This window comes from Nonomuraea sp. NPDC005501 (assembly GCF_040605905.1).
Lineage (GTDB): Bacteria > Actinomycetota > Actinomycetes > Streptosporangiales > Streptosporangiaceae > Nonomuraea.
The window spans coordinates 1-53,857 of record NZ_JBEXDT010000014.1; the positions used below are offsets into that span (position 1 = coordinate 1).

The 53,857-nt window shown below is 71.5% G+C and carries 58 protein-coding genes and 1 pseudogene (1 of these 59 cut by a window edge); 31 read left to right on the top strand and 28 right to left on the bottom strand.

Annotation, left to right across the window (positions count from 1 at the left end; all coding sequences use genetic code 11):
* From ABZS51_RS10380 to ABZS51_RS10395, 4 genes are all read left to right on the top strand, one after another.
* A partial coding sequence (locus ABZS51_RS10380; protein WP_355438411.1) for a cytochrome P450 occupies window positions 1-528 on the top strand: 528 nt, incomplete at its 5' end.
* A gap of 154 nt (window positions 529-682) precedes the next feature.
* Window positions 683-1,009: a PadR family transcriptional regulator gene (locus ABZS51_RS10385; RefSeq protein ID WP_355438413.1), complete on the top strand. Its 327-nt coding sequence runs from the start codon at window positions 683-685 to the stop codon at window positions 1,007-1,009.
* Window positions 1,006-1,362 carry a DUF1048 domain-containing protein gene (locus ABZS51_RS10390; protein WP_355438415.1) on the top strand — a complete coding sequence of 119 codons (357 nt, stop codon included), beginning with the start codon at window positions 1,006-1,008 and terminating at the stop codon, window positions 1,360-1,362. Before ABZS51_RS10385 ends, ABZS51_RS10390 begins: the two co-directional genes overlap by 4 nt.
* A gap of 1 nt (window position 1,363) precedes the next feature.
* The gene (locus ABZS51_RS10395; protein ID WP_310707958.1) at window positions 1,364-1,690 is read left to right on the top strand and encodes a DUF1048 domain-containing protein; all 327 of its coding nucleotides are present in this window, start codon (window positions 1,364-1,366) and stop codon (window positions 1,688-1,690) included.
* 44 nt (window positions 1,691-1,734) lie between these two features.
* Here the strand turns inward: ABZS51_RS10395 and ABZS51_RS10400 are convergent, their stop codons facing one another.
* Complete coding sequence (locus tag ABZS51_RS10400) at window positions 1,735-2,169, bottom strand: TetR/AcrR family transcriptional regulator (RefSeq protein ID WP_355438417.1); 435 nt, start codon at window positions 2,167-2,169, stop codon at window positions 1,735-1,737.
* Here ABZS51_RS10400 and ABZS51_RS10405 point away from each other — a divergent pair.
* A complete protein-coding gene (locus tag ABZS51_RS10405) occupies window positions 2,156-2,353 on the top strand; it encodes a hypothetical protein (protein WP_355438419.1) in 198 nt (65 codons plus the stop codon). The two genes, ABZS51_RS10400 and ABZS51_RS10405, sit on opposite strands and share 14 nt — an antisense overlap.
* 76 nt (window positions 2,354-2,429) lie before the next feature.
* Here the strand turns inward: ABZS51_RS10405 and ABZS51_RS10410 are convergent, their stop codons facing one another.
* Window positions 2,430-2,873: a VOC family protein gene (locus tag ABZS51_RS10410; RefSeq protein ID WP_310707955.1), complete on the bottom strand. Its 444-nt coding sequence runs from the start codon at window positions 2,871-2,873 to the stop codon at window positions 2,430-2,432.
* Between the two features lie 136 nt (window positions 2,874-3,009).
* Complete coding sequence (locus ABZS51_RS10415) at window positions 3,010-4,563, bottom strand: FAD-dependent monooxygenase (protein ID WP_355438421.1); 1,554 nt, start codon at window positions 4,561-4,563, stop codon at window positions 3,010-3,012.
* Window positions 4,564-4,628: 65 nt separating this feature from the next.
* On the opposite strand from ABZS51_RS10415, the gene ABZS51_RS10420 reads away from it, so the two are divergent.
* Window positions 4,629-5,225 carry a PadR family transcriptional regulator gene (locus tag ABZS51_RS10420; protein ID WP_355438423.1) on the top strand — a complete coding sequence of 199 codons (597 nt, stop codon included), beginning with the start codon at window positions 4,629-4,631 and terminating at the stop codon, window positions 5,223-5,225.
* Between the two features lie 179 nt (window positions 5,226-5,404).
* Complete coding sequence (locus ABZS51_RS10425) at window positions 5,405-6,394, top strand: BtrH N-terminal domain-containing protein (protein WP_355438425.1); 990 nt, start codon at window positions 5,405-5,407, stop codon at window positions 6,392-6,394.
* A 40-nt stretch (window positions 6,395-6,434) separates the two neighbouring features.
* Here ABZS51_RS10425 and ABZS51_RS10430 read toward each other — a convergent pair whose 3' ends face one another.
* A complete protein-coding gene (locus tag ABZS51_RS10430) occupies window positions 6,435-7,199 on the bottom strand; it encodes an SDR family oxidoreductase (RefSeq protein WP_355438427.1) in 765 nt (254 codons plus the stop codon).
* A gap of 118 nt (window positions 7,200-7,317) precedes the next feature.
* Window positions 7,318-8,220: an AraC family transcriptional regulator gene (locus ABZS51_RS10435; RefSeq protein WP_355438429.1), complete on the bottom strand. Its 903-nt coding sequence runs from the start codon at window positions 8,218-8,220 to the stop codon at window positions 7,318-7,320.
* 96 nt (window positions 8,221-8,316) lie between these two features.
* Here ABZS51_RS10435 and ABZS51_RS10440 point away from each other — a divergent pair, with 96 nt between their 5' ends.
* A complete protein-coding gene (locus ABZS51_RS10440) occupies window positions 8,317-9,111 on the top strand; it encodes a phytanoyl-CoA dioxygenase family protein (protein ID WP_355438431.1) in 795 nt (264 codons plus the stop codon).
* A 63-nt stretch (window positions 9,112-9,174) separates the two neighbouring features.
* Here ABZS51_RS10440 and ABZS51_RS10445 read toward each other — a convergent pair whose 3' ends face one another.
* Window positions 9,175-11,949 (bottom strand): BTAD domain-containing putative transcriptional regulator, encoded by a 2,775-nt coding sequence (locus ABZS51_RS10445; protein ID WP_355438433.1) that lies wholly within the window; start codon window positions 11,947-11,949, stop codon window positions 9,175-9,177.
* Window positions 11,950-12,084: 135 nt separating this feature from the next.
* Between ABZS51_RS10445 and ABZS51_RS10450 the strand changes: the two genes are divergently transcribed.
* Together ABZS51_RS10450 and ABZS51_RS10455 are read left to right on the top strand one after the other, a co-directional pair.
* Entirely contained in the window at window positions 12,085-12,537 is a 453-nt protein-coding gene (locus ABZS51_RS10450) for a carboxymuconolactone decarboxylase family protein (protein ID WP_355438435.1), read from the top strand.
* Between the two features lie 36 nt (window positions 12,538-12,573).
* Entirely contained in the window at window positions 12,574-12,864 is a 291-nt protein-coding gene (locus ABZS51_RS10455; RefSeq protein WP_355438437.1) for a hypothetical protein, read from the top strand.
* 94 nt (window positions 12,865-12,958) lie between these two features.
* On the opposite strand, the gene ABZS51_RS10460 is transcribed toward ABZS51_RS10455, so the two are convergent.
* A complete protein-coding gene (locus ABZS51_RS10460) occupies window positions 12,959-13,531 on the bottom strand; it encodes a TetR family transcriptional regulator (RefSeq protein ID WP_355438439.1) in 573 nt (190 codons plus the stop codon).
* Window positions 13,532-13,629: 98 nt separating this feature from the next.
* On the opposite strand from ABZS51_RS10460, the gene ABZS51_RS10465 reads away from it, so the two are divergent.
* Together ABZS51_RS10465 and ABZS51_RS10470 are read left to right on the top strand one after the other, a co-directional pair.
* Window positions 13,630-13,881: a hypothetical protein gene (locus tag ABZS51_RS10465; RefSeq protein WP_355438441.1), complete on the top strand. Its 252-nt coding sequence runs from the start codon at window positions 13,630-13,632 to the stop codon at window positions 13,879-13,881.
* 100 nt (window positions 13,882-13,981) lie between these two features.
* On the top strand, window positions 13,982-14,455 hold the full coding sequence (locus tag ABZS51_RS10470) for a DUF2871 domain-containing protein (RefSeq protein ID WP_355438443.1): 474 nt from the start codon (window positions 13,982-13,984) through the stop codon (window positions 14,453-14,455).
* A gap of 21 nt (window positions 14,456-14,476) precedes the next feature.
* Here the strand turns inward: ABZS51_RS10470 and ABZS51_RS10475 are convergent, their stop codons facing one another.
* Window positions 14,477-15,076: a dihydrofolate reductase family protein gene (locus ABZS51_RS10475; RefSeq protein WP_355438445.1), complete on the bottom strand. Its 600-nt coding sequence runs from the start codon at window positions 15,074-15,076 to the stop codon at window positions 14,477-14,479.
* A 214-nt stretch (window positions 15,077-15,290) separates the two neighbouring features.
* Between ABZS51_RS10475 and ABZS51_RS10480 the strand changes: the two genes are divergently transcribed.
* On the top strand, window positions 15,291-16,310 hold the full coding sequence (locus ABZS51_RS10480) for a LacI family DNA-binding transcriptional regulator (RefSeq protein WP_355438447.1): 1,020 nt from the start codon (window positions 15,291-15,293) through the stop codon (window positions 16,308-16,310).
* Window positions 16,311-16,332: 22 nt separating this feature from the next.
* Here the strand turns inward: ABZS51_RS10480 and ABZS51_RS10485 are convergent, their stop codons facing one another.
* The gene (locus ABZS51_RS10485) at window positions 16,333-17,913 is read right to left on the bottom strand and encodes a glycoside hydrolase family 43 protein (protein WP_355438449.1); all 1,581 of its coding nucleotides are present in this window, start codon (window positions 17,911-17,913) and stop codon (window positions 16,333-16,335) included.
* A gap of 136 nt (window positions 17,914-18,049) precedes the next feature.
* Here ABZS51_RS10485 and ABZS51_RS10490 point away from each other — a divergent pair, with 136 nt between their 5' ends.
* From ABZS51_RS10490 to ABZS51_RS10500, 3 genes are all read left to right on the top strand, one after another.
* Window positions 18,050-19,414, top strand: coding sequence for an extracellular solute-binding protein (locus tag ABZS51_RS10490; RefSeq protein WP_310707939.1), 1,365 nt, complete (start codon window positions 18,050-18,052; stop codon window positions 19,412-19,414).
* Between the two features lie 66 nt (window positions 19,415-19,480).
* A complete protein-coding gene (locus ABZS51_RS10495; RefSeq protein ID WP_355438451.1) occupies window positions 19,481-20,452 on the top strand; it encodes a sugar ABC transporter permease in 972 nt (323 codons plus the stop codon).
* Complete coding sequence (locus ABZS51_RS10500; protein WP_310707937.1) at window positions 20,449-21,348, top strand: carbohydrate ABC transporter permease; 900 nt, start codon at window positions 20,449-20,451, stop codon at window positions 21,346-21,348. Before ABZS51_RS10495 ends, ABZS51_RS10500 begins: the two co-directional genes overlap by 4 nt.
* A 22-nt stretch (window positions 21,349-21,370) precedes the next feature.
* Here the strand turns inward: ABZS51_RS10500 and ABZS51_RS10505 are convergent, their stop codons facing one another.
* On the bottom strand, window positions 21,371-22,297 hold the full coding sequence (locus ABZS51_RS10505; protein WP_355438453.1) for a hypothetical protein: 927 nt from the start codon (window positions 22,295-22,297) through the stop codon (window positions 21,371-21,373).
* 128 nt (window positions 22,298-22,425) lie between these two features.
* Between ABZS51_RS10505 and ABZS51_RS10510 the strand changes: the two genes are divergently transcribed.
* Window positions 22,426-22,938 (top strand): SigE family RNA polymerase sigma factor, encoded by a 513-nt coding sequence (locus tag ABZS51_RS10510; RefSeq protein WP_355438455.1) that lies wholly within the window; start codon window positions 22,426-22,428, stop codon window positions 22,936-22,938.
* Window positions 22,925-23,665 (top strand): hypothetical protein, encoded by a 741-nt coding sequence (locus tag ABZS51_RS10515; RefSeq protein WP_355438457.1) that lies wholly within the window; start codon window positions 22,925-22,927, stop codon window positions 23,663-23,665. Before ABZS51_RS10510 ends, ABZS51_RS10515 begins: the two co-directional genes overlap by 14 nt.
* A gap of 82 nt (window positions 23,666-23,747) precedes the next feature.
* On the opposite strand, the gene ABZS51_RS10520 is transcribed toward ABZS51_RS10515, so the two are convergent.
* Complete coding sequence (locus ABZS51_RS10520) at window positions 23,748-24,527, bottom strand: IclR family transcriptional regulator (protein WP_355438459.1); 780 nt, start codon at window positions 24,525-24,527, stop codon at window positions 23,748-23,750.
* Between the two features lie 103 nt (window positions 24,528-24,630).
* On the opposite strand from ABZS51_RS10520, the gene ABZS51_RS10525 reads away from it, so the two are divergent.
* Genes ABZS51_RS10525 through ABZS51_RS10550 form a run of 6 tightly spaced genes read left to right on the top strand, consistent with a single transcriptional unit; the run spans window position 24,631 to window position 31,141 of the window.
* Entirely contained in the window at window positions 24,631-25,563 is a 933-nt protein-coding gene (locus ABZS51_RS10525; protein WP_355438461.1) for a 5-dehydro-4-deoxyglucarate dehydratase, read from the top strand.
* A 45-nt stretch (window positions 25,564-25,608) separates the two neighbouring features.
* Complete coding sequence (locus tag ABZS51_RS10530; protein ID WP_310707931.1) at window positions 25,609-27,183, top strand: ABC transporter substrate-binding protein; 1,575 nt, start codon at window positions 25,609-25,611, stop codon at window positions 27,181-27,183.
* A gap of 11 nt (window positions 27,184-27,194) precedes the next feature.
* Window positions 27,195-28,121 carry an ABC transporter permease gene (locus tag ABZS51_RS10535; RefSeq protein WP_355438463.1) on the top strand — a complete coding sequence of 309 codons (927 nt, stop codon included), beginning with the start codon at window positions 27,195-27,197 and terminating at the stop codon, window positions 28,119-28,121.
* Between the two features lie 14 nt (window positions 28,122-28,135).
* Window positions 28,136-29,098, top strand: a complete 963-nt coding sequence (locus ABZS51_RS10540; protein ID WP_355438465.1) for an ABC transporter permease — start codon at window positions 28,136-28,138, stop codon at window positions 29,096-29,098.
* Window positions 29,095-30,114 (top strand): ABC transporter ATP-binding protein, encoded by a 1,020-nt coding sequence (locus tag ABZS51_RS10545; RefSeq protein WP_355438467.1) that lies wholly within the window; start codon window positions 29,095-29,097, stop codon window positions 30,112-30,114. Before ABZS51_RS10540 ends, ABZS51_RS10545 begins: the two co-directional genes overlap by 4 nt.
* Window positions 30,107-31,141 carry an oligopeptide/dipeptide ABC transporter ATP-binding protein gene (locus tag ABZS51_RS10550; RefSeq protein WP_310707927.1) on the top strand — a complete coding sequence of 345 codons (1,035 nt, stop codon included), beginning with the start codon at window positions 30,107-30,109 and terminating at the stop codon, window positions 31,139-31,141. The genes ABZS51_RS10545 and ABZS51_RS10550 overlap by 8 nt, the downstream gene beginning before the upstream one ends.
* Before the next feature lie 33 nt (window positions 31,142-31,174).
* On the opposite strand, the gene glpK (ABZS51_RS10555) is transcribed toward ABZS51_RS10550, so the two are convergent.
* Window positions 31,175-32,683, bottom strand: a complete 1,509-nt coding sequence (gene glpK / locus ABZS51_RS10555; RefSeq protein ID WP_355438470.1) for a glycerol kinase GlpK — start codon at window positions 32,681-32,683, stop codon at window positions 31,175-31,177.
* 31 nt (window positions 32,684-32,714) lie between these two features.
* On the bottom strand, window positions 32,715-33,482 hold the full coding sequence (locus ABZS51_RS10560) for an IclR family transcriptional regulator (protein ID WP_310707925.1): 768 nt from the start codon (window positions 33,480-33,482) through the stop codon (window positions 32,715-32,717).
* A 305-nt stretch (window positions 33,483-33,787) separates the two neighbouring features.
* On the opposite strand from ABZS51_RS10560, the gene ABZS51_RS10565 reads away from it, so the two are divergent.
* From ABZS51_RS10565 to ABZS51_RS10575, 3 genes are all read left to right on the top strand, one after another.
* Window positions 33,788-34,615, top strand: a complete 828-nt coding sequence (locus ABZS51_RS10565) for an MIP/aquaporin family protein (RefSeq protein ID WP_355438472.1) — start codon at window positions 33,788-33,790, stop codon at window positions 34,613-34,615.
* Between the two features lie 34 nt (window positions 34,616-34,649).
* A complete protein-coding gene (glpK, locus tag ABZS51_RS10570) occupies window positions 34,650-36,167 on the top strand; it encodes a glycerol kinase GlpK (RefSeq protein WP_355438474.1) in 1,518 nt (505 codons plus the stop codon).
* Window positions 36,168-36,308: 141 nt separating this feature from the next.
* On the top strand, window positions 36,309-37,976 hold the full coding sequence (locus tag ABZS51_RS10575) for a glycerol-3-phosphate dehydrogenase/oxidase (RefSeq protein ID WP_355438599.1): 1,668 nt from the start codon (window positions 36,309-36,311) through the stop codon (window positions 37,974-37,976).
* Here the strand turns inward: ABZS51_RS10575 and ABZS51_RS10580 are convergent.
* Complete coding sequence (locus ABZS51_RS10580; RefSeq protein ID WP_355438476.1) at window positions 37,959-39,155, bottom strand: acyltransferase; 1,197 nt, start codon at window positions 39,153-39,155, stop codon at window positions 37,959-37,961. The genes ABZS51_RS10575 and ABZS51_RS10580 overlap by 18 nt on opposite strands.
* 161 nt (window positions 39,156-39,316) lie before the next feature.
* On the opposite strand from ABZS51_RS10580, the gene ABZS51_RS10585 reads away from it, so the two are divergent.
* Together ABZS51_RS10585 and ABZS51_RS10590 are read left to right on the top strand one after the other, a co-directional pair.
* Window positions 39,317-39,667 (top strand): STAS domain-containing protein, encoded by a 351-nt coding sequence (locus ABZS51_RS10585; protein WP_310707921.1) that lies wholly within the window; start codon window positions 39,317-39,319, stop codon window positions 39,665-39,667.
* 41 nt (window positions 39,668-39,708) lie between these two features.
* A complete protein-coding gene (locus ABZS51_RS10590; RefSeq protein WP_355438479.1) occupies window positions 39,709-40,494 on the top strand; it encodes a PIG-L family deacetylase in 786 nt (261 codons plus the stop codon).
* A gap of 34 nt (window positions 40,495-40,528) precedes the next feature.
* Here the strand turns inward: ABZS51_RS10590 and ABZS51_RS10595 are convergent, their stop codons facing one another.
* On the bottom strand, window positions 40,529-41,962 hold the full coding sequence (locus ABZS51_RS10595) for a cellulase family glycosylhydrolase (protein ID WP_355438481.1): 1,434 nt from the start codon (window positions 41,960-41,962) through the stop codon (window positions 40,529-40,531).
* A gap of 300 nt (window positions 41,963-42,262) precedes the next feature.
* Between ABZS51_RS10595 and ABZS51_RS10600 the strand changes: the two genes are divergently transcribed.
* The gene (locus tag ABZS51_RS10600) at window positions 42,263-42,991 is read left to right on the top strand and encodes a sulfotransferase family protein (protein ID WP_355438483.1); all 729 of its coding nucleotides are present in this window, start codon (window positions 42,263-42,265) and stop codon (window positions 42,989-42,991) included.
* On the opposite strand, the gene ABZS51_RS10605 is transcribed toward ABZS51_RS10600, so the two are convergent.
* The 7 genes from ABZS51_RS10605 to ABZS51_RS10635 form a co-directional block, all read right to left on the bottom strand.
* Window positions 42,969-43,931: a TerC family protein gene (locus ABZS51_RS10605; protein WP_355438485.1), complete on the bottom strand. Its 963-nt coding sequence runs from the start codon at window positions 43,929-43,931 to the stop codon at window positions 42,969-42,971. The genes ABZS51_RS10600 and ABZS51_RS10605 overlap by 23 nt on opposite strands.
* 312 nt (window positions 43,932-44,243) lie before the next feature.
* Window positions 44,244-44,645, bottom strand: coding sequence for a response regulator transcription factor (locus tag ABZS51_RS10610; protein WP_355438487.1), 402 nt, complete (start codon window positions 44,643-44,645; stop codon window positions 44,244-44,246).
* Window positions 44,642-46,099 (bottom strand): PAS domain S-box protein, encoded by a 1,458-nt coding sequence (locus ABZS51_RS10615; protein WP_355438489.1) that lies wholly within the window; start codon window positions 46,097-46,099, stop codon window positions 44,642-44,644. Before ABZS51_RS10615 ends, ABZS51_RS10610 begins: the two co-directional genes overlap by 4 nt.
* 24 nt (window positions 46,100-46,123) lie before the next feature.
* Window positions 46,124-46,510 (bottom strand): ATP-binding protein, encoded by a 387-nt coding sequence (locus tag ABZS51_RS10620; protein WP_355438491.1) that lies wholly within the window; start codon window positions 46,508-46,510, stop codon window positions 46,124-46,126.
* A gap of 111 nt (window positions 46,511-46,621) precedes the next feature.
* On the bottom strand, window positions 46,622-47,284 hold the full coding sequence (locus ABZS51_RS10625; RefSeq protein WP_355438493.1) for a response regulator transcription factor: 663 nt from the start codon (window positions 47,282-47,284) through the stop codon (window positions 46,622-46,624).
* 374 nt (window positions 47,285-47,658) lie between these two features.
* Window positions 47,659-48,072, bottom strand: a complete 414-nt coding sequence (locus ABZS51_RS10630) for a VOC family protein (RefSeq protein WP_355438495.1) — start codon at window positions 48,070-48,072, stop codon at window positions 47,659-47,661.
* Between the two features lie 150 nt (window positions 48,073-48,222).
* Window positions 48,223-48,747, bottom strand: coding sequence for an OsmC family protein (locus tag ABZS51_RS10635; protein ID WP_355438497.1), 525 nt, complete (start codon window positions 48,745-48,747; stop codon window positions 48,223-48,225).
* Between ABZS51_RS10635 and ABZS51_RS10640 the strand changes: the two are divergent.
* A pseudogene (locus tag ABZS51_RS10640) lies at window positions 48,718-48,897 on the top strand (hypothetical protein); the annotation flags it as partial. The gene ABZS51_RS10635 and the pseudogene ABZS51_RS10640 overlap by 30 nt on opposite strands.
* A 21-nt stretch (window positions 48,898-48,918) precedes the next feature.
* On the opposite strand, the gene ABZS51_RS10645 reads toward ABZS51_RS10640, so the two are convergent.
* The 6 genes in view from ABZS51_RS10645 to ABZS51_RS10670 are tightly spaced (at most 7 nt apart) and all read right to left on the bottom strand, a layout consistent with a single transcriptional unit that may run on beyond the window.
* Window positions 48,919-49,545: a VOC family protein gene (locus ABZS51_RS10645; protein ID WP_355438499.1), complete on the bottom strand. Its 627-nt coding sequence runs from the start codon at window positions 49,543-49,545 to the stop codon at window positions 48,919-48,921.
* A gap of 3 nt (window positions 49,546-49,548) precedes the next feature.
* The gene (locus ABZS51_RS10650; RefSeq protein WP_355438501.1) at window positions 49,549-50,211 is read right to left on the bottom strand and encodes an alkylhydroperoxidase domain protein; all 663 of its coding nucleotides are present in this window, start codon (window positions 50,209-50,211) and stop codon (window positions 49,549-49,551) included.
* Window positions 50,208-50,885: a CMD domain protein gene (locus tag ABZS51_RS10655; protein ID WP_355438503.1), complete on the bottom strand. Its 678-nt coding sequence runs from the start codon at window positions 50,883-50,885 to the stop codon at window positions 50,208-50,210. The genes ABZS51_RS10650 and ABZS51_RS10655 overlap by 4 nt, the downstream gene beginning before the upstream one ends.
* 7 nt (window positions 50,886-50,892) lie before the next feature.
* On the bottom strand, window positions 50,893-51,969 hold the full coding sequence (locus ABZS51_RS10660; protein WP_355438505.1) for a putative FMN-dependent luciferase-like monooxygenase: 1,077 nt from the start codon (window positions 51,967-51,969) through the stop codon (window positions 50,893-50,895).
* Complete coding sequence (locus ABZS51_RS10665; protein WP_355438507.1) at window positions 51,966-53,579, bottom strand: ABC transporter ATP-binding protein; 1,614 nt, start codon at window positions 53,577-53,579, stop codon at window positions 51,966-51,968. Before ABZS51_RS10665 ends, ABZS51_RS10660 begins: the two co-directional genes overlap by 4 nt.
* Window positions 53,576-53,857, bottom strand: partial view of an ABC transporter permease gene (locus tag ABZS51_RS10670; protein ID WP_355438509.1) — the 3' portion only. It continues 507 nt past the right edge of the window; only the last 282 of its 789 coding nucleotides appear in the window; its start codon lies off the right edge, out of view; the stop codon is at window positions 53,576-53,578. The genes ABZS51_RS10665 and ABZS51_RS10670 overlap by 4 nt, the downstream gene beginning before the upstream one ends.

A 53,857-nucleotide genomic window follows, 5' to 3' on the forward strand; every position in this document is an offset into this window, starting at 1 on the left:
CTGCAGGGGATGGCCCTGATCCTGCTGTCGGCCGGGTTCGACACCACCGCGAACATGCTGGCGCTGGGCACCTTCGCCCTGCTGCAGAACCCGGAGCAGCTGGCCGCCCTGCGCGCCGACCCGGCGCTCACCGACATGGCCGTGGAAGAGCTGCTGCGGTACCTGACCGTCGCCAAGCAGTTCCACCGGGTCGCGCTGGAGGACGTCGAGCTGGGCGGCCACACCATCACGGCCGGCACCACGGTCATCCTGTCCCTCCACACCGCCAACCGCGACCCTGAACGCTTCGCCAACCCCCACGTCCTCGACCTCCGGCGGCAGGACGGCGGCCACCTGGCCTTCAGCCACGGCATCCACCAGTGCCTGGGCCAGCAACTGGCCCGCGTCGAGATGCGCGTCGCGTTCCCCGCACTGCTCAACCGCTTCCCCACGCTGCGGCTGGCCGTACCGGCCGAAGAGGTCGCCCTGCGCCCGGAGACCGCGGACATCTACGGCGTCAAGAGCCTCCCGGTCACCTGGGACGCCTGACCACGAATCGACGTCGCCGGGTCAGGTGGTGATGTCGGGCATCCAGTCGCGGACCATGATGGGAATCGCTGCCGTGATCTACGCCTGGCCCTCCCCGCGCCCACTACAGTGGTACTCGGTAGTACGAAGTACCAGGAACCGAAGAGGACCTACGATGCACGACCTGACGGAGATGCTGAAGGGCACGCTTGAGGGCTGCGTGCTCGAAATCATCGGCAGCGAGGAGACCTACGGGTACGCCATCACGCGCCGGCTGAACGAACTCGGCTTCGCCGACGTCGTCGAAGGGACGGTTTACACCATCCTGCTGCGGCTGGAGAAGAACGGGCTCGTCCAGGTGACGAAACGACCGTCCGGGCTGGGTCCGCCGCGCAAGTTCTATGCGCTCAACGACGCCGGGCGCAAAGAACTCGCGACGTTCTGGGCGAAATGGGAGTACATCACATCACGGATCGACAACCTCAAGGAGGGCGGCAGATGAACTTCTGGGAGACCATAACCGGCAGCGATCTCACCAGGGAATGGAAGGCGTTCGAAGCCCGGGCCCAGGTATTGCCGGCCGACTACCGGGCGGCGTGGGAAGAGATCAAGGGTCATCTTTCTCTCTACTCGGACTTCACCGGCCGCAACCTGATGCCGATTCTCGACGGCGCCCTGGGGCTGCTCGAAGAGACAGCGTCCGAGGGGCAGAGCATTCACGAGGTGCTGGGTGACGACATCCAGGGTTTCTGCGCGGCGCTGGCCGGCGGAGAAGGGGCTCGGAGCTATCGCGACCGGTGGCGCGAGCAGCTGAACAGGAACGTCGCGAGGAAATTGGGCCGGCTAGGAGGCTGACGTGGGCATCCAGGACATCATCGAGGGCAAGAAGCAGTGGCGGGCGCACATGGCGCGGGTCAAGGCGCTCCCGCCCGACTACCAGATCGTCTACAAGGAGATCCAGAGGTACTTCTTCAAGGTCGGACCGATCGACTTGCATGACGGGACCCTGCTCTCCGGGATCGTCGACTTCTTCGAGGAGGGCGTCGCGGCCGGCAAGGGGGTCCTGGAGCTCATCGGCACCGACGTCGCCGCCTTCTGCGACGACCTGGTGAAGGACTCGCCCACCTACGCGGACATCTATCAGGAGTCCGTCAAGGGGCAACCCGGCACGGCCGAGAAGTAATACCGGGAACATCGGACCCCTGACCGTCGGCAGCCTTTCCGGCATCACCGCGGCGAGCCGTGCGGTGCTGTGGATGCCAGTCGTGCCGCCGGTGGTAGTGGCGCGTGCTGAGGGCAGGCTTCGAACGCCTGGATCACCAACCCGGCGAAGCGTCGGGAGGCCGCGGTCTGGGTGGCGGCCGACGTGGCGTGGATCCCCTTGTTGGCCATGAGTATGAGAATCAGGTCGTCCAGGACGAAGTCGGACCGCAGGCGTCCTGCTTTCTTGGCTCGCCGGGCCAGCTCGGCGACTGCTCGCACCGTGTACTCACGGCCCGCGGCGACGTCCGTCACCCCTGGGAAGGTCGACAGGAAGGCCTCGGTGAAGCCCCGATCGCGGGCGTGCAGCTCACAGATCTTCTCGATCACCAGGCACAGGCCGCGCCACGGATCAGGGTCCGCGATCATGGCGGCGTTCCAGAAGTCGATGTCCTTCGCCACGTTCAGCGCGGCCACCGTCAGCCCGGCCGATCGGGGCGCCGTGCGCGGCGAGCAGTTCGCCGCAGCCGGTCGCGGCGAGATCGAGACGGTGGTGCACGAGTGGCTGCCCCTGGACGGAGCCGTGCTGGCGCACCAGAAGATGGACGCGGGTGAGGTCTTCGGCAGGATCGTGCTGGCACCGTAGCCCCCGCGGCCCGGAACCGGGGCGACCCGAGCAGATCGCGCTGACGCCACGCGCGATCAGAGGTCGTCAGCGATCCTCAAGGGTGCCCGCGCCTGGAAACGAAGATGCAGAAGGGGTGTCCAGCCAGGTCGGCGTACACACGCAGGGGTTCCTCGGCGTCGTCGATACGGTCCAGCAGGAGCCGGCCGCCGAGGCGCAGGACGCGTTCATGTTGTGCCCGCAGCTCCTCGACCGATGTCACGGTCAGGTCCAGGTGCGACTGCTGCGGCACCCGGCCCTGTGGCCATGTCGCTTCCGGCAGCTCGTCGACCTGCTGGAAGGCCAGCTGGGGAGCGCCGTCCGGGGTCCTCAGCACCAGCCAGTCGCGGCCCCGCTCGTCATCGCCCGTCGGTTCCGGCGGCTCATCGCCGGGCCGGTAGACCAGGCCGAGCAGGGACCGGTAGAACTCCGCCAAGGCCCTCGCATCGGTGCAGTCGAGCACCACCTGACACAGCCTGAGCCCGCTGTCCTGATCGGCCACTCGAACCCCGCTCCCTGTGGTCATTCCGGCCTCCGCCGTCATGCCCTCTGCACGCGGCGCCAGGGGTTAAACGTGCGGAGCGGGTTCGCGGTGGTCGTCGATCCGTTCGCTTTCCGGTCCGTCCGCCGGCCCACCTCTAGGCGGTGATCTGGACACGCCGTAGTGCGTCGGCCAGCCGCTCCGCATCCGGTTCGCCGTCGGCGAGCCAGGCGACGTAGCCGTCGGGGCGGACCAGGACGGCGGCCCTGCCGTAGCGCTCCGCCCAGCGGTTCTCGACGTCCGTCAGCTCGGCATCGGTCGCCCGGGGGCCGACCTGGTGGGCACGTACGCCGTCCACCTTCTGCGCGGCGCGCGCCCATGCCTCGTCGCCGGGCCCGCACAGCAACGTGAAGGCGTCATGGAACAGGTCGTGGACGCCGATGCGCAGCCCGTCACGGTCGAGCCAGAGGTGCGGGGCGCGGACACCGGGCCGGGCCTTCGGCTCGACCTCGTCGCCGAACACCGGGCCGGGTCCGGGGCCGATCATGGCGGCGGAGGTGTAGCGCTGGCCGAGGATGCAGATCACCGGGTCGACCGGGTCCTCCTCGGGGGTGGGGCCGAAGCGGGCGGCCTGGCTGCGCACGGTCAGGTCGGCGAGCTCCAGGGCGACGGGGCGGCGCTCGGCCTCGTAGGTGTCGAGCAGCGCGTCGGAGGCCCGCCCTTCGAGCACGGCGGCCAGCTTCCAGGCCAGGTTGTGCGCGTCCTGGACCGCCGAGTTCGCGCCCATCGCCTGGGCGGGCGGCCACACGTGGGCTGCGTCGCCGACCAGGAAGACGCGGCCGGAGCGGAAGCGGTCGGCGACGCCGACGGCCTCCGTCCATGACGCCTTGCTCACCACCTCCACGGGCACGTCGCGGCCGATGAGCCGCTTCGCGGCGGCGAGGCAGCGCTCGTCGGTGAAGTCGGCGGGTGATTCGGTGCGCGGGTCGTACGCGAGGGACAGGCCCCAGTGATCGCGGAGAGCGTGCGTGGTGAAGGCTCCCATGGCGCCGGTGCCGGGGTCGCCGATGATCCAGAACAGGGCGCGCCTGGTGAGGATGCCCGACAGGTCGGCGCGGATGACGAACGTGACATAGTGCCGCAGCTCGCGCAGGCCGGGGCGGGCGATGCCGAGCTGCTCCCTGATGCCGCTGTGGTAGCCGTCGGCGGCTATGACGTACTGCGCCCGGACCGTGTGCGGCTCGCCGGTGGCCAGGTCGCGCAGTTCGGCGGTGACGCCGCCGGCGTCGGCCGTGATCGACTCGCACCGGGTTCCGAACCGCAGCTCGGCGCCCTTGCCCCGGGCGGCCTCGATCAGGATCGGCTCGACCGTGCTCTGGTCGGCCAGGCAGAACTCGCCTGCGGTCAGCTCGGGCAGCGCGCGGGGGGATTCCTCGTCGAAGATCCACTGCCAGTCGTCCACCAGGCTCGCGCACCTGGCGACGCCGGCGTCGTCGTCGAAGGGGCGGCCCGCGTCCTTGATGAGCTGGTCCAGGCCCAGCGGGCGGTAGATCTCCAGCGTGCGGGTGTTGATGCCTCTGGCGCGGCCGAAGAGCGAGACACCGCTGTGGCGGTCGGCGAGCAGGCAGGGAACGCCCTGGTGGGCGAGGAAGAGCGCGGAGGCGAGGCCGGCGTACCCGCCGCCGACGATCAGTACGGGGGTTTCTCTCATGATGGTTATAGTTACAGCGACACTAGTTACGCGTCAACTAGTAACGCTGGGGATAACATCGGGCCATGGCTCTTGACCGCGGTTCTCCGCTCGCCCTCACAGTGCTCGCCCTGCTGCGCCAACAGCCGCTGCACCCGTACGGCATCCAGCGCCTGCTCAAGCAGTGGGGCAAGGACGTGGTGGTGAACGTGGGCCAGCGGGCGAGCCTCTACCGCACGATCGACCGGCTGCAGGAGGGCGGCCTGATCCAGGTCCGCGAGACCGGCCGCGACCAGCAGTACCCGGAGCGCACGGTCTATGAGATCACCGACGAGGGCGGCCGGACGCTGTACCGCTGGCTCGACGAGATGCTGAGCGCCCCAAGGCAGGAGTTCCCGCAGTTCCCGGCGGCATTGGCCAGCGCGCTCCTGCTCGCGCCCGACGAGCTGGCCGAGGCGCTGGAGCGGCGCGAGCGGGCGGTCGCGAAGACGCTGGCCGGGCTGGAGGAGATGCTGACGGCCGAGGACGACCTGCCGCGGATCGCGGTGCTGGAGATCGAGTACCTGCGCGAGGTGACGGCGGCCGAGGCCCGGTGGCTGCGCGGAGTCGTCGAGGACCTGCGTGCCGGGCGGATCACCTGGTCACGGGAGTCTCTGGAGAAGGCGGCGGCGCGACGGGAGTGACCTTCCCGGCGGCGACACCCGCTTCGTCGCCGGCGGCCGCGGCCCGGCCCTTCGGTACAGCGGTGGACTCTCCCACCGCGGGAGGGTCCACCATGTTGGCGTGCGCCCGAACAGGCACGCGATGCCCGGACCATCACCGTGACGACCCGGCTGATCATCCCCGTTGAGGAGAGCATGGCATGACGAAGGTGAGAGATGTCGATGCCCGCGGTACGCAGCACTGCGAGACGACGACTCTGGGGGTGCTGCTGCGGCACCAAGGAGTTGATCTGTCCGAGCCCATGCTCTTCGGCCTGGGCTCCGGTCTGTCCTTCGTCTACTGGGACAGCAAGGGCATGGACTTCCCCTTCCTCGGCGGACGGGTCAAGCCTTTCGACCTCACCAGAAACCTGGCCACCAGGCTCGGGCTGGAGCTCGTGGTCCGGGAGACCGCCTCCCCCCGCAGGGCATGGGAGAACGTGGCGGCCCCCATCGACGCCGGCCACCCCGTCGGGCTGCAGCTCGACAGCTACCACCTGGACTACTTCGGGTCGAAGGTGCACTTCGGCGGTCATGTCGTCGCCATGTACGGCTACGACGACCACGACGCCTACCTGGTGGACACCGACCAGCAAGGCGGAGCGGTGTCCACCAGCCTGACCAGCCTCGCCCAGGCCCGAGCCGCGCGCGGCCCGATGACGGCCAAGCACCGGTCCTTCACCCTCACCGCTCCGACGAGCCTGCCTTCCCCGCGGGACCAGGTCATTCCTGCCATCACCGCCTGCGCCGACGCCTTCCTCGACCCGCCCATCGCCAACCTGGGTCACCGTGGGATCGACAAGGCCGGCAAGCTCGTACGCACATGGCTCCAGCGGGCCGACGACCCGCAGCGGGACCTGCCGCAGGCCGCCCTCCTGATGGAGAAGGCCGGCACCGGCGGCGCCCTGTTCCGTAACCTCTACCGAGACTTCCTCGGCGAGTGCGTCCAACTCCTCGACAGCAGCCACCTGCGCACCGGCCACGGGCTGTACACCGAGGCGGCGACCCTGTGGACGGAAGCCGCGGCACTGATCGCGAAAGCCGGTGAAGCGGGCGATGCGCAGTACCTCGTACAGGCGGGCGACGTCCTGGGCGATATCGCACGCACAGAGCGCGCGGCGATGCAGGCGCTGAGCTGCCTGGGGGGATGAACTGACAGCCTTCTTCCGCAGCGCGCCCGCTCGGGAAGGGTCAGGCGATGGGGCCGAGATAGGTTCCGCCGGAGACGTCGATGGTCTGGCCGGTCACCCAGCGGCCCTGCGGCCCGGCCAGGAAGGCGACGACGTCGGCGACGTCCTCCGGCTCGCCGAGCCGTCCGAGTGCGGTGATCGCCTCCAGCCCGGCGACGACCTCGGGGATGGAGGTGTAACCCGCGGTCATGTCGGTGCGCACCGCGCCGGGCGCGACCGTGTTCACGGTGATGCCGCGCCGGCCCAGCTCGTTGGCCAGCGAGGGGGCCATCGACTCCAGCGCGGCCTTGGTGATGGTGTAGCCGATCTGCGTGGAGACCGCGAAGCGGCTGGCGGTCGAGCCCATGTTGACGATGCGGCCGCCGTCGTTCAGCAGCGGCAGGGCCCGCTGGATCACGAAGAACGGCGTGGTGACGTTGATCGCCAGCAGCATGTCCAGCTCTTCCGGCGTGACCTGCGCGATCGGGTTGCCGGAGCCGATGCCCGCGTTGTTGACCACGATGTCCAGGCCGCGCCCCGCCAGCCCCGCGGTCAGGCCCTCGAAGAGCCGGTCCACCTCGCCGTCCTCGCCGAAGCGGGCCCGGACGGCGAACGCGCGGCCTCCTGCCTCCTCGATACGGGCCACGGTCTGCTCGGCCGCCTCCACGTTGCCGCCGTAGTGGACGGCGACCTCGGCGCCCTCGGCGGCCAGCCGCAGCGCCACCGCCCGGCCGATGCCCCGCGAACCACCCGTGACCAGCGCCGTCTTGCCTGCCAGGAAACCCATGTCCGCTCCTCAGTTGCGGGGCCGGTCCTCGGTGCGGACCCGGCCATGGGTCAACCGTGGCGTGGGCGGCTCACCGCACGCTCACCAGCCGCTCACCGGCCACGCTGACCGGCCACGCTCACCAGCCGCTCACCGGCCACACCTCCGGGGCCGCCTGTGCGGCGGCTGCCCGGCTGTGGCGCCGGTACTCGGAGGGTGTCAGTCCGACCAGCGTCCGGAAGCGGCGGGCGAAGTACGTCGGGTCGTCCCAGCCGACGGCGGCGCCGACCCGGGCGGCCGGCAGGGTCGAGTGCGTCAGTAACGTGGCGGCGCGCTCGGCCCGCAGCCGAGCCAGGAAGCCCAGCGGCGTCAACCCGACGTACCGTCCGAACAGCCGGCCCAGATAGGCGGGGTCCAGGTTGACCGCCCGGGCGAGATCGTCCAGCCGCCACGGCCGGGCCGGATCGGCCTCCAGGCGGGCGACGGTGGCGGCGACGGCGGGGTGGACGACAGGTTCGGACGCCTTCCGTCCGGGGTCCCGGCCGTCGGCCAGGATGCCCAGCACGGTGACCAGCCGGCCCAGCACGCGGCCCGGCCGGCTCTCAGCGCCGGCGAGGTCCCGTTCGAGCAGGCTGATCTCCGTGATGGTCTCCTCGGCGGCGGCCGGATCGACGGTCGTGACCGCGACGCCGTGCGTGCCGGATGCCACCGGATCGGTCCACAGCATCCGGCGCAGCATCGGGATGTCGTACAGGGCCGCCAGCTCGGCTCGTAGCGCCTGCGCGGACAGGCAGCAGTTGGCGACGGTCAGGTCGCTGCAGTCCCGGAAGCCGTGCCAGGCGCCGGGGCGGAGCACGATGACCTGCCCGCGCCGCAGCGGGTGCTCGCCCTGGCTGGTCACGTGCCGGCCGTGACCGCTGCCGATCACCGCGATCTCGAGGAAGTCGTGCGCGTGCGACTCGATGTCGAGATCCACCTGGTGAACGCCTCCCAGGACCGGGCTCCCGGCGAACAGCGCGTGCTCGTGCAGCGTGGCAGGCATGTCGGGATCGTACGACTGCTCGTCGGGATCGGCCTAGCCCATGGCGGCACCCAACGGCGACGCTTGCGGTAGCCCAACGGCAGGACCATGGAGGTCATGATGGACACGACCACGATCGAGCAGTCCGGCAGCGACGTCGGCGCCGACGGCCGGGTGTCGGACGAGCTTGTGACGGCATACCGCGAATCCGGTTTCGTACGAGTACGAGGCGTCCTCGATCCGGGCGAGGTGGAGCGCTTCCGGGCGAGCGCCGAGGCGTTCCTGGAGGCGCATCGCGCGGAGAGTCTGGAGAAGCAGGGCGTCTTCAGCCAACTGGTCAACGTCTGGCAACGCGACCGCACGCTGCGGGAGCTCACGTTCCACCCGCGGCTCGGCCGGATCGCCGAGCAGCTCGCCGGGTTCTCGCTGCGGCTCTGGCACGACCAGATGCTGGTCAAGGAGCCGCACAACAACGCCGCGACCGAGTTCCACCAGGATCGGCCGTACTGGCCTCATGCGGGTGACCGGCTCCCGCTGTCGGCATGGATCGCGCTGGTCGACGTTCCGCCGGAGCGGGGCTGCATGACCTTCCTGCCGGGCACCCAGGATCGCACCGGCCTGCGCCCGCAGGACCTCCACCACGAGGAGGACCTGTTCACGATGGACCCGTCGCTGCGCTGGATCCCCCGCGTCACCGTGCCGCTCCGCGCCGGCGACTGCACCTTCCACAGCGGCTACACCGGCCACATGGCGCTGCCCAACCGCACCGACCAGGCCCGGCTCGCGCACGTCACCATCTACATGGACGAGGCGACCCGCTACAGCGGGGGCGAGCACATCGTGACCGACCCTCTCGGGCTCGCCGCGGGCGACCGGTTGGACGGCGGCACCTTCCCCCGCCCCTGGGCCTGATCCGGCCCGGAGGTGACCGCGCGCGCCGGCCGCGCAGGGTCGCCGCCGGCGCCGACGGCTCGATCACGCGGTGCGGACGGCCTCCTCCAGGAAGGCGCGGACCTCCTCGGCCTCCGGAACGCCGAGCTTCCCGTAAAGGCCGAGAGCCAGCCGGCCGTGCTCGCGAGACTGCTCCGCGTGCCCGAGCGCGAGATGGGCGCGCGCCAGCCCGTCGTGAGCACGCGCCTGCTCCGGCCGGTTGCGGGTCCGGTCGGCGAGCGCGAGCGCGGCCGTGTGCTCCTCGACCGCCCGGGCCGGGTCGCCCGCCGCCTCGGCCAGCCCGTTGAGCGCGGCCGCCTCGTCGGCGGTGTTGCCGAGCCTGCGGTACAGGGCCGCGGCCTGCTCGTGGCGGGTGCGTGCCTGGGCGAGCTCGCCCTGATGCCGGAGGACGACGCCGAGGTGGTTGAGGGTCACCGCCGCCCCGGCCGGGTTGGCGACCTTGCGGTGGAGCGCCAGCGCGAGGTCGAGATGGCGCCGGGCCTCCTCCGGACGGCCGGCGCGGTCCAGGACGAGGGCGAGGATGCCGAGCACGTGGGCCTCGCCCCAGGTGTCGGCGCCGATCCGAGTGAGGTCGAGCGCCTGCTTGAGGTACTGCTGCGCCTGCGCGTCCTGCCGCCGGCGCAGGGCCACGTTGCCCAGCGTGAGCAGGGCCCTGGCCCGTTCGTACGTGTCCTCGCAGGCGTCGAGCGCCTGGCGGGCGTGCTCCTCCGCGCGCTCGTACTCGCCGAGCCGCCAGTACGTCCACGCCAGGTCGGTGAGCGCTCGCGCCTCGAACTCGCGGCGGCCCAGCTTGCGGCTGCGCTGGAGCGACAGGGTGTGGAGGGTGATCGCGTCGTCGTGGTGCGCCTGCCGGTCGAGGTAGGGGCGCATCGCCAGGGCGAGCATGCCCAGGCAGATCTCGGGTCCGTGGACGGCCGTCGCGATGATGTTGGAGCGCTCGGCGTCGAGCCAGGCGATCGCCTCCGCGGCGTCGCGGACGGGGGCGATCGGGGAGTCCGGCTGGGGGATGCCCTCCCGCTGGCTGAGGCTGTCCGGGAACAGCCGGTCCACCGCCGCGCGGGAGCGGTGCAGGTAGTAGGTGAGCAGCCGCAGGACGGCGCCGTCGTCCTCGGCGATCGAGCGGGCGTGCTCGCGGAGCAGGTCGTGGAAGGTGTATCGGCCCGGTTCGAGCTGCAGGAGCATGTGGGCGTCGAGGAGGGCTTCGAGCAGCTCCTCCGCCTCCTCCTCCGAGATCCCGGCCAGCGCGGCCGCGCCGTACGGGTCGATGTCGCGCCCCGGCACCAGCCCGAGCAGGCGGAACATGCGCTGCTCGGCCTCGTGGAGCTGCTCGTAGGAGAGGATGAAGGCCGCCGACACGCCGTCCAGGAGCCGGCGATGGTCCCGCAGCCGGCCCGCCAGGTAGGACACGGTCCAGCGCGGGCGGTGCTGGAGGCGGGCGGCCGAGATGCGGATGGCAAGCGGCAGGTGCCCGCACAGCCGCAGCACCTCGCGTACGGCGTCCGGCTCGTGGTGAGCGCGTTCGCCCACGATGCGCTCGAACAGCTCGACGGCGTCCTCCTCGCCCAGCACGTCGACCGACAGGGCGTGGGCGCCGTCCAGGTCGACGAGCCGCCGCCTGCTGGTGACCAGGACGAGGGTGTCGGAGTGTCCCGGCAGCAGGGGACGTACGTGCTCGGCGTCGAAGGCGTTGTCCAGGACGGCCAGCACGCGGCGATCGGCCAGCTCGGCGCGCCAGAGGGCGCTCCGCTCGACCAGCGTGACCGGGATGCGGTCGGCGGGCACCCCGAGCTGGCGGAGGAGGGCCTCCAGGGCGGCGGCGGCGTCGACCGGCTCCCGGCCCGCGGTGTGGGCCTGGAGGTCGATGAACAGCCGGCCGTCCGGATAGCGGGCGGCCAGCCGGTGGGCCACGTGGACGGCGAGCGTGGTCTTGCCGATCCCGGCCATGCCGTCGATCGTGACGACCGCCGGCCCGCGGTAGTCGTCCACGAGCCGCTCCAGCTCGGCGGACCTTCCGGAGAAATCGGGAATGTCGTAGGGCAGGAAGGTGGAGCGACGCGGCGGCCCGGAGCCGGCCGGCGGCGCGCCGGCCGGCCGCAGGGCCGGATCGTCCGCCAGGACCGCCCGCTCCAGCTCGGTGAAGGCGCGTCCGGGGTCCAGCCCCTGCTCGTCCGCGAGAGCCGTCCGGTAGGCACGCGCCGCGGCCAGGGCGTCGGCCTGCCGTCCCGCCCGGTGCAGGGCCATGACGAGGTGGCCGTTGAGCTTCTCGCGGAGCGGCTCGGCGGTCACCTGGGCGGCGAGCTCGTCGAGCAGGTCGCCGTGCCGCCCGGCGGCCAGCTCGTCCTCCACCAGGCGCTCGTACGCCGACAGCCGCCGGTCGTTCCAGAGCTCGCGGACGCCGGTGACGTAATGCGCGTGCACGTCCTCCAGCGCCTCGCCGCTCCACAGGTCCAGGGCCGCGCGCAGCTCGCCGGCGGCCACCAGGTCGGTGAACTCCTGCGCGTCCACCTGCCCGGGCTCCGGTCGCGCGACGTAGCCGCCGGCACGCGTCTCCAGGAGCTGTACGGCTCCCGCGGCACGCAGCACCTTGCGGATCGCGGTGATCGAGGCGTGGATCTGCGACCGGGCGGTGTCGGGCCGGTCGTAGCCCCACATCGCGTCGATCAGCCGCTCGATGCTGATCACCCGGCCGGCGTTGAGCAGGAGGTAGGCCAGCACAGCCCGGTGACGTGGGGCGATGCCCGTCAGCGGCGCGCCGTCCACGATCATCTGGACGGGCCCGAGAAGAGTGAAGCGCAGCATCGTTCCCCCATCACTTCGCATCGTGCGCGCATAGCGAATGTATCAATCCGGGCAGCCACTCTGGTCTCACACGAACCGAGCACGAACCCGAACGAACCCGCACGAACCGAGCACGAACCGATACGGAGGAACACGATGGAAGCCCGGATGAAGAACCCCGCCACGGTCATCCCCGCCGCGATGAAGCCGATCATGGAGTTGATGAAGGCCGCCCAGTCGCAGGGTCTGCCCCAGGAGCTCATGGAGATGATCCACCTGCGGGTCAGCCAGATCAACGGCTGCAGCTTCTGCGTGGACGCCGGCCTGAAGAACCTGCGCAAGCTCGGCGCGAGCGACGATCGCATCGGGCTGGTCGCCGCCTGGCGCGAGGCTCCCTACTACACCGACGCCGAGCGGGCCGCGCTGGCGCTGGCCGAGGCCTCGACCCGGCTGGCGGACCACACCGACGCCGTCTCCGACGAGGTCTGGAACAACGCCGCCGACCACTTCGACGAGCAGCAGCTCGCCTCGATCCTGCTGATGACCGCCGTCACCAACCTCTTCAACCGCCTGAACGCCCCGATCCGGCAGGTCGCCGGCAGCTGGTAACCCCCAACCCCCCACCATGCAGAAGGAGGCACCGACATGTCCGTCGTCCGCTCGCACCGCTACTCCGTCGCCGAGGCCGACCTGGAGGAGTTCCTGGCCCGCCGCAGCTCGCTGATCGCGACCGTCCGGGAGGGCCACCCCGGGCTCACCCACGCCGTGCTGATCCGCCTTGAGGACGGCAGCTACACCGACACCTGGCACTGGGAGACCGGCCGGCAGATGGGCGCCGCGCTCGCCGCCATCCCCACCTTCCCGGAGGCGCCGCTGACCATGGCGCTCACCAAGGACGGCACCGCCCTGAACGGCCAGGTCGTCGACGAGCGCTGAGCCCCGATGCGACGGCGAACCCGGCACGATCGTCCCGTGACGGTCGTGCCGTGACGGAGGCGACGACATATGCCGGCGACGCGAGTCCAAGGGGCTAGCCGACCAGCTTGGCGACGACGCGGACGAGGGTCTCCCGGGCACTCCCAGGACTTTCCGCCATGATGAGCTGGGCGAGCTGCGGAGTGGCGTACCACCATCCGGCCAGCGCGATCACCGCGTAGAGCAGCTCCCTGGGCGCGAACTCCGCGCTCAGAGCGCCCGTCTTCTGGGCCGTGGCCAGCGCGGCCAGCTTGGCGGCGTAGTGGGCGCCGCGCTGCTCCCCCGCCGTGACCGGGCCGTCACCGCGGTGCAGGCCCTCCCAGTGCAGCAGGCGGATGAGCTGCGGATGCTCGCGGTGGTAGTCGTACACCCGGCCGGCGTACTCCGGCAGGTCGGCGGCCAGCCGGTCGTCCAGCGGCACCGCCTCGGCCAGCCGCTCCAGCGCCCAGGTCAGCACGGCGGCGAACAACTGCTGCTTGTTGCCGAAGTACTGGTAGATGCGCTCCTTGTTGACGCCCGCGGTGCTCGCCACCCGGTCGAGCCGGGCGCCCGCGGGGCCGTGCTCGGCGAACTCCTGCACCGCCGCGTCCAGCAGGAGCTGCCGCGTCCGTTCCGTGTTCCACGCCATGGCCGTCAGCATAGCCAGAATTCCAACTCGACAGTTGGAGATCCCTCTGCCAGACTCCAACTATCCAGTTGGAATCTGCTCTGGAAAGGGATCGACCCATGCTCTCCGCCCCCTCCGTCCACCGCCGCGCACTGATCACCTGGCTGTCCGTCTACTCGATGATCATGCTGGTCCAGCTGCTGATCGGCTCGGCCCTGGCCTCGCTCCCGCTGCCCCTGCGCACTCTGGTGCTCACCGCGATCGTGGTCCCCGTGGTGGTGTACGGCCTCGTGCCCACCCTGCTGCGCGCCCACGAGCACCTCCGCCGTCGTCAGCGGGCCCGCGCGCCGGAGCGGCTCCGGGATCTTTGAGCCACGGGTCATGGGACGTTGCCGAACCCGTCATTGATGCGGGATGGGCCGGTCCGCACAGTTGATGTGCCCCATCGGCACGCCTTGAAGGACGTCACACATGCGAAAGATCCTCAACACCGCCCACCTCTACATGATCATCGGCCTGGTCAGCGGCTTCTACTACCGCGAGCTCACCAAGTTGAACGACTTCACCGGCGACACGCAGCTCAGCGTCGTCCACACGCATGCGTTCGCGCTCGGCATGCTGGTGTTCCTCATCGTCCTGGTGCTGGAGAAGCAGTTCGCGCTGACCTCCAGCCGGCTGTTCGGCTGGTTCTTCTGGATCTACAACGCCGGTCTGGCGCTGAGCATGGCCATGATGACCCTCCACGGGACCTTGACGGTGCTGGGACGTCCCAGCGGCGATGCCATCGCGCTGATCGCCGGGCTGGGTCACATCCTGCTCACCGTGGGCCTGGTCCTGCTGTTCGTCACCCTGGGCAAGCTCCTGCCGGCCAAGGCCCGGCCGGACGCCGAGCCGGCTCTCCCGGACAGCCGGGCAGGCGCGACGTCGGCTCCGGGTCCCCGATGACCTCCACGACGTGCGGTCCCTCTACCGGACCACCCGGTACGTCAGGTGGGTGACGAGGCCGGTGCCCGAGGGGGCGCCGAGGGGTTCGAGGGTGATGTCGCCGACGTCGCGGAGCAGCCGCTCGCCTCCGCCGAGGATCACGGGCGCGACGTGCAGGCGCAGCTCGTCGATGAGCCCCGCCGCCAGGTACTGGTTCACCGTCGCGGCGCCGCCCGCGATGGCGACGTCACGGTCACCGGCGGCCTCGCGCGCCTGGGCCAGCGCCGCCTCGATCCCACCGATGACGAAGGTGAACGTCGTGCCGCCCTTCATCGTCACCCGCTCGCGCGGGTGGTGGGTGAGGACGAAGACCGGCGCGTGGTAGGGCGGCTCGTCGCCCCACCAGCCGTTCCAGTCCAGGTCCCAGGCGCCGCGGCCGGGGCCGAACATGTTGCGGCCCATGATGAACGCCCCGGCCGCGGTGATGCCCTCGATCTCCGCGGCGTGCCGCTCGGGCTCGTCGAACATCCACTGGTGCAGGCGCTCGCCCGCTCCCTCGCCGAGCGGGTTCTCCATGCTCTGGTGCGGTCCGGCCACGAAGCCGTCGAGGGACATCGCCATGTCGCACGTGACCTTGGTCATCTCGCTGCCTCCTGCGTCCGCGGCGCCCGTCCGGCGCCGCCTTCACGGGAAGGTCGGAGCCGTCCGCCCGTTCTTCACATCCGGCCGGCATCCTTTTCGGCGGACGCGCCTGCCTGAGGCTCGGAGGCGGCGTGAGACGCCCGGCGGATGTGGCACGATCGAGTCAGCACCGCCAGGCGAGCACGCCGCGGTGGAGGCGCGGGAAACGAAGGACATGAACCGGGCACCAGGCATGGTGGATGTGGCACGCGAGGCCGGCGTGTCACACGTCACCGTATCCCGCGTCCTCAACGATCACCCCTCCGTCCGGCCGGAGACCCGCGCCCGGGTCGAGGCCGCCATCGAGAAGCTCGGCTACCGCCGCAACAGCGTCGCCCGCGCGCTCAAGAGCCGCCGCTCCTCGACGATCGGCGTGGTGCTCGCCGGGGCCGAGTTGTTCGAGCTGCCCAGGATCCTGCGCGGCGTGCAGACCGCGGCGCAGCTGGCCGGGTACTGGGTCAACCTGGCCAGCTGGCAGGGCGGCAGCACCATGGACCTGGCCGAGACGCTGCAACGGCTCACCGACCAGTCGGTGGAGGCCATCGCCGTCATCGCGGACCGGCCCCTGGTGGCGGACGCGCTGGCCGACATCGTCACCGGCGTGCCGATGACGGTGGTCATGTCCGGCAACGTGCCCAACCCGGAGCTCGGCTTCGTCGAGCTCGACCAGGAGCTGGGCGCGCGGCTGGCCGTGCGTCACCTGCTGGAGCAGGGGCATCGCCATGTCGTCCACCTGACCGGGGCGTTGCGCACCTTCGACGCGCGGGCCCGCGTGGACGGCTGGCGAGCCGCGCTGGAGGACACGCCCGGGGCCGGCGGAGAGCTGCTCGAAGGCGACTTCACCGGAAACAGCGGCTACCGGCTCGCCCATTACCTCGTCACCCGTCCGGAGCACGAGCTTCCGACGGCGATCTTCGCCGGCAACGACCAGATGGCCATGGGCGTGCTGGCGGCCTTCGCTGAGCTCGGCGTCAAGGTTCCGGCCGACGTCTCGCTCGTCGGGTTCGACGACACCGCCGGGGCCGCCTACCTGGTGCCCGCGCTGACCACGGTCCGTCAGGACTTCGTCGGTCTCGGACAGCGCTCGATCGAGCAACTGCTGCGGATGATGCGCGGCGAGCCGGCCATGAGCGAGCGGATCGCCCCCGAGCTGGTGGTCCGGCGCAGCACCGCGCCGCCCCGGCCCCAGCGCTAGCCGCTCTGCCCCGACGACTCCGTCACGCGGGGCCGTCGGAGCCGGCGGGCCGGTAGTCGAACCAGTGGACGTGCGCCCGGCCGTGACCGGCCTGTCCGTTGCCGGTGGCGTAGAGCCCCAGGAAGACCCCCACGAACCCGCCCGCGCGCTCGGTGCTGAAGAAGGGCCGCTCGACACCGGCCAGGTCGATCCACTGGCCGGCGCCGGGCTCCTTGAGGCGGAAGGTGTAGCCGGCCTCGTCTCCGTCGACGGCCAGCACCGCCTCGCCTGCCGACACCGGCACCGAGGCCAGGCGGGTGCTGGTGCCCGCGTCCCGGACCGTCAGCACCGCCTGCGCTCTTCCCCTGGCGTCCACGGTGAGGGCGAGCGTGGCGTAGCGGTCCTGGCTCTGGAAGACGGCCACACCGGCTTCCTCCGCCGGATGGGTGGCGGTGAAGCTGATCCGGGCCCGCGCGTGGAAGCGGACGTGCTGCTGACGCCGGCCGACGAAGGCCGGTACGCCGGTGGAGCTGAGCGGCTCAGCAGCGAGCTCCAGGTCCAGCCCCTGCCCGCCGGCCGAGGGTCTGACGCGGTCGCCGACCGGGCCGCGGAGGCTGTTCCACTCCAGGCCCAGCACCGGCTCGTCGAAGGTCACCCGGCCCGCCACCCCGGCGTCGTCCCCCTCCGGTCCGCCGGAGGCGATCGACGGCAACCGCTCCGACAGCCGCACCCCGCCCGACTCCGGGGCGAAGACGGGCCCGTGGGAGCCCCACGCGACAGGCACCAGGAACACCTCCCGGCCCAGCGTGTGGGTGCCCTCGATCGGCCGGACGCCGAGCGTCACCGCCCACGTCTCACCGTCGGGGGTGTCCACCAGGTCCGCGTGGCCGACGTTGTGGATGGGCTCGTCCGGGCCGCGATGCCGGTGCGTCAGCAGCGGGCTGCGCGGATCGGTGACGTAGGGACCGGTGACGACGCCGGAGCGCGCCGCGGTGACGCTGTGATTGCCTTCGGTGCCCCCTTCGGCGGCGATCAGGTAGTACACGCCGTCGCGTTTGTACAGGTGCGGCGCCTCCACCCACGCCCCGCGTACGGCGCCGTGCCAGAGCACGTGGGTGGGCCCGACGAGTTCGAGGCTCCGCAGGTCGAGCTCGCGCATCCACAGCTCGCCGGGGCCGCCGTCGTTCGGCTGGGCGGCGTCCCGGCAGGCGGTGAACCAGCAGCGGCCGTCGTCGTCGAAGAACAGCGACGGGTCGATGCCTTCGGCCTCCAGCGGGACGGGGTCCGACCACGGCCCCGCGGGGTCGTCGGCGGTGACGACGAAGGTGAGGCTCCCCCGCCGTCCTCTCGCCACGGTGGAGACCACGTAGAAGGTGCCGTCGTGGTGGCGGATGGTCGGCGCCCAGACGCCGTCGGAGACGTCCAGCCCCTCCAGGGAGGGGCGGCCCGGCCGGTTCAGCACGTGCGTGAGCTGACGCCAACGGACCAGGTCACGGCTGTGGAAGAGGGGAATGCCCGGATAGTAGGCGAACGAAGAGGTGACCAGGTAGAAGTCCTCGCCGGCTCGGCAGATCGACGGGTCCGGATAGCAGCCGGTCAGGACCGGGTTGCGGAAGGTGAGCACGGGGGTGAGCTCCGAAGCGATGTCGGCTCTGTTACGAGCAGGGGCTTGACAGGATGACAACGTTAACATCAGGTTAGATCCCAACGCACGAACCCGGCATCCCGCCGTGATGCACCACCTGTCCGAGGAGACCGTCATGACCCCACCGACCCTCCCGCCGCCCCGTCGCCGCCGCCGCGGGATGATGCCGGCCGCCGCCCTGACGGTCGCCCTGGCGGCGTCGCTGACCGCCTGCTCGTCCGGCGACACCTCCTCCTCGGGCGCCTCCTCGGGCACCGCGGCCGCCGACGGACCGGTCACGCTGCAGGTCTGGACTTGGAACCTCAAGGGCAACGATCCGCGCGCCACGGCGATCGCCGACAAGTACCACCAGGAACACCCGAACGTCACGATCAAGCTGTCGGAGGTCGGCGGGACCGCCGACACCGCCTCCAAGCTGCTGGCCGCCGACCAGGCCGGCGACACCCCCGACGTGGTGCAGGTGGAGTACCGCGGTCTGCCCGCCCTGGTGGTGGCGGGAGCCGTCAAGGACATCACCGCCGACGTGGCCGGCGCCAAGTCCGGCATCGAGCCCAACATCTGGGCCCTGACCACCTTCAACAACCAGGTCTACGGCGTGCCCCAGGACATCGGGCCGATGATGTTCACCTACCGCAAGGACCTGTTCGCCAAGTACGGCGCCAAGGTGCCCACCACCTGGGCCGAGTACGCCAAGGCCGCCGAGCAGATCCACAAGAAGGACCCCAAGGTCTACATCGCCAGCTTCGCGGCCAACCAGATCGAGTTCTTCGCCGCCCAGGCCGCCCAGGCCGGCGCCCGGTGGTGGAGCAACGACGGCGACGCCTGGAAGGTCGGCATCGACGGCGAGGCGTCGCTGAAGACCGCCGACTTCTGGGAGGACCTGGTGAAGCGCGACCTGGTCAAGGTCGAGCCCCTGCTCACCCCCGAATGGAACGCGCAGGTCAACGACGGCAGGATTCTGAGCTGGGCCGCCGCCGCGTGGGCGCCCAACGTGATCCACTCGGTGGCGCCGGACACCTCCGGCAAGTGGGAGTCCGCGCCGCTGCCGCAGTGGACGCCCGGCGACCCGGCCGTCCCGTTCCTGGGCGGCTCCACGTATCTGGTGCCGGCCAAGTCCAAGCACGCCAAGGAGGCCGCGGCCTTCGCCGCCTGGCTCGGCGCGTCCGACGAGGGCTCCAAGCTGACGCTCGGCCTCGACATCTTCCCCGGCGGCAACGCGGGACGTCAGGCGACGCTGACCCACGAGCCGCCGCGGCTGATGCCGCAGCAGAAGGACTTCTACCAGGTCGCCGACCAGGTGATCAAGAACACGACCATCCCGGTGACCTGGGGACCCAACGTCAACGTGGCGCAGACCGCCTTCGGCGACGCCCTGAACACCGCCGCGCTCAACAAGACCTCCTTCCGCGAGGTGTACAAGGCCACGCAGCAGGCCGTCGTCGCTGACCTGCAGAAGTCTGGCTATACCGTGACCAAGTAGCCGATCGCGGGCCCGGCGACCGGCCGGGCCCGCAGCGTCGGCCTCTCGACCCACCCTGGACGCCTCATGCCCGCCACCTCCACCTCGGCCGCCCCGGCCGCCACTGGCTCCACGGCCCCCGCACCGACCGGACGGCGCACGCGTATCCGCGCCGTCGCCACCCCATGGCTGTTCGCCACGCCGGCGATCGTGCTCTTCGCCCTGTTCCTGATCGTCCCGATCGGTTACGCGATCTACCTGAGCTTCCGCGGCTTCCGCGTCGAAGGCGGCGGCGCGTTCGGGCGGCGCGTGCAGACCTTCGTCGGCTTCGACAACTACCTCGCCGCGCTCGGCGACCCGGGGTACGTCGCCGGGCTCGGCCGGGTCCTGCTCTACGGCGTCATCGCCATCCCCAGCGTGCTGGGCCTGGCCCTGCTGTTCGCGCTGCTGCTCGACACCCCCCGGGTGCGGGCGCGCGGCTTCACCCGAACCGCGATCTTCCTGCCGTACGCGGTGCCCGGTGTGATCGCCAGCCTCCTGTGGGGCTTCCTCTACCTGCCCAGCACCAGCCCGCTCACCTACCTCGCCGAGCGGCTGCACGCCGGGCCGCTGGACTTCTTCGGCTTCCCCGCCCTGTACTTCTCGCTGGCCAACATCGCGCTGTGGTCCGGCGTCGGCTTCAACATGATCATCATCTTCACGTCGCTCCGGGCCATCCCCACCTCCATCTACGAGGCGGCCCGGATCGACGGAGCCAGTGAGCTGCAGATCGCCTGGCGCATCAAGATCCCGCTGGTGGCCCCCGCCCTCGTGCTCACCGGCCTGTTCTCCGTGATCGGCACCCTGCAGCTGTACAGCGAACCCGCCACGCTGCGCCCGATGACGACCACCATCTCCTCCACCTGGGTGCCGCTGATGAAGATCTACCAGGAGGCGTTCATGAACGACAATCTCGGCGGGGCCGCCGCCGCCTCCGTCGTGCTCGCCCTGGGCATCCTCGTCCTCTCGCTGGTCCTGCTGCGCTTCTTCCAGCGCAGGACCTTCGGGGACAACGCATGAGCGCCGCCCTGCAGACCTCGCCCCGTACCGGCGACCGCCAGTTCGACCACCGCCACCGCCCCGCCGCCCGCAGGCGGCCGCGACTGCCGCTGATCGTCCTGCTGCTCGGCGCGCTGTACTGCCTGACTCCCGTGCTCTGGGTGGTCACCGCCGCCTCCAAGACCCCGCGCGAGCTGTTCACCACCTTCTCCTTCGCGCCCGGCAGCGGATTCGCCGACAACCTCGCCAACCTCAGCGAGTACGGCGACGGCCAGTTCTGGCAGTGGGGGCTCAACTCGCTGCTGTACGCCGGCGTGGGCGCGATCCTGTCGACGCTGGTGTCGGCCATGGCGGGTTACGCCCTGGCCAAGTTCCGCTTCCGCGGCCGCGAGGTGCTGTTCTCCGTGATCCTGGCCGGCGTGCTGGTGCCCGGCATCGTCCTGGCCGTCCCGCAGTACCTGCTGCTGGCCGGTGTGGGCCTGGCCGGAACCTACTGGTCGGTGCTCCTGCCGGTCATCATCAACCCGTTCGGCATCTTCCTGTGCCGGGTCTTCGCCAATGCCGCGGTCCCGCAGAGCACGCTGGAGGCGGCACGCCTGGACGGGGCCGGCGAGGTCCGCATCTTCGGCCACATCGTGCTGCCCATGATGACGCAGGGGCTGGTGACGGTGTTCCTGTTGCAGTTCGTCGGCATCTGGAACAACTTCCTGCTGCCGTTCATCATGCTGTCGGACCAGGACAAATACCCGATCACTCTGGGCCTGTACACGTTCCTTGGCAAGGGCGCGGGCGACGGCGACCTGTATTCGCTGGTCATCATGGGCTCGGCCGTGTCGGTCGTCCCGCTGATCGTTCTCGTCCTGGTCCTGCAGCGCTTCTGGCGCGCCGACCTGCTGGCCGGCGGGCTCAAGGGATAGGCCCTCCCCCTCTCCCCGCGTGTTACGGCAGACTGGGCACTGCCGGCTGGGCGTCGGTCCAGCCGGCCTGGAGCACGGTCTCGGTGCTGGTCTTGTCCGGGAACGGCTTGCCGTCGATCAAAGTCGTGCGAGCCTTCGACAGCAGCAGCATCGTGCCGGTGTCGACGATCAGGTCGGTTCTGAGCCCCATGGTCTTGCCCTTCTCGACAGTGTCCGGGTAGCCGTACGAGAGGGCCGCACCGGCTCTGCCCATGCCGTCCGTCGCCTTGCCCCGGGACTTGACGCCGGGCGTCGTCAGCAGGGCCTGGTAGGCCGCGGCGCGCACCTCCTTGGGCGCCGGAATCAGGTAGAGCAGCTCGGGCAGCGCCTCGGTGACGGACATGTCCACGTTCATCTCCCGTGCGGCTCGTGCGGCCTCGGCGAGCCAGGACTTCAACCTGTTCGGGTCCGCGGGCAGTCGCTGGACCTCGTCGTACGTCAGCTTCTGCCCGGCCAGGTTGAAGGTGTTGTCTCCCCGTACGGGGCTCACGTGGCCCTTGCCCGGTTGGGTGGACAGCGACACGGTCTGGCCGTCTGCCGCGCGGGCCCACTTGGCCGGCGAGCCGTCGCGGCGCCACGCCTTCCGGTCCGCCGCACTCTGCGGATACGCCCCCAGCGTCCTGGACCCCACCCAGGATCTGCCGTCGGGAGCCGTCCACCGCTCGAGGAGCCCCTGCTCCACCACCGAGTAACGGTTCCCTCCGCTGCCCAGTTGGCGGTGATGCGTCTCCTTCCACAGCACCTTCCCGTGCCAGTAAGCCCCTCCAGGGGGAGCCGACGCGGCGGCCGTGAGGCGCATCTCCGGTGCCCTGGCGGGACCGGGCAGGCCCACCAGGGCGGCGGCGCCCAGCGCGGCCAGGCCGGCACTGAGGGCGATCAGCCGACGGACCGGTGTGGTCGCGAACTTCATGCGTTCCTCCAGAGATCAGAAGTGACGACCCTCAATACGCCTGGGCCCTCTCGGAGGTTGCCCGAGGCGGAGGGCAACGGTCAGGGCCACCGAGGCGTATTAGGAGGCGTGAAACGGGACAGACAGCCGTGAGCGGCGCGGAGCACAGTTTCGGCGAGTTCGTGGCCGCGAGGGCCACGAGTCTGCTGCGAGTGGCCTATCTCGCCTGCGGAAACGAGACGGAGGCAGAGGATCTCCTCCAGACGGCGCTGGAGCGCACCTACAAGAACTGGGACCGGGTACGGGCCGACAGCCCCGAGCCCTACGTACGCCGCGTCATCGTCAACACCGCCATCAGCCGGGCCCGCCGCCGGAAGATCCTGAGCATCATCCCGACGCGCGTCCTGCCGGAGACGCCGGCGCGCTCGGCCGACGTCGACCTGCGCCACGTGCTCATGGACGCGCTGCGCGACCTGCCTCCCCGGCAGCGCGCGGTGGTCGTCCTGCGCTACTGGGAGGACCTCAGCGAGGCGCAGGCCGCGGAGGTGCTCGGCTGCTCGGTCGGCACGGTCAAAAGTCAGGCGTCGAAGGCGCTGGCCAAGCTCCGTACGGCGCTTGGCGAGGAATCCATGGAAGGAGTGATCGGCAATGCCCGCTCTTGAGGACCAGCTCCGCCAGATCATGGCGGACGAGACCGCGAAACTGCACGCCGCACCGGACCTCGCCTGGCGGGTCATGCGGTCCTCCCGGCGGAGACGGGGACGGGGCAGGATCGCGGCGGTGGCCACGTCGCTGGCCGTCGCCGCGGCGGCGCCCCTCTACCTGACGGTGGCCCCGGGCACCACGCAGACGCCCGCCGCCCACGAAACGGCCTCGGCCTCCGAGGCGCCGGCCGAGCCCGCCATCGACGACACCCCGCCCGCGCCGTCCGAGCCCCCGAGCCTCGGTGACCTGGGCGACGGGAAGGCGTTCGGGCGCGTCAAGGTGGGGTACCTGCCCGACGGCCTGCAGTGGTCCCACTGGTCCGTGGACTACGGTGACGCCTACACGACCTCGTGGAACTACGACGGCGACAAGCACGGCTTCTACTGCGTCCAGATCTACGTGTACGAGGACCAGGCCGTCCAGGAGATCGACGACCGGGTGAAGGCGCACCGTGACGAGGGCGAGGGCGAAGAGGTGACCGTCGGCGACCGGACGGGCTACACGGTCGTCCAGGGGGTCGGCGAGGACGGCGGGAAGGGTACGCCCACGCTCTTCCTGAACATGGGCGAGCGGCGGCGGGCCGAGATCATGTTCAGCCCGACGTACGTCAAGAAGCTCGACGGCCCCGAGGCCGTCGACCGCGAGCTGAAGAAGATCGCCGAAGGACTCACCGCCGCCGACTAGGTCCGCATCCCCTCCGGGACCGGCCGGATCCGCCCCCACCGGCCCCGGAGGCGACGCTCAGCAGGTGCGCCGCGACCAGCGATCAGCTCGTGATGCGCGTCCGGGCACGGAGCAGGGAGGCCACGACCACCTCCTCCCGCTCCGGGCTGAGGCGGACGAGGGGGATGGAGCAGCTCAGAGCCTCGTTGGGGACGGCGGAGCCGAAGTGCAGCGCGACGGCGAAGCAGCGCAGGCCGATGGTGGACTCCTGCTCGTCCACGGCGTGGCCGCGGCGCCGGATCTCCTGGAGCTCGCCGCACAGCGCCGCCCGGTCGGTGATCGTGTGGGTGGTGCGCGGCTCCAGGGTCTCCGGCAGGAGCTCGTCCACCTCCTCCCAGGGACGCTCTGCGAGGATGGCCTTGCCGAGGCCGGTCGCCCATGACGGCAGCCGCCGGCCGGGCCGGGAGACGACGGCCAGGGAGTGCCGGGAGATGTTGGTGGCCAGGTAGACGACCTCGGATCCGTCGAGGCGTGCCAGGTGCACGGTCTCGTCGAGCTCGGCGTTCAGCTCGTTCATCACCGGCTGCGCCCGCTGGACCACGTCGTCCCGCTCGACGTACGCCGCCCCGGCGCGCAGCGCTCGGATGCCGATCCGGTAACGGCCGACGCCGTCGGTCTCCAGCCATCCCGTGTTGACCAGGGTGGTGAGGAGCGCGTAACCGCTGGCCCGGGGCATGTCCAGCGCGGTGGACACGTCGCGCAGCGAGCACGCCTCCTTGGCGGAGCTGAGGTATTCGAGCACGGCGATGGTCCGCTCGGCCGATTTGACGCTGCGGACGCCTCCTCCGGTCTCGGGGGGGCCGGTCGATGCATTGGGGGACATGATCCCCATCTACACCCCTCTTGACGTTTATGGAAACACCAACTTAATGTCTCGGCTACAAATATAGATGCGGTCTCCATATGTAGACAAGAGGTAGCCGTTGATGTCCTCCACCGTCCCGCGGGTCGCCGCCACGCTGACCGGTCTGCTCGCCTTCCCCGTCACTCCGTTCACGGAGTCGGGGGACGTGGACCTGTCCCGTTTCAGATCCCACCTGACCGACGTGCTCGACGCGAAGCCGGGTGCGATCTTCGTCGCCTGCGGGACCGGTGAGCTGGCATCCCTGACCGCCACCGAGCACCAGGCGGTGGTCAGCGCGGCCGTCGAGCACGTCGCCGGCGCCACCCCCGTGCTCGCCGGCGTCGGCGGCGGCACCCGGACGGCCGCGGAGTTCGCCCGTGCCGCGCAGGCCGCCGGGGCCGACGGCGTGCTCGCGCTTCCGCCGTACCTCCAGGTCGGGCCGCAGGCCGGGCTCGTGTCCCACTACCGCGAGGTGGCCGCCGCCACGGACCTGGACGTGATCCTCTACCAGCGCGGCACCGCCATCTTCTCGCCCGAGGCGGTGGCCGAGCTCGCCGAGGTGGACAACATCGTCGCGCTGAAGGACGGGCACGGCGACATGGAGCTGCTCCAGCTCATCCAGGTCGCCACCGGCGGACGCCTCCCCCTGCTCAACGGCATGCCGACCGCGGAGGTCTTCGCCCGCTCCTATGTCGGTCTCGGCGCCCGCGCCTACTCCTCGGCGGTGCTGGCGTTCCTCCCGGAGGTCGCCGTCGCGTTCTTCCAGGCGTTCGAGAAGGGCGACGAGGCGACCCAGGACCTCCTGCTGCGCGAGTTCTACGCCCCGCTCGCCGAGCTGCGCCAGACCACTCCCGGCTACGCCGTCTCCCTGGTCAAGGCCGGGCTGGAGATCCGCGGCCGCTCCGCGGGACCCGTCCGCGCGCCGCTGGCCCAGGTCACCCCGCAGCACCGCGAGCAGCTCGCCCGCATCATCGACCGCGGGCTCGCCGCCCTCAGCGCGACGCCCGTCGCATAGCACGTCGCCTGCCCGGTACCGGCAGCAGGCGTTTTCGGAGGAACCATGACCACAACACCGCGCGTGTTCAACACCCCTCACCGCCGTCAGGCGGCCTCAGCCCTCCTGGCACTGGGCACGATCCTGTCGGCCGGCGCCTGCTCGGTCGCGAACAGCGACCCGGAGCCCTCGTCCGGAGCGGCGGCGGCCACCGTCCGCATCGTGCTGCCCGAGGAGCCCCCGACGCTGGAGCCGTGTGACGCCTCCCTCACCGCCACCGGGCGCGTCACCCGGGCCAACATCACCGAGGCGCTCACCGAGCGCGACCCCAGCACCGGGGCGCTCCAGCCGGCGCTGGCCACGGAGTGGAAGCAGGACTCGCCGACCGAGTGGACCTTCACCCTGCGCAAGGGCGTGAAGTTCCACGACGGCACCGCGTTCGACGCCAAGGCGGCGGCCTTCTCCATCGACCGCACCCTCGGCTCCAAGATCGACTGCAACGTGAACGGCTACGTCTTCGGCGGCATCAAGCTCACGGCGACGGCCGTGGACGACGCGACGCTCAAGGTGAAGACCGCCAAGCCCGACCCGATCCTGCCGCTGCGGCTGTCGTTCGTCGAGGTCGTGCCGACCACCACGAGCACGACCGGCAAGGTCCGCGAGCCCGTCGGCACCGGCCCGTTCAAGCTCGCGAAGTGGGACACCGGCCGCAGCCTCCGCCTGGAGCGGTTCGCCGGCTACTGGGGCAAGGCGCCCGAGTTCGCCGCCGCGGAGTACGTCTGGCGTACCGAGGGCAGCATCCGCGCGGCCATGGTCAAGAGCGACGAGGCGGACGTGGCCATCGGCCTCGCCCCGGAGGACGGCGCCGGCGACTCGGCCGTGCAGTTCCCCAACAACGAGACCTCCTACCTGCGCATCGACGCCACCAGGCCGCCGCTGAACGACATCCGCGTGCGCCAGGCGATCAACTACGCCATCGACCGGAGCGGCCTCGTCGCCTCGGTCTTCGCCGGGCTGGGCAAGCCGGCGGGACAGCTCGTCCCCGAAGGCGTGACCGGACACAGCACCGCCATCCAGCCGTGGCCGTACGACATGGCCCAGGCCAAGAAGCTGATCGCGGAGGCCAAGGCGGCGGGCGTCCCCACGGACACCCCCATCAAGATCATTGGCCGGAACGGGATCTACCCCAAGGCCGCCGAGGCGATGGAGGTCGTGCAGAACTCGCTGATCGAGGCCGGGCTGTCGGTGAAGATCGAGATGCTCGACGTGAACGCCTGGCTGGAGTACCTGCTGCGCCCGTTCCCCAAGGACCCCGGCCCCACCCTGCTCCAGGCCCAGCACGGCAACCAGGCCGGTGACGCGGCCTTCACGATGGGCCAGATCTACGGCAGCAAGGGCGCCCAGAGCAGCTACGGCACCGCCGAGCTGGACAACCTGATCAACACCGCCGAGCAGGCCTCCGCGGAGGAGCGCCAGGCGGCGTTCGCCAAGGCGCTGGAGTACCAGAACAAGGAGGTCGTGCGGGACGCGGTCATGGCGCACATGACCGGCATCCTCGCCCTGTCGCCCAAGGTCTCCTACAAGCCCAACGCGGCCACGAACGACGAGATGCGCCTCGCCGACATGCACCCGGCCGGCTGAGAGGAACGCGTGTGCTGACCTTCCTGCGGCGTCGCATCGTCTCCAGCGCGATCCCGCTGGTCATCGTGGTCCTCGGGGTGTTCTGCCTGGCACGTCTCACCGGCGACCCGGCGAACCTCTACCTGCCGCTCAGCGCCACGCCGGAGATGCGGGCCGAGTTCTCCGCCCGGCACGGGTTCGACCAGCCGCTGCTCGTCCAGTTCGGCGAGTACCTGGGCCAGGTCGTACGGCTGGACTTCGGCGAGTCGCTGCGGACCGCGCAGCCGGCGGCCGAGGCCGTGCTGCGGGCGTTCCCGGCGACGCTGCAGCTCGCGGGGGCGACCATGATCCTGGCGATCCTGGGCGCCGTCGTCGTCGGGAGCTGGGCGGCCTACCGTCCCAACTCCGTCGCGGACCGGGTCGCCAGCTTCACCTCGACCACCGCGGCGAGCATGCCGGACTTCTGGTTCGCCATCATGGGCGTCCTGGTCTTCGCCGTGGCCCTCGGCTGGCTGCCCACCTCGGGCACGGAGGGCGCGGCTGCGTGGGTGCTGCCCGTGCTCACCCTGCTGATCCGGCCGTTCGGCGTGCTCGTGCAGGTGGTGCGCGGGGCGATGGTCACCGCGCTGTCCGCGCCGTACATCAAGGTGGCGCGGAGCAAGGGCGCGGGCGAGATCCGGGTGGTGTTCGGCCACGCGCTGCGCAACGCCGCCCCTCCGGCGCTGACCGTGGCCGGAGACCTCACGGTCGGGCTGGTCAACGGGGCCGTGGTCGTCGAGACGATCTTCGGCTGGCCGGGCATCGGCAAGCTGATGATCACCTCGATCCTGCAGCGTGACTTCGCGGTGCTGCAGGCCGCGGTCCTGGTGACCGCGCTCACGATCTTCGCGCTCAACATCGTCATCGACGCCTGCTACGCGATCCTGGACTCCCGTGTCCGCCAGGGCGTGACGACATGACCAACGGAGACCTCATGTCCACGACTCAGGCCGGGCCGGAGCGGCCCGCCGAGACCCCCGCCGCGGGGCCCGCCGCCGTCCGGCGGGTCACCTGGTGGCGGCTGCTGCTGCGGGACCGGTTCGCCTGCGTGGCGGTAGTGATCCTGCTGGTCGTGGCCGCCTGCGCCATCATCGGGCCGATCCTGCTCGGCGACCTGGCCACCCGGCAGAACCTGCGGGCGGTCAACCGGCCGCCCTTCAGCCTCGACGACGGCTTCGCGTTCCTGCTCGGCAGCGACTCGCTCGGGCGCAGCGTGCTGGCCCGGCTCATCGTGGCCAGCCGCACGACGCTCTCCGTCTCGGTCCCGGCCGTCCTGATCTCGCTGGTCATCGGGTCGGTCTGGGGCATGTGGGCCGGTTACCACCGCGGCCGGCGCGAGAACGTCTCCATGCGGATCGCCGACGTCATCCTCAGCTTCCCCTCGCTGCTGCTGGCCGTGGTCGTGCTGTACGTCTTCTCGCCCAGTGCCATGAACATCGTCCTGGTCCTGGCCGTCGCCCGGATCCCGATCTACCTGCGGGCCGCGCGGGCGGAGTCGGCCGAGCTGCAGAGCAGGCTGTTCGTGGACGCGGCGCGGACCTTCGGCACCGGCAGCTGGGCCATCATCGGCCGGCACGTGGCGCCGACCGTGCTGCCGACCCTGTTCACCGTCGCGACCCTGGACTTCTGTTTCGTGATGCTGACCGAATCGTCGCTGAGCTTCCTCGGCATCGGCATCCAGCCGCCGGACATGAGCTGGGGCCTGATGGTCGCCCAGGGCCGGCAGGTCCTCCAGAGCGCCTGGTGGATCGCCGTCTTCCCCGGTCTCGCCATCGTGGTGACCACCGTCTCGGCGACCGTCCTCGCCTCGTGGGCGCGGCTGGCCATGGACCCCGGACAGCGGTGGCGGCTCACCTTGCCCCGCTCCCGGCGCAAGATCAAGGAGGTGCGGGCGTGAGCGAGTCGAACGGCACGGCGATCGCCGCCGCGGAGCCGGGACGGCCGGTGCTGGAGGTCGACAAGCTGGCCGTCGACATCAGGACCCCCGCCGGGACGGTCCGCGCCGTGCGCGAGGTCAGCTTCTCCGTCCGCTCCGGCGAGACGCTGGCGCTCCTGGGCGAGTCGGGCTGCGGCAAGAGCATGACGGCGCAGGCCATCGTCGGCCTCCTCGACCCGGTGGCGCACGTCGCCGGCGGCGCCGTGCGCCTGGACGGGACCGACATCCTCACCCTGTCGCCGGCACAGCGCCGCAAGCTGGCCGGCCCCGGCCTGTCGATCGTGTTCCAGGACGCGCTGACCGCGCTGAACCCCGTGCAGACGGTCGGCGCCCAGCTCGCCGAGCCGTTCCGGATCCACCAGGGCCTGTCGCGCCGCGCGGCGCGGCAGCGGGCCGTCGAGCTGATGGAACGGGTCGGCATCCCCGAGCCGGGCGCCCGCGTGAGCGCCTATCCGCACCAGTTCTCCGGCGGCATGCGCCAGCGGCTGCTCATCGCGCTGGCGGTGGCCCTCCACCCCAAGGTGCTGCTGGCCGACGAGCCCACCACCGCCCTCGACGTCACCGTGCAGGCCCAGATCATGGAGCTGCTGCGCGAGCTGCGCACCGAGCAGCAGACGGCGCTGATCCTGATCACCCATGACCTCGCGGTGGTGGCCGAGCAGGCCGACCACGTGGCCGTCATGTACGCGGGCGCCGTCGTCGAGACCGGCCGGGTGGCGGACGTCTTCTCCCGCCCCCGCCACCCCTACACCCGCGGCCTGCTGGACTCGGTGCCGGCCGAGGTGGCGCGCGGCACCACCCTGAAGTCCATCCCGGGCAGCCCGCCCGACCTGCACTCCGTGCCCTCGGGATGCGCCTTCCGCGCGCGCTGCCCGATGGCCGGCGACGTGTGCGCGGAGCAGCGCCCTGTCCTCGTCGAGACCGGCCCCGGCCGTCTGTCGGCGTGCCACCACTGGAGGGAGCTGACCGATGACTGAGCCCGCCACGCCCACCCTCGCGGCGAAGGAGACGGCCGTTCCCCTGCTGGAGGTGACAGGGGTCAGCAAGTCCTTCCACGTGGCCCGCGGCGCCTCCGGCCGTAACCGGCTGCGCGCGCTCGACGGCGTCGACCTGCGGCTCGGGCACGGCGAGACGCTGGGCCTGGTCGGGGAGTCCGGCTGCGGCAAGTCGACCCTCGCCCGGGTGCTGCTCATGCTGGAACGCCCTGACCAGGGCACCGTCCGGTTCGAGGGCGTGGACCCGTTCGCGCTGCGCGGCAAGGAGCTGCTGAAGTGGCGGCGCCGGGTGCAGATGGTGTTCCAGGATCCGTTCGCGTCGCTGAACGCCCGGCTGTGCGCCGAGGACATCGTCGGTGAGCCGTGGCGCACGCACCGTGACCTGGTGCCGGTCAAGGAGCGCGGCAAGCGGGTGGCCGAGCTGCTCGACATGGTGGGGCTGCGGGCCGGCGACGCGCGCCGTTATCCGCAGGAGTTCTCCGGAGGCCAGCGCCAGCGGCTCGGGATCGCCCGCGCTCTGGCGCTCGAACCGGACGTCATCGTGTGCGACGAGCCGGTGTCGGCGCTGGACCTGTCGGTCCAGGCGCAGGTGCTCAACCTCCTCACCGACCTCCAGGCCCGGCTCGGGGTGTCGTACGTCTTCATCTCCCACGACCTGTCCGTGGTCCGCCACGTCGCGGACCGCGTCACGGTCATGTACCTCGGCAAGATCGTCGAGACCGGCCCGACGGAGCAGGTCTTCGACCGGCCCCGCCATCCCTACACCGCCGCGCTGATGTCCGCGGCGCCGGTGCTCGACGTCAGCCAGGGGGCGCGGCGGGAGCGGATCCTGCTCAAGGGCGAGGTGCCCTCCCCGCTCGACCCCCCGTCGGGGTGCCGGTTCCGTACCCGCTGCTGGAAGGCGGAGGACGTCTGCGCCCAGGACGTGCCGCCGCTGGAGCCGTCCCTGGGCGAGCCGCTGCACGCGGCCGCCTGCCACTTCCCGCTCCAGGAGGCGCCCGCCAGGTGAGCAGGCCGGGTGAGCAGGCCGGGTGACCGGGCGTCAGTGGTGCGGGCGCATCCAGCCGAACGTCCGCTCCACGGCCCGGCGCCAGTTGTCGTACTCCTCGTCGCGGCGCTTCGGGTCCATGGCCGGCAGCCACTGGGCGGCGCGATGCCAGTTGCGGCGCAGGCCCTCCAGGTCCGGCCAGTAGCCGACGGCCAGCCCGGCGGCGTACGCGGCCCCGAGTGAGACGGTCTCGGCCACCATGGGGCGGACGACCGGGACGTCCAGGACGTCGGCGATGTACTGCATGAGGAGGTTGTCGGCGGTCATGCCGCCATCGACCTTGAGAACGCGCAGGTCGAGCCCGGAGTCCGCGTTCATGGCGTCGACGACCTCGCGGGTCTGCCAGGCGGTGGCCTCCAGGACCGCCCGCGCGAGGTGCCCCTTGGTGATGTAGGACGTGAGGCCGACGATGACGCCGCGGGCCTCGCTCCGCCAGTGCGGGGCGAACAGCCCGGCGAACGCCGGCACGATGTAGCACCCGCCGTTGTCGTCCACCGTCTTGGCCAGCGTCTCGATCTCCGGAGCGCTGTTGATCAGGCCGAGGCCGTCGCGGAACCACTGCACCAGCGCGCCCGTGACGGCGATCGGCGCCTCCAGGGCGTACACCGCCGGCTCGGCGCCGACCTGGTAGCCGACGGTCGTGAGCAGCCCGTGGGTGGAGCGGACCGGCTCGTCGCCGGTGTTGAGCAGCAGGAAGCCGCCGGTGCCGTAGGTGCACTTCGCCTCGCCCGGTGCGAAGCAGGTCTGGCCGAACAGCGCCGCCTGCTGGTCGCCCAGCGCCGCGCCGATGCGGACGCCGGGCAGGACGCGGCTGGCCACCCCGTACGTCTCGGTCGAGGGCCGGATCTGCGGCAGCATGGCGCGCGGGACGCCGAAGAAGTCGAGCAGGTCGTCGTCCCACTCCAGCGTGGTCAGGTCCATCAGCAGGGTGCGGCTGGCGTTGGTGACGTCGGTGAGGTGCAGGCCGCCGTCGGAGCCGCCGGTGAGGTTCCAGATGAGCCAGGTCTCCATGGTGCCGAACAGCACCTCGCCCCGCTCGGCGCGCTCCCTCAGCCCGGGGGTCTCGTCGAGCAGCCAGCGCACGCGCGGGGCGGAGAAGTAGGTGGCGAGCGGCAGGCCGCAGCGTTTCTGCACCATCGAGGAGTCGGGACGGGCGGCCAGGTCGTCGACCAGCGCGTTCGTCCGGGTGTCCTGCCACACGATCGCCCGATGGAGGGGCAGGCCGGTGCGCCGGTCCCACAGGAGGGTGGTCTCCCGCTGGTTCGCGATGCCGACGGCCGCGAGCTGGTCCAGGCCGACCCCCGCCTGCCGGAGCGCCGCGGGGGCGATGCGCTCCAGGTTGCGCCAGATCTCGACGGCGTCGTGCTCGACCCACCCGGGGTGCGGGAAGTGCTGGCGATGCTCGCGCTGGGTCACCGACACCAGGCGTCCCTGCTGGTCGAAGATGATGCACCGGGTCGACGTCGTACCTTGGTCGATGGACATTACGTAGCGCGCGGCCATGGCGTTCACCTCGGTATGTATGAGTTAGGTGTCACCAGCGCGAGGCACCGAGGTCCCGGGAGACCGCGCGCGCGGCGTCGCGCACGAACGTCACCAGGACGGTGTTGGGCTGGCCTTTGGCGTCGCATATCCGTTCGACGGCGCCCGAGATCCCGATGGCTCCGACGACGAGTCCGCCGTGACCGCGGATGGGAGCGGCGATGGCGGCCTCGCCGACGGCCATCTCCTCCACCTGCGAGGCCCACCCGACCTCGCGGATGCCCGCCAGGCTCCGGGCCAGGTCCCGGGGGGCGACGATGGTCCGGCGGGTGTACGCCTCCAGCGGTCCGTTGCCGAGGGCGGCGCTCGCGCCGGAGTCGAAGGCCAGCAGCACCTTTCCCAGGGCGGTGGCGTGCATCGGCATCAGCGAGCCGACGTCGAGGGTCTGCAGGGTGTCGTCGGGACGGAAGACGTGGTGCACCACGAGGACCTGGCCGTCGAGGACGGTGCCGATCTTGACGGATTCGCAGCTCCGCGCCGCGAGCGCGTCCGCCCAGTTGATCGCGCGTGAGCGGAGCTCGTTGACGTCCAGGTAGCTCGTGCCGAGGTGGAGCAGGGCCGCGCCGAGCTGGTACTTGCCCGTCGCCCCGTCCTGCTCCACGAAGCCGACCAGTTGCAGGGTGCGGAGCAGGCCGTGGGCGGTGCCGCGGGGCAGACCGAGCGAGGTGGCGATCTCTCCCACGCCGAGTCTTCCCGAGCTGCGCGCGAGGAGGCGGAGGATGGCGGCTCCTCGCTGGATGGACTGCACTGGACCAGGCACGGCATCGAGCCTAGCCCTCTGCGGCCGACGTTCGACAATGTCGGCACGGGTCAAGAAAAAAATTACACATATCACCTCATACAGGGCGCGATGTGCGCTGCCCCATAGCATCAGACCATAATCCCGCATGTCATAGCTGACTAGTGTTCGACATTGTCGGCACCATGTCGTTGACGCTGTGGTTTTCCTCACTTAGCTTCCAAGTCATCCGTGAGGTGGTGGTCGCCTCACCGGACTTCATGCCTTCGGCGGCATCCGTTCCTGCCCGAGGACGGCGATGTGGCCGGGCACTTCGAGGAGGAGACATGGCGGAACGGTTGAAGGCCCGTAGCATGCTCGGCGAGCTGGCCGCCGAGTTCGCGGGCACCCTGATCCTCATCCTGTTCGGCGTCGGTGTGGTGGCCCAGGTCGTCGCGGGCGGCTTCGGGGACCACGACAGCATCGCGTGGGCCTGGGGGCTCGGCGTGACCCTGGGCGTCTACGTCGCGGCGCGGATCAGCGGCGCGCACCTCAACCCGGCCGTCACCATCGCCATGGCCGTGTTCAAGGGCTTCGAGTGGCGGAAGGTGGCGCCGTTCGCGCTGGCACAGATCGCGGGGGCGTTCGTGGCAGCACTCATCGTCCGCTTCAACTACGCCGAGGTGCTGGCCAAGGTCGATCCCGGCCACACCGTCAAGACGCAGGGCGTCTTCTCCACCCTGCCCGGCAACGGCGTGCTTCCGGTCGGGACCTGGGGCGCCTTCCGCGACCAGGTGATCGGCACCGCGATCCTGCTGTTCCTGATCCTGGCCGTCACCGACGTCCACAGCACCCCGCCGCTCGCCAACCTCGCGCCGTTCATCATCGGCCTGATCGTCGTCGCCATCGGCATGGCCTGGGGCACCAACGCCGGGTACGCCATCAACCCGGCCCGCGACCTGGGGCCACGTCTGGCGTCGTTCATCACGGGGTATCACACGGCCTGGCGAGACCAGTACGGGCAGCTCTATTTCTGGGTGCCCATCGTGGGCCCCATCATCGGCGGTCTGCTCGGCGCCGGCCTCTACCAGCTCCTGGTGGGACGGTTCCTGCCGATCGCGGAGGGCCCCGAGCCTGGCCGGGTTCCGGAGAAGGACTCGCTCGAGAACGCCTGACCACCATCCCATCCCGTTGAGGAGGCACGATTCCATGCCGGACTTCGTCGGAGCCGTCGACCAGGGAACGACGAGCACCCGCTTCATGATCTTCGATCACGGCGGCAACGAGATCGCCCGCCACCAGCTCGAACACGAGCAGATCCTGCCGCGCGCCGGCTGGGTCGAGCACAACCCCACGGAGATCTGGGAGCGCACCCGGGCGGTGATCGAGACCACGCTCACCAAGGCGAATCTCGTGGCCTCCGACCTGGCCGCGCTCGGCATCACCAACCAGCGCGAGACCTCCGTGGTGTGGAACCGCGCCACCGGCCGGCCGTACTACAACGCCATCGTCTGGCAGGACACGCGCACGGACCGGATCGCCTCGGCGCTGGACCGCGACGGCAGGGGCGACGTCATCCGCGCCAAGGCCGGTCTGCCGCCCGCGACGTACTTCGCCGGCGGGAAGATCCAGTGGATCCTGGAGAACGTCGAAGGGGTGCGCGAGGCGGCCGAGGCCGGCGAGGCGATCTTCGGCACCACCGACACGTGGCTGCTGTGGAACCTGACCGGCGGCACCGACGGCGGGCGGCACGTCACCGACGTGACCAACGCCAGCCGCACCATGCTCATGAACCTCGAGACCCTCGACTGGGACGACGAGCTGCTGTCGTTCTTCGGCATCCCGCGGCGGATGCTGCCGAAGATCGTGCCCTCCTCCCACGCCGAGGGGTTCGGGCACACCCGCGCCGACGGCCCGCTGCGCGCGGAGATCACGCTCGGCGGCGTCCTGGGCGACCAGCAGGCCGCCACCGTGGGGCAGGTCTGCTTCGGGGTCGGCGAGGCCAAGAACACCTACGGCACCGGCAACTTCCTGCTGCTCAACACCGGCACCACCCCGGTCCGCTCCAAGCACGGGCTGCTCACCACGGTGTGCTACCAGTTCGGCCAGGAGGCTCCGGTGTACGCGCTGGAGGGCTCCATCGCGGTGACCGGCTCGGCCGTGCAGTGGCTGCGCGACCAGCTCGGCATCATCTCGGGCGCCGCGCAGAGCGAGTCCCTGGCCCGGCAGGTCGAGGACAACGGCGGGGTGTTCTTCGTGCCCGCCTTCTCCGGCCTGTTCGCCCCGTACTGGCGCTCCGACGCCCGCGGCGCGATCGTCGGCCTGTCGCGCTACAACAACAACGCGCACATCGCCCGGGCCACCCTGGAGTCCATCTGCTACCAGAGCCGGGACGTGGTCGAGGCGATGCGCCAGGACTCCGGCGTCACCCTGGACGTGCTGCGGGTGGACGGCGGCGTCACCGCCAACGACCTGTGCATGCAGATCCAGGCCGACGTCCTCGGCGTCCCGGTCTCCAAGCCCGTGGTGGCGGAGACGACCGCGCTCGGCGCCGCCTACGCCGCCGGGCTCGCCGTGGGCTTCTGGAAGTCCACCGACGAGCTCAAGCAGAACTGGCAGGAAGACCGCCGCTGGGAGCCCACCTGGTCGCAGGACCAGCGCGACGCGGGCTACGCCACCTGGAAGAAGGCCGTCACCCGCACCCTCGACTGGGTCGACGTCGGCTGAGCCGCACGACCGCCCGGACCGTGGCCCCGCACGCCCATGCGGGGCCGCGGCCCCGGGCCCGCACGATTCTCTGAGATGAGGAGCTTTACTGTGACATCTGTACCGCTGGGACCGGCGTACCGCGCGGAGACGTTGCGACGGATGGGCGACGACGAGTTCGACGTCCTGGTCGTGGGCGGCGGCGTCGTGGGCGCCGGCGCGGCGCTCGACGCGGTGTCCCGTGGCCTTTCCGTCGCGCTCGTGGAGGCCCAGGACTGGGCGGCGGGCACGTCGAGCCGGTCGAGCAAGCTCGTCCACGGCGGTCTGCGCTACCTGGAGCAGCTCGACTTCAAGCTGGTCCGGGAGGCCCTCAAGGAACGCGGCCTGTTGCTGACCAGGCTCGCGCCCCACCTGGTGCGCCCGGTGCCGTTCCTGTTCCCGCTGCGGCACCGGCTGTGGGAGCGGTTCTACGTCGGCGCGGGGATCGCCCTCTACGACATGCTCGACGGCGGGCGCGTCCTGCCCCGCCACCGCCACATGAGCCGGCGCCGCGCGCTGGCCGCCGCGCCCTCCCTGCACCCGGAGGCGCTCATCGGCGCGGTGCAGTACTACGACGCGCAGGTCGACGACGCGCGGTTCGCGATGACGCTGGCGCGCACCGCCGCCGGGTACGGGGCGGCCGTCGCGACCCGGACGCGTATGACGGCGCTGGAGCGCGACGGGGCTCGGGTCACCGGCGCCCGGGTGCGCGACCTGGAGAGCGACCGCGAGATCGTCGTGCGCGCCCGCCAGGTGATCAACGCCACCGGCGTGTGGACCGACGAGACCGCCCAGCTGGCGGGCAACGAGGGCGGCCTGCGCGTCCGGGCGTCCAAGGGTGTCCACATCACCGTTCCGCGCGACCGGATCACCCTCCACACCGGCCTGATCCTCCGTACGGAGAAGAGCGTGCTGTTCACCATCCCGTGGGGACGGCACTGGATCATCGGCACCACCGACACCGACTGGAACCTCGACAAGGGCCGTCCCGTGGCCAGCCGGGCCGACATCGACTACCTGCTCGACCACGTCAACCAGGTGCTGGGCACGCCGCTCACGCACGAGGACATCGACGGCGTGTACACGGGCCTGCGGCCGCTGCTGGCCGGGGACGCCTCCGACACCGCCAAGCTGTCCCGGGAGCACACGGTCGCCCGGCCCGCGCCCGGCCTCGTCGTCATCGCCGGCGGGAAGTACACCACCTACCGGGTCATGGCCAAGGACGCCGTGGACGTGGCCGTACGGGAGCTGGACGCGGCCGTGCCGCCGTCGGTGACGGACCGGCTGCCGCTCCTGGGGGCGGAGGGGTACGAGGCGCTGCGGAACGGCCGCACCCGGCTCGCCGCGCGCGCCGGCATCGACGTCGCCCGCGTCGAGCACCTGCTCGGGCGCTACGGCTCGGCCGTCGAGGACCTCATCGAGCTGATCGAGGCGGACGCCTCGCTCGGCGAGCCCCTGACCGGGGCGGCGGACTACCTCCGGGCGGAGGCGGTGTACGCCGTCACCCACGAGGGGGCGTTGCACCTGGAGGACGTGCTGGTGCGCCGTACCCGCATCTCCATCGAGGAGCGTGACCGGGGCATCGGCGTCGCGTCCGAGGTGGCGGAGCTCATCGCGCCCGTGCTCGGCTGGGACGAGGAGGACATCAGGCGGGAGACGGACCGCTACCGGACGACGGTGCACGCCGAGATGTCGGCGGAGCTGCAGCCCGACGACCTGTCCGCGGTCGCCGCCCGCGAGGAGATCTTCGACGGGGCCGGCCCGCTCGAATCCTCAGCGGGCCGGCTCTGACGAGCTCCCGCGGGCCAGGCGCCGGCCGAGACGCTGCATGGGCTGCTCGATGAGGCGATGGGTGAGGCGGCTGGCCGGCAGGATCAGCAGCAGGGCGGCCGCCACGGTGGCCAGCTGGTGCGGCAGGGGGGACCAGCGCCGCTCCCCCAGGAGCTCCATCATCACGAGGAGGATCGGGAGATGCGTCAGGTAGAGCGAGTAGCTGATGCCCCCGAGCCAGGTCAGGGGACCGGGCAGGCGGCGGGCGCGTAACGCCATGCCGCCGGCGAAGGTGGCGGCGGCCAGGGCGATCGTGGTGATCCACACGTCCGGTCGCACCCACCACCAGCCGGCGCTGATCGCCCAGATCGGGACGGCGGCCACGGCGGCCAGGGTGAGCGCGACCGGCCACAGGGAGCCCGAGCCGCGCTCCCACCGGTGGATCGCGGTGCCGGCGAACATCACCGCCAGCATCGCCAGCCCGAACCACGGCACCCGGCTGCTCAGCAGCGGCAGCGCGAGCCCCATCACCCCCAGGACGCAGGAGGCGAGCGTGGACAGCCGCCCCGTGAGCACGCACGCCATGCCGGCGGCGAAGACGCCGAGCGAGATCCACGCCGGCCACGCTCCCGACAGCGGCGCCGAGGACATGGTGACGCCGGCCACCAGCGCCGCCGCGCCCAGCGCCACCGCGATCAGGCCACGGCCCGCGTGCGCCCCGATGGCGAACAGCGCGGCGACCACCAGGTAGAAGACCATCTCGTACGACAGCGTCCACATGGTGTTGACGACGCCGCCGACACCGACCACGTCCAGCAGCATCGTGGCGTGGGCGGCGGCCGCGTGCGGCTCGCGCGGCACCTCCTGGCGGACGGGGATCCACCATGACAGGGCCAGCATCAGCCCCAGGACGGCGAGGTAGAGCGGGTAGAGCCGGAAGAAGCGGCCGATCCAGAAGGCCCGCACGTCGCCGCCGCGCTCCAGCGAGACCGGGATGATGTACCCGCTCACCATGAAGAAGACCAGCACGCCGTAGACGCCGAGGTTGAACTGCGTGGGCCGCAGCCACGGCATGGACCAGGTGAGCAGGTGCTCACCCACCACGGCCAGGGCGCCGACGCCGCGCAGCGCGTCCAGCCAGGCGAGCCTGCGGGTCACCGGCCGGATCGCCTCGGAGGGGGTGGCTGGGGCGAGTGACATGTCGCCAAACGTACCGAAATGCTGAAGTTCCAGGGCGACGACCGTCTCAGTTGGGCCACGACCTGGAGCGCGGCTCGGACGTGCGGATACGCTGGACAGGATCCCCGCTGGTGCCCGTCGCGACGGCGACGGCACCGACGCAGCGACGGAGAGGCGGCGACATGACACGCCTTGCGATCGGGACGGAGCGGCACGGCGATGTCGCGGTGGTCCACCTGACGGGCGAGCTCGACATGAGCACGCAGCACCTGCTGGCCGATGCCCTCGGCGAGCCGCTGTCCGCCGAGCGGCCCAGGATCGTGGTGGACATGGCCGGGCTGAGCTTCTGCGACTCCAGCGGGCTCTGGCAGCTCATCAACTGCCAGCGCCAGGCCGAGGCCCGCGGCGGCGGGCTACGCCTGATCGGCGTGCACGGCATCATGGCCCGGCTGCTGGTCATCACCCAGCTCGTCGACCAGTTCCCGCCCTACGGCACGCTCGAACGCGCCTGTCAGTGGTCGACGCTCCCCTGATCGCCCGCCTCCGCTGAGTCCCGGCGCTACGATGGCCGCCCGTGATCATCGAGGAGGGTGCAGTGGCGGGCTTCGGAGTGCTGTGCGTCCATGCCCATCCCGACGACGAGGCCATCTGGACCGGCGGCACGCTGGCCAGGTACGCCGACGAGGGCGCCAGGACGGCCGTCGTCACGTGCACCTGGGCCGAGGGGACCGTGCGGGCCGGGGAGCTGGAGCGCTCGCTCGGCGTCCTCGGCGCGGGTGAGCCGAGGCTGCTGGGCTACGCCGACGCGAACAAGCCCGAGTCGGCTCCCGGCGCCCCGCGGTTCCTGGACGTGCCGTTCGACGAGGCGGTGGGACGGGTCGTCGGGCACATCAGGCGGTTCAGGCCGGACGTGGTGCTCACCTACGACGCGTACGGCTCCTACGGGCATCCCGACCACGTCCACGCGCACCGGGTCACCATGGCCGCGGTGGAGGCGGCCGGGTACGACCAGCTCCACCCCGGCACGGGCGAGCCGTGGCGGCCCCGGGCCCTCTACCTGTCGACCGTTCCGCGCTCCGTCGTGGTGTCGCACTGGCGGTCGGTGTTCGGGACGGACCCGGAGCCGGGCCAGACGCTGCCGGGCGTCCCGGACGAGCAGGTCACCACGCGGCTCGACGTCGGGCGATGGGCCGAGCGCAAGTGGGAGGCCATGCACGCGCACGCGTCGGAGGTGGGTCGCGGCGCGTCGATGACCCTGCTGACCGGCCTGCCCGAGCAGGCACGCGCCCAGATGCTGGCCAACGAGTGGTATCGCCGCGTCGGCCACACGGGCCCGCCGGAGACGGCCCTCGGCGTGTAGCCGAGCCTCCGCGGGCCCGTTCGCGGCGGCGTGGTCAGCCGGTCGGGAAGGCGTCCGGGGTGCGGATGCGGTCGCGCATGTACGTGCCCGACTGCGTCAGGACGGCCGTCCCCGCGTACGTGCTGCCGGAGCAGGTGCCCGGCTTGAAGGCGGCGCTGCTCTCGTCGGCGTCGGAGTACGTCCAGTCGGCGTAGCTGATCTTGTACTGGTCCAGCAGGTTCAGCCAGGTCGTGGTGCTGGCGAGGTCCACCGTGCCACCGCCGGTGTAGGTCACCGTGCCGAACTCCGTGACGAACAGCGGGATGCGGGTGGCCGCCCGGCTGACCGCCGCCCGGTAGGAGTCCCCGTGGGAGGCGGCGTAGAAGTGGAAGGTGTACATGACGTTGGCGGCGTTGACCGGGTTGTTGACGACCTCGCTCTCGTTGCCGCCCTCCGACACGCCCAGCGACGACCAGCCGCGGGTGCCGACCACGACGACGGCGTCCGGGTCGTTGGCGCGGATGACGGGGATGACCTGCTCGGCGTAGCTCTTGATGGTCGACCAGCTCACGCCGTTGGGCTCGTTGGCGATCTCGTAGATGACGTTCTTCTTGGCGGCGTTGCGGGTGGAGACGGCGGCGAAGAACGTCTTGGCGCGGTCGAGGTTGTACATGGGGTCGCCGGGGGTCAGCGTGTGGAAGTCGATCAGGGCGTACATCCCGCGCGCCTCGGCCATGTCGACGAGGTTGTTGACCTGGGCGGTGAAGGCCGGCGGGTTGGTCTCGTAGCCGTCCTCCTGGACGTACATGGAGATCCGGAGCAGGTCGGCCTTCCAGTCGTTGGCGAGCGCGTCGAGGGAGGCGGTGTTGTAGCACTTGGCGAACCACTGCAGGCCGTGCGTGCTCATCCCGCGTAACTGGATGGGCTTGTTGTACTGGTTGCAGAGGTTGACGCCGCAGACGCGCAGTTGCCCGTTGATGCCGACGGGGGTGCCGTCCGTGGGCGGCGGGACGGTCGGGGTCACCGTGGGGGTCACGGTGGGGGTCGGGCCGGGGGTCGTGGAGCCGGTGCAGGTGACGCCGTTGAGCGTGAACGAGGTGGGCGCCGGGTTGGCGCCCGTCCAGCTCCCGTTGAAGCCGATGGTGGTCGAGGCGTTGGTGGCGAGTGAGCCGTTGTAGCTCAGGCTGCGCGCGGTCACGGCGGCGCCGTTCTGTCCGTACGTGGCCGACCAGCCCTGGACGACCTTCTGGCCGGAGTCCGGGAAGGTGAAGCCGAGGGTCCAGCCGTTGACGGGGTCGCCGAGGTTCTTGATGGAGATGTTGGCGCTGAAGCCGCCCTGCCAGGTGCTGGCCGTGTAGGTGACGGCGCAGCCGGTTGCGGCGGCGGCGGTGACGGCGGGGATGACCGCCACTCCTCCGAGGGTGAGCGCGGCGACGGCGCCGATCGCGAGGGCGGCACGTCCGCGGAGCGGGCGCGGGAGCAACTTCACGGTGGTGGCCTTTCGGGTTCCGAATGAGCCGGTGGGGGGATCGCGGGAGGCGTGCCGGCGGGGGGCGCGCGATCCGGGGCAAGGTATCAACGTGGATGCTCTGAGCTGTAGGAACGTGCCCGTCCCGGCCATGCGGCGGCCGGGGAGATCGCGGGTGTTTGTCCTGTTCGGCGGGGTCGGCGCGGGGTGCCCGGTGGTTGAAAGTTTCAGGTCGGCCGAAAATCTACGGGCGTTGAATTCTGGCGGGCGCCGACCTGGCGTGAGGTCGTCATGCCGACGACCACGGCGAGGGAGAGGGACATGCTCGAAGTCATCGGCGCGGGTCTGCCGCGTACCGGGACGACCTCGATGAAGGCGGCGCTGGAGCGCCTCGGCTTCGGCCCGTGCTATCACATGTTCGAGGTCATGACCCATCCCGACCACGTGGACCGGTGGCACTCGGTCACGGCCGGCGAGGTCCGCGACCGGGAAGGGTGGGACCGGGTGTTCGCGGGAGGGTACCGGTCGGCGCAGGACTGGCCGGCCAGCCACTACTGGCGCGAGCTGGCCGAGGTCTATCCCGACGCGAAGGTGGTGCTGACCGTCCGCGACCCGCGCTCCTGGTATCCGAGCATCAACATGCTCCTGTCCGGTCCCGGGGCCGCCGCGGCGACCATGAACGGCCGGCCGTTCGAGGAGCTTCCTGAGCCCGTACGCGCGATGCTCACCGGCATGGGCCGGATGGGGCCGGTCCTGGAGGCCATCGGGCGGTCGTACTTCGGCCCCGGCTGGAGCTTCGGGCAGGGCATACCCGACGAGGAGTACGCCGTCGAGGCGTTCGAGCGGCACGTGGCCGCCGTCAAGGCGGACGTGCCCGCGAAGCGCCTGCTCGTGTTCGACGTGCGCGAGGGGTGGGAGCCGCTGTGCGGCTTCCTCGGCGTCGAGGCGCCCGCGGAGCCGTTCCCGCACCTCAACGACGCCGACTCGATGCGGCAGACGTTCGAGCGCATGATGATCGGCGAGCCGATCACCTTTCCACAGCCTCGCTGACCGCCTCCTCCCGCTCCTCCTGACCGTTGTCCTGACCGCGGGAGCGCAGCAAGCTCGCCGTGACCGCGGTGACGAGGATCGCGGCGACCACCCCCAGCGAGAGAGCCGTCGGAATCTTGTACACCTCCAGGAGCAGCATCTTCACGCCCACCCAGACCAGCACCAGCGCCAGGCCCAGCTTGAGGTAGGTGAACCGGTGCATCAGGCTGGCGAGCATGAAGTACATCGCCCGCAGGCCGAGGATGGCGAAGGCGTTGGAGGTGAAGACGAGGAACGGCTCCGAGGTGACCGCGAAGACGGCCGGGATCGAGTCCACCGCGAAGACGATGTCGCTGACCTCGACCAGCACGAGCACCGCCAGCAGCGGCGTCGCCACCCAGCGGCCGCTCTGGCGCACCAGGAACCGCTGACCGTGGTAGTCGTCGGTGACGGGGATCAGCCTGCGGAACAGGCGCAGCGTCCTGCTGCTGCCCGGATCGATGCTCTCGTCCCGGTGACGGGCCATCCGGATCCCGGTCAGCACCAGGAAGGCGCCGAACACGTACAGGACCCACGAGAAGCTCGCGATGAGCACGGAGCCGGCGGCGATGAACACGCCGCGGAACACCAGCGCGCCCAGCACCCCGAAGAACAGCACGCGGTGCTGGTAGCGCGCCGGGACCGCGAAGTAGCTGAAGATGATCGCGAAGACGAAGACGTTGTCGACCGCCAGCGACTTCTCGATGAGGTAGCCGGCGTAGTACTGCCCGGCGAGCTCGGCTCCCCACAGCCACCAGATCACGGCGCCGAAGGCCAGGCCGAGCGCGATCCAGATCGCCGACCAGAACGCGGCCTCGCGCACGCCGACCGCGTGCGCACGCCGATGGGAGAACAGGTCGATCGCCAGCATGACGGCGATCACGCCCAGCACGGCAGGCCAGGCCCAGAAGGGGACGTCCAACGAGATACCTCCGGTCCGATGTCGTCGGCCGGAGGTCTCCCCGCCCTCCCACGGCTCTCGCGCGCGAGACGGCGTCAGGACCGGACGGGCCTCGGGGCTCGCCGTACTGACGACCCTGACGGTTTCGGGTACTCCCCTCCGCTCACCAAGGTACGACAGGGATATCTCATGTCAAAATCCCCCACGGGCCCTCCAAGGCTGCCCGTGACAGCGGCGCGTGTCCCCGGGCGGCGGCCCGGACCGGCCGCCCGGCACGACAGGCCGGACACGACAGGTCGCGGCGCGCGGGCGATCCGCCCCCGCGGCGGGGCTTCAGCGGTCCGCCGCGACGCGGCGCACGGCCGCCACGATCTCGATGTTGGGCAGGCCCTTGAGGAGGTACTCGGTGACGCCTGCCCGGCGCATCTCCTCGACGGCGCCGGAGTCGCCGTAGGCGGAGAACGCCATGACGCGTGTGCCCGGGCAGCGGTCGCGGATCACCCGGGCCGCGTGGGCGCCGCCGCCGGGCATCCGCACGTCGAGGATGGCGACGCGGGGCGTGTGGCGCTCGGCCAGGGCGATGGCCTCCTCGGCGTCCTGGGCGAGCGCGACGACGCTGAGGTCGGGCTCGGCCTGGAGCACCTCACTGAGCACGTCACGGATCATGGGCTCGTCGTCGCCGATGAGCACGGTCAGCCGCGCGCCCGCCGGCGTACGACCGTCCCGCCCGGTCATACGCGACCGTCCTCACCGCCCGAGGCCAGTGCGGGCACCCAGAACTCGACCGTCGTGCCGTCGTCCGGCCGGCCGCGGATGCTCCACCAGCCGCCCGCCATCTCGGCGCGCTCGCGCATCTCGATGAGGCCGAAGTGGTCGGGCACGGCGAGGAGGCCGGCGGGGTCACTGACGCCGACGCCGTCGTCGGCCACCCGCGTCAGCACGCCGTGGCCACTGGAGGCCAGGGACACGGTCACCGCCTTCGCCTGTGCGTGCTTGCGGACATTATTCAGCGCCTCCTGACATATCCGAAATATCGTGATCGCTGTCTCGGCGGGTGGCTCCCGGTCGAGCTCGTGCCGCAACGTGTACGTCAGCCCCGCACCGGTCACCACCTGGTCCAGGTACGAGGTCAGCCCTTCGACCAGCCCGTCCCGGTCGAGGCCGGGCGGCCGGAGACGGAAGGTGAGGTCGCGCAGCCGGTGGACGGCCGCCGACACGGTCTCGTTGAGCTGCAGGGCCCCCACGGCGTGCTCACCCTCCAACTGGTCGGCGAGCAGTTGCAGGCGCATCCCCACGGCCACCATCGACTGGATCGTGTCGTCGTGCACGTCCCAGGCGATGCGGCGCCGCTCCATCTCCTGCGCGTGGACGAGGTGGGTCAGCAGCCTGCTGCGCTCGTCCAGGGCCCGCTCGGCGGTGCGCCGCTCGGTCATGTCGCGGGTCACCTTGCCGAACCCGCGCAGCTCGCCGGTGTCGTCGTACAACGCCGTGATCACCACGTTCGCCCAGAACCGCGTGCCGTCGGCCCGCACCCGCCAGCCCTCGTCCTCCAGCCGCCCCTCCGCCGCGGCCACCACCAGCTCACGGGCCGGCTTGCCCGCCGCCACGTCCTCAGGCGGGTAGAAGGCCGAGAAATGACGCCCGATGATCTCTTCCGCCCGGTACCCCTTGATCCGCTGCGCGCCCGCGTTCCAGCTCACGATCCGGCCCTGCGGGTCCAGCATGAAGATCGCGTAGTCGACGACGTTCTGCACGATCAGCCTGAAGCGCTCCTCGCTCTCCCGGAGGGCCCGCTCGGCGATGCGCCGCTCGGTCATGTCGCGGGTCACCTTGCCGAACCCGCGAAGCTCGCCGGTGTCGTCGTACAACGCCGTGATCACCACGTTCGCCCAGAACCGCGTGCCGTCGGCCCGCACCCGCCAGCCCTCGTCCTCCAGCCGCCCCTCCGCCGCGGCCACCACCAGCCCATGAGCCGGCTTGCCCGCCGCCACGTCCTCAGGCGGGTAGAACACCGAGAAATGACGCCCGATGATCTCTTCCGCCCGGTACCCCTTGATCCGCTCCGCGCCCGCGTTCCAGCTCACGATCCGGCCTCGCGGGTCCAGCATGAAGATCGCGTAGTCGACGACGTTCTGCACCAACAGCCGGTAGTCGGTCTGGGTGATCTCGGGGGGGCTTGACTCAGGCATAGTGCAGCTTCGCACGCCCAGATGTCAGTTGGCCCAGACGGGGGCGGGAACGGCGGCCAGCTCGCACCAGACGACCTTGCCGTCCCCTTGGGGAATGGACCCCCAGCGGATGGACAGGCGCTCGATGACGTTGAGGCCCCAGCCGCTCTGCGGTCCGGGCTCGCGCGGCTCGGGCAGCCGGGGACTGGAGTCGCGGACCTCGATGCGCACCCGGGAGGGGCCGACGACCAGGTGGAGCACCGGCGCGCCGGCGCCGTGCACCAGTGCGTTGGTCACCAGCTCGGAGACGACCAGGAGCGCGTCGTCGTGCAGGCCGGTGTATCCGCTCTCGGCCAGCGCCCGCCGGGTCAGGTCGCGGGCCATCGTGATGCTGTCGAGCTCGTCCGTCAGATGGTGCTCAACCGCATACACCGAACCCTCTGTACCCATCCTCTCAGGATCGCCTGTGTACGCCGGTGTCACGAGAGTCACCGGCTCCATCCGGTCTGGTGCAGTCGCGGCGTCACGAGTAGTGCATCTGCGTCAGTCGATGAGGCCCTCGCGGCGGGCGATCGCGACCGCCTCCAGCTTGGAGCCCGCACCCAGCTTCTCCAGGACGCGCTGGATGTGGTTGCGGGCGGTGTTGTGCGCCACGCCGAGCCGCTCGCTGATCTGCACCGTGCTCGCCCCCTCGGCCAGCAGGAGCAGCGTCTCCCGCTCCCGCGCCGTCAGCCCCGCCCCCGCGAGCCGGATCCTGCCGGTGAGCCGGTCCAGCACGCCGGCCAGCAACTCCGGCGCGAACGCCACCCCGCCCCCGGCCACCTGCCGCACCGCCGCCTCCAGCTCGTGCAGCGCCGACGACTTCAGCACCAGGCCCACCCCGCCGGCCTCGGCCACCCGGGTGGCGGCCGACGCGGACGCCTCGCCCGTCAGGACCAGCACCCGCGCCTCCGGGGCGGCGGCCATGAGCCGGCCGATCGCGGAGATCCCGTCGCCGTCCGGCAGCCGCCGGTCCAGCAGCACCACGTCCGGCTTGAACCGCGCCGTGTCGGCCACCGCCGCCGCGATCGACGCGGACCGCCCCACGACCTCCACCCCGTCCGTCTGTCCCAGGGCCAGGCCGATCGCCTCGGCCACCATGTCGTGATCCTCGACCAGCAACAAGCGGATCGACGGGGACGCCGACCCTGCGGGGGGCGGTGACATCACGGGAATCCTCACGACGACGATGCGCGGCGCGACCATGCCGGCACGACCATTCTCCCGCGTCCGAAGCCTTTCAATCACGCCGGGTGCCACTGTGGTGACATCCGGATGTGCCCCGGTATGACCTGCCTCCCGGTCAGGGTGTGAGGACCCATGTTGACGAGGCGGAACGTCATGACCCCTGCCTTCGAGGCCGAGGGATCGGTCAAACGGTCCGGCCGGACGACCGCGCCGGCCGATCGGCCGGTCGGGGGGTCGGGTACGCCCTCGGATTCCGCGTGCCGGCGGGCCCGCCGGCGGCGTCGGCGGCTCGCCTGCACGATCTGCTTCGCGTCGGGCGCGGGCTCCGCTGGTGGGCCGGGTCACCTCGGCGGCTACTCGGCGTAGGGCTGGTCCGCTCCCTGGGCGCTGTAGCCGAGACTCCAGACGTAGCCGTCCGGGTCCGCGAAGGAGGCGCCGTACCCGCCCCACGGCAGGGCGCCGGCGGGCTTGAGGATCGTGGCGCCGGCCTTCTCGGCCTCCGCGATGATCTCATCGACCCGCGCCTCACTGCGGACGACGTACGTGAGCACCAGCCCGCTGAAGCCGCTGCCTTCCGGGCTCGTGCCCACCTGGTCGGCCAGGCCCTCACGGCCGTAGAAGCCGACGGGCGAGGCTCCGTCCGACTCGAAGAACACCGAGATGCCGTAGTCGTTCTTGATCTTCCAGCCGAGCCCCTCGGTGTAGAACTGCTTGGCCCGGTCCATGTCCCGGACGGCGAGGAGGATGGAACTGACGTGCGCCTTCATGCCTTGTCTCCTTCGTTCTTCGGGGGTGATCCCCGTGGAGACAACGCTACGGAGAGCTCCATGCCCGGCGCTTCTTCATTCCTGATCGATTGGTCGCCTGTGCCCGGGTGACCGGCGCCGCTGCCCTCCCGGCCGTCCGGCCCTGGCCGGTCAGGCGGCTGCCTCCACCCGGGTGAGGGAGCCGCTGATCGCCACCGGGTTCCTGATCAGGTTGAGGATCGGGCAGACCCGCTCCACCTCGGCGTGCAGCCGGGCCAGCTCCTCGTCCGGCGCGGGCGAGGACAGGCGCACCTCGTACCGGAAGTCGTACGGGTGGACGGGGACGTCCGTGGCGTCCGGCGTCTGGGCGCGCGGGTCGTACTGGGCCTGGACGTCGACTTCGAGCGAGTCGAGCGGGATCTCCAGCTCCGCCGCCTTGATGAGGAAGATGTGGGTGACGCAGCTTCCCAGCACACCGGCCTGGAGCTCCGGCGAGCCCGGGCCGAGGCTGTAACCCGCCAGGTCGGGGCCGCTGTCGCTGATGATCTGGAAGTCTCTGATCCTGATGCGGCGCACGCCGCTGCGGCCCTCGGCGGTGACGTGGGCGTGCAGCGGCACGGGGCCGCCCGACGGCGCGGCGCGCCGGGCCAGCAGCGCCTCGCGCTTGTGGGACAGGTATTCGCGAAGAGTGGTCATTGCGGGAGATGTCCTGCTTTCCGGGGCGGGCGGTCTTTCCGAAGGGGTGGTCTTTCCGGGTTGTCTTTCCGGAGGGGGTCCTTCCGGAGGGGGTCCTTCCGGAGGGCGTCCTTCCGGAGGGCGTCCTTCCGGAGGGCGTCCTTCCGGAGGGCGTCCTTCCGGGAGGGGCGGTCAGGTGAGGGTCACTGGGCCGCGCGGGGTGTCGAGGTGGGCGCGCAGTGCCGGCTCCGGGCCCTCGGTGACCTCCAGCCCGGCCTCCAGCGCCGCCAGGTCCGCCCGTACGGACTCGGGGTCCGGGTGCGAGGCGGTGAACGACACCAGGCCGAGCTGCGGCAGTCCGGAGGCGGCCGGGTGCGGCGCGTCGCCCCAGTCGATGAGGAACGGCACCAGCCGCACCGCCGCCGGGTCGTCCCGGCGGGTGAGCACCCAGTCGAGCCTGACCCCGTCCGGCCGGACCCGGGACAGCGGCTCGACCTTCCCCGGGTCGTAGCCGCGCTCACGCGCCCGCCGTACGCGTGCCTCCAGATCGTCGCCGCGCACCGCCCACGCGGTCAGCCGGGGCTCGGTGAGCGTCTCCAGCCCGAACGCGCGGGGCCGCGCGCCCGGGCCGGCGGCCGGGTCGGGGCCGATGATCTCCAGGTACGCGCCGGGGCCGAGCCCGACGAGGTGATTGGCGGTGCCGCCCGGGTGGCTGCCGCCGGGGACCGGCTGCACGCCGGTGCGTTCGGCGAACTCCTCCACGCCGGCGAGCAGGTCGGGCACGGCGTAGACCAGGTGGTCCAGTTCGAGATGGGTCATGACCTACTCCTTGTTCGAGCTGTTGGAGCCGTTCGAGCCGTTCGGACCGCTTGGGCCGTTCGATCCGTTCGGGCCGTTCGGGCCGGCCGGCGCGGGTGGGGCGGTCGGCTCGCCGAGGGACAGCATGAGCCGGTTGGCCCAGTTGAAGAACGCCGCCGCGTGCAGCACGTCGCTGATCGCCAGGTCGTCCAGACCGGCGGCGCGCAACGCGTCGAGGTGCCCGCCGGTGAGCGCCGACGGGGTGGCGGCGAGCGCCACGGACGCGTCCACGACCGCCCGCCACACCCGGTCCTGCTCCGCCCCGACCCCCTCGTCCAGCAGCCGCTCGACGTCGTCGGGCCGCCTGGAGTAGTGGGCGGCGAAGCGGGCGTGCACGGAGGCGCAGAAGACGCAGCCGTTGTGGCGCGAGGTCGCGGTGGCCGCCAGCTCCCGCTCGGCGCGCGGCAGTCCGCCGTCGGCGTTGTGGAAGATGTCGAGGTCGGTCTTGGTGCGCGCGTGCAGGACGGCGGGGTCGCGGGCGAGCAGGCGGAAGTACGGCGAGTCGACGCGCGCCTGGTCGATCAGCGCCTCGCGGTGGGCGTCGGTCAGCTCGGCCTCGGCGAGCGGCTCCAGCCACGGCTCCCAGCCGAGCCGGTCCGTGGTGAAGGCGAGTGGTGCGGTGGTCAAGGACGGGCCTCCTGGTACTCGTGCGAGGTCTGCGTGGTGGCGCCGAGCAGGCGCAGGCCGGTGGCGACCCGGATCTGGAAGGTCAGGAACGAGACGAGCTGCGAGAGGGTCACGATCCCGGTCGTGCTCCAGCCCGCGCGGGCCAGCGCCCGCAGCGCCTCCTTGTCCGCCTCGCGCGGCCGGAACACGAGGAGGTGCGCGTGCTCCAGAGCGGCGGCGAGCCGCTCACCGAGCGCGGTGCGGTCGCCGACCCGGTGGACGAGGCCGGGGACGCTCTCGCCCGCCAGCGGGCCCTCGGGGTAGATGCCGTACGGTCCGGTGGTGGTGGCTGCCTCGACCTCGGCCGCCACGGCCGCCGCCAGCTCGGGGGCGTCGGCCGCGAGCAGCCCGGCGTAGTGCCCGACCGCCGGGGCGTCCCGGTGCAGCCCCGCGACGAACGCCGCCACCGCGTGCCGCTCCACCCGGCTCACCTCCCCCGTGCCGGTGTCCGGGGCCGGGGCTGAGGCCGGGGCCGGGGCCGGGGCCGGGGCCGGGGCCGGGGCTGAGGACTCGGGGAAGAGGGCGAGGTAGCCGCGCTGGGCGTGGTCGCGGGCGTCCGGGCGGCGGCGCCGGAGCCGGTCGAGCGGGGAGCCGGGCTCGATGCCCGCCAGCCGGTCGATGATGTCGGTGCTCATGGCGTACTCAGTTCCTTCGGTGAAGGGACGGGGACGGGGACGTGTTCGCCGCTGAGAGCCCGTCCGGAGAGGGGGGCGCCCAGCCGAGGGCGGGCGCGACCTCGGTCGCGAGCAGCTCGATGGAGCGCAGGATGCGCGGGTGCGGCGGATCGACGGAGTGGACCTGGAAGACCAGGTCGGTGACCCGGTCGAGCGTGGGATCGGCGCGCAGGCTCGCGATCACGTCGTCGGGCGTGCCCACGTGGACGTCGAACGCCGCGATGAGCCGCTCGATCCCGCCGTCCGCCGGCACGGGGAAGCCGCTCAGCTCGAAGTGCCGCACGGCCCGCGCCAGGCCCGTCTCCGCGTACCGCAGCGCCTCCTCCCGCGTGTCGGCCACGAACGCCGTGCGGGAGGCCATGATCCTGGGTGCCGCCCCGGCCGGCAGGTGCTCGTAGTAGGCGTCCACGATGGGCCGCTGGATCTCGGCCAGCGTCAGGCCGGGCGCGTCCTTGGGCCGCGGCTGCGTGCGCGACAGCATGAGCCCGTTGCCCGCCCGCCCGGCCCGCTCGCCCCCGCCGACCGAGAACGTGGCCTCCCACACGGCCCCGAGCAGCCGGGGGGCCGCCGGGTAGAGCCGGTTGCCGCCGCCGAGGTCGCCGCCCGACCAGGCGTTGACCAGCACGGCGAGGTGTTCGGCGTACAGGGCGGCGCGTTCGGCGCTCTCGCGGCCGAAGGCGGCGAACGACGACGGAGTGCCGCCGCTGCCCACGCCGACCTCCAGCCGCCCGCCGGAGAGCTGGTCGAGCACGGCGGTGTCCTCGGCCACGCGTACCGGGTGCTCCAGAGGCAGCGTGATGATGCCGGTGCCGAGCCGGATGCGGCTGGTCTTGGCCGCGACGTGGGCCAGGAGGACGAGCGGGGCGGGCAGGCCGCCCTCGGTCGCGCTGAAGTGGTGCTGCGCGACCCACGCCGTGTCGAAGCCGTGGCGCTCCGCGTGCGCGATCTGCTCGGCGGCCAGGCGGTAGCGCTCGGCGGGCGGCGCGTCGTCGAGGAGGCGGGTGAAGAACCCGAGCCGGCGGCCGGTGACCGGGTGCTCTGTCATCGGGCCGCCTCCTGGGCGGCCGTGCCGGGCACGGCGGCCAGCAGCGCGCGGGTGTAGGCGTGGCTCGGGTTCTCGAAGAGCCGCCGGGTCGTTCCGGTTTCCACGATGCGTCCTTTGCTCATGACGGAGACGGTGTGCGAGATCTGCCGCACCACCGCCAGGTCGTGCGAGATGAACAGGTAGGTGAGTCCGAGGTCGCGTTGCAGGTCGCCGAGCAGGTCGAGGATCTGCGCCTGGACGGTGACGTCCAGGGCCGAGACCGCCTCGTCGAGCACCACCACCTGGGGGTCCGGCGCGAGCGCGCGGGCGATGGCGACGCGCTGGCGCTGCCCGCCGGACAGCTCCCCGGCCCGGCGGCCGAGCACGTCGGCGGGCAGCGCGACCCGGTCGAGCAGGTCGCGCACCCGGTCGCGGCGGGCCCGCCGGTCGCCGAGGCCGAAGTTGCGCAGCGGCTCCTCGACGATGTCGGCGATGCTCTGCCGGGGGTCGAGCGAGCCGTACGGGTTCTGGTAGACGAGCTGGACGTCCCGGCGCAGCGCCCGCAGCCGCGCGCCGCGCAGCCCGGCCGTCTCGACGCCGCCGATGGCCACCGAGCCGGAGGTGGGCTCGGCCAGCCGCATGACCATGCGGGCGGTGGTGGTCTTGCCCGAACCGGACTCGCCGACCAGCGCGTGCGTGGTGCCCCGCGGCACCTCGAAGGAGACCTCGTCCACGGCGCGGAACGGCCGCCCGCCGGCGCGGAACTCCTTGACCAGGTCGCGCACCACGATGGCCGGCTCGCGCGGCCCGTCCGCGACGAGGAAGTCCGGTGCTCTCAGCGCCGGCGCGTCCCGCAGCAGCCGGGCCGTGTACGCGGCCCGGGGCGCCCCGAGCACGGCGCGGGTGGCGCCCCGCTCCTCGATCCGCCCGTCCTTCATCACGACCAGCCGGTCGGAGCGGTCCATGGCCACGCCCAGGTCGTGGGTGACGAGCAGCACCGCCGTGCCCGACTCGGCGCGCAGGTCGTCGATCAGGTCGAGGATGCGCCGCTGCACGGTCACGTCCAGGGCGCTGGTGGGCTCGTCGGCGATGATGAGCCGGGGTTCGAGCGCCACGGCGATGGCGATCAGGACCCGCTGCCGCATGCCGCCCGACAACTCGTGCGGGTACTGCCGGGCGCGCACCTCCGGATCGGGCAGCCCGACCCGCTCCAGCAGCTCGACGACCCGGCGGGCGATCGTGCGCCGGTCGCCGCGCCGGTGGATGCGCAGCGCCTCGCCGATCTGGGCGCCGACGGGCTTGACCGGGTTGAGGGAGTTGGCCGGGTCCTGCGGCACCAGGCCGATCTGGGCGCCGCGCACCGCCTGGAGGTGGCGCTGCGACCAGCCGGCGATGTCGGTGCCGCCGAGCAGGATGCCGCCGCTCTCCACCCGCCCGTTCGGCGAGAGCAGGCCGATGACGGCCTGGGCCGTGGTGGTCTTGCCCGAGCCCGACTCCCCGACGACGGCGACCACCTCGCCGGGGTCCACGGTGAACGACACCCCGTGGACCGCCGGGCGGGGCTGTGCGCCTCCCCGGCGTCCCTTCCGCGTGTACGACACGGTGAGGTCGCGGACCTCCAGCAGGCTCATCCGCTCTCCCTCCCGATGGACCGGCTGATCCGGCTGGCCGCGAGCACGACCGCCACCACCACCGTTCCCGGCAGCGTGGTGAGCCACCACGCCGTGGCCAGGTAGTTGCGCCCCTCGGCGATGAGCAGTCCCCACTCCGGCGTGGGGGGCTCCGCGCCGTACCCGAGGAACCCGAGCGTGGAGATGGCCAGGATCGCGACGCCGAACTGGAGGGCGGCCAGCGCGACGACCGGGACGAGCGAGTTGGGCAGCACGTGCCGCCACAGCACCGCGAGGAA

Excerpts from the sequence above, each read along its gene's own strand:
- ABZS51_RS10630 (WP_355438495.1), bottom strand. The coding sequence starts at position 48,072 with ATGAAGGCGCACGTCAGTTCCATCCTCCTCGCCGTCCGGGACATGGAC.
- ABZS51_RS10480 (WP_355438447.1), top strand. The coding sequence starts at position 15,291 with ATGAACCGGGCACCAGGCATGGTGGATGTGGCACGCGAGGCCGGCGTG.
- ABZS51_RS10495 (WP_355438451.1), top strand. The coding sequence starts at position 19,481 with ATGCCCGCCACCTCCACCTCGGCCGCCCCGGCCGCCACTGGCTCCACG.
- ABZS51_RS10520 (WP_355438459.1), bottom strand. The coding sequence starts at position 24,527 with ATGTCCCCCAATGCATCGACCGGCCCCCCCGAGACCGGAGGAGGCGTC.
- ABZS51_RS10490 (WP_310707939.1), top strand. The coding sequence starts at position 18,050 with ATGACCCCACCGACCCTCCCGCCGCCCCGTCGCCGCCGCCGCGGGATG.
- ABZS51_RS10465 (WP_355438441.1), top strand. The coding sequence starts at position 13,630 with ATGCTCTCCGCCCCCTCCGTCCACCGCCGCGCACTGATCACCTGGCTG.
- ABZS51_RS10600 (WP_355438483.1), top strand. The coding sequence starts at position 42,263 with ATGCTCGAAGTCATCGGCGCGGGTCTGCCGCGTACCGGGACGACCTCG.
- ABZS51_RS10610 (WP_355438487.1), bottom strand. The coding sequence starts at position 44,645 with ATGACCGGGCGGGACGGTCGTACGCCGGCGGGCGCGCGGCTGACCGTG.
- ABZS51_RS10390 (WP_355438415.1), top strand. The coding sequence starts at position 1,006 with ATGAACTTCTGGGAGACCATAACCGGCAGCGATCTCACCAGGGAATGG.
- ABZS51_RS10655 (WP_355438503.1), bottom strand. The coding sequence starts at position 50,885 with ATGAGCACCGACATCATCGACCGGCTGGCGGGCATCGAGCCCGGCTCC.
- ABZS51_RS10450 (WP_355438435.1), top strand. The coding sequence starts at position 12,085 with ATGGAAGCCCGGATGAAGAACCCCGCCACGGTCATCCCCGCCGCGATG.
- ABZS51_RS10565 (WP_355438472.1), top strand. The coding sequence starts at position 33,788 with ATGGCGGAACGGTTGAAGGCCCGTAGCATGCTCGGCGAGCTGGCCGCC.
- ABZS51_RS10505 (WP_355438453.1), bottom strand. The coding sequence starts at position 22,297 with ATGAAGTTCGCGACCACACCGGTCCGTCGGCTGATCGCCCTCAGTGCC.
- glpK (WP_355438470.1), bottom strand. The coding sequence starts at position 32,683 with ATGGCCGCGCGCTACGTAATGTCCATCGACCAAGGTACGACGTCGACC.
- ABZS51_RS10525 (WP_355438461.1), top strand. The coding sequence starts at position 24,631 with ATGTCCTCCACCGTCCCGCGGGTCGCCGCCACGCTGACCGGTCTGCTC.
- ABZS51_RS10415 (WP_355438421.1), bottom strand. The coding sequence starts at position 4,563 with ATGAGAGAAACCCCCGTACTGATCGTCGGCGGCGGGTACGCCGGCCTC.
- ABZS51_RS10475 (WP_355438445.1), bottom strand. The coding sequence starts at position 15,076 with ATGACCAAGGTCACGTGCGACATGGCGATGTCCCTCGACGGCTTCGTG.
- ABZS51_RS10420 (WP_355438423.1), top strand. The coding sequence starts at position 4,629 with ATGGCTCTTGACCGCGGTTCTCCGCTCGCCCTCACAGTGCTCGCCCTG.
- ABZS51_RS10575 (WP_355438599.1), top strand. The coding sequence starts at position 36,309 with ATGGGCGACGACGAGTTCGACGTCCTGGTCGTGGGCGGCGGCGTCGTG.
- ABZS51_RS10625 (WP_355438493.1), bottom strand. The coding sequence starts at position 47,284 with ATGTCACCGCCCCCCGCAGGGTCGGCGTCCCCGTCGATCCGCTTGTTG.
- ABZS51_RS10585 (WP_310707921.1), top strand. The coding sequence starts at position 39,317 with ATGACACGCCTTGCGATCGGGACGGAGCGGCACGGCGATGTCGCGGTG.
- ABZS51_RS10515 (WP_355438457.1), top strand. The coding sequence starts at position 22,925 with ATGCCCGCTCTTGAGGACCAGCTCCGCCAGATCATGGCGGACGAGACC.
- ABZS51_RS10460 (WP_355438439.1), bottom strand. The coding sequence starts at position 13,531 with ATGGCGTGGAACACGGAACGGACGCGGCAGCTCCTGCTGGACGCGGCG.
- ABZS51_RS10665 (WP_355438507.1), bottom strand. The coding sequence starts at position 53,579 with ATGAGCCTGCTGGAGGTCCGCGACCTCACCGTGTCGTACACGCGGAAG.
- ABZS51_RS10580 (WP_355438476.1), bottom strand. The coding sequence starts at position 39,155 with ATGTCACTCGCCCCAGCCACCCCCTCCGAGGCGATCCGGCCGGTGACC.
- ABZS51_RS10440 (WP_355438431.1), top strand. The coding sequence starts at position 8,317 with ATGATGGACACGACCACGATCGAGCAGTCCGGCAGCGACGTCGGCGCC.
- ABZS51_RS10435 (WP_355438429.1), bottom strand. The coding sequence starts at position 8,220 with ATGCCTGCCACGCTGCACGAGCACGCGCTGTTCGCCGGGAGCCCGGTC.
- ABZS51_RS10540 (WP_355438465.1), top strand. The coding sequence starts at position 28,136 with ATGTCCACGACTCAGGCCGGGCCGGAGCGGCCCGCCGAGACCCCCGCC.
- ABZS51_RS10455 (WP_355438437.1), top strand. The coding sequence starts at position 12,574 with ATGTCCGTCGTCCGCTCGCACCGCTACTCCGTCGCCGAGGCCGACCTG.
- ABZS51_RS10645 (WP_355438499.1), bottom strand. The coding sequence starts at position 49,545 with ATGACCCATCTCGAACTGGACCACCTGGTCTACGCCGTGCCCGACCTG.
- ABZS51_RS10635 (WP_355438497.1), bottom strand. The coding sequence starts at position 48,747 with ATGACCACTCTTCGCGAATACCTGTCCCACAAGCGCGAGGCGCTGCTG.
- ABZS51_RS10430 (WP_355438427.1), bottom strand. The coding sequence starts at position 7,199 with ATGGGTTTCCTGGCAGGCAAGACGGCGCTGGTCACGGGTGGTTCGCGG.
- ABZS51_RS10470 (WP_355438443.1), top strand. The coding sequence starts at position 13,982 with ATGCGAAAGATCCTCAACACCGCCCACCTCTACATGATCATCGGCCTG.
- ABZS51_RS10530 (WP_310707931.1), top strand. The coding sequence starts at position 25,609 with ATGACCACAACACCGCGCGTGTTCAACACCCCTCACCGCCGTCAGGCG.
- ABZS51_RS10615 (WP_355438489.1), bottom strand. The coding sequence starts at position 46,099 with ATGCCTGAGTCAAGCCCCCCCGAGATCACCCAGACCGACTACCGGCTG.
- ABZS51_RS10385 (WP_355438413.1), top strand. The coding sequence starts at position 683 with ATGCACGACCTGACGGAGATGCTGAAGGGCACGCTTGAGGGCTGCGTG.
- ABZS51_RS10550 (WP_310707927.1), top strand. The coding sequence starts at position 30,107 with ATGACTGAGCCCGCCACGCCCACCCTCGCGGCGAAGGAGACGGCCGTT.
- ABZS51_RS10500 (WP_310707937.1), top strand. The coding sequence starts at position 20,449 with ATGAGCGCCGCCCTGCAGACCTCGCCCCGTACCGGCGACCGCCAGTTC.
- ABZS51_RS10405 (WP_355438419.1), top strand. The coding sequence starts at position 2,156 with ATGTCCTTCGCCACGTTCAGCGCGGCCACCGTCAGCCCGGCCGATCGG.
- ABZS51_RS10660 (WP_355438505.1), bottom strand. The coding sequence starts at position 51,969 with ATGACAGAGCACCCGGTCACCGGCCGCCGGCTCGGGTTCTTCACCCGC.
- glpK (WP_355438474.1), top strand. The coding sequence starts at position 34,650 with ATGCCGGACTTCGTCGGAGCCGTCGACCAGGGAACGACGAGCACCCGC.
- ABZS51_RS10425 (WP_355438425.1), top strand. The coding sequence starts at position 5,405 with ATGACGAAGGTGAGAGATGTCGATGCCCGCGGTACGCAGCACTGCGAG.
- ABZS51_RS10445 (WP_355438433.1), bottom strand. The coding sequence starts at position 11,949 with ATGCTGCGCTTCACTCTTCTCGGGCCCGTCCAGATGATCGTGGACGGC.